A 57,671-nucleotide genomic window follows, 5' to 3' on the forward strand; every position below is an offset into this window, starting at 1 on the left:
CTAAACAACCCCGCTCGACTTGCATGTATTAGGCACGCCGCCAGCGTTCGTCCTGAGCCAGGATCAAACTCTCCATTTAAAGACCAACCGAAGTTGGTTTATAGAAAGAGCGATAAGCTCATGTTGAAACTGACGAGATAAAACATCTCATTTTCGCTTCCATTTCATACAGCCTGACGGCATGTACCAAAATTTCAGCGTTGGATTTTGCAAGCAAAATCCCTACTCACTCGTTGTTCAGTTTTCAAAGATCAAATCAACAGCCGTTTAACTGGCTGGATATATAATTTATCACGTGTATACCTATCAGGCAAGTTGTAATATTTACCAGTTTACTAATTTGTATTTCTACACGGTGTAGTTTTTATTAAAATACTCCAACACACGATGATTTACCTGTAATAACCGAAACTCTCTTATCTCCTACTTGAAGTGCAAAGTTGATCAGGTATAAACGTCATAAATCAGAAAAGCAGAAGCTCTTTATGTATTGGATGAGCTGCTGCTTTAGCTTTTATGATAAAAATCCTGAAATGTTCGTTTAGCTTAAAGCTGTAGCTAAATCCTGTATCAAAAGTTCAGCAGGCTCATGCCCTACAGCCAAGCGGATAAGCGATTCAGGCATGTGTTGTTTTTTTAGACTCTGCTTATTGAAGCCGTAGTTTGGTGAGATCACCTGACTCTCCATGGACCCCCAAGATACACCGATCCGGATCAGTCGCAGTTTATTGATCACTCTACATATATCCTCATAAGTCGAATCCTTTAGTTCAAAACTGAATAATCCGGCATAGCCTTTGAGCTGTCTACATGCGAGCTCATGTTGTGGATGAGAAGGGAGTCCGGGATGATTCACTTTGGAAATGGCCGGATGATCTGATAGAAAACGAGCAACCAACAAAGCGTTTCTCTGATGGGCTTCCATCCGGAGCGGGAGTGTTCTTAGCCCCCGAATGAGTAGCCAGGCTTCAAAAGGGCCCAACGAGCCGCCAATCAACTCATACTCTTCAGCATACATACGGTTTATTATCTCTTTAGAAGCGATCACTGCCCCTGCAATTAAATCATTATGACCACCCAAGTACTTGGATGCGGAGTGAACAACGATATCTACGCCCCATTCCAATGGTTTTTGGAAAAGGGGGGTAGCCCATGAATTATCTATGATTGTGCGTATTCCCTTCGCTTTGGAAAGCGAAGTTACCTCCTGAATATTTACCATATCAAATGTGAATGAGGTAGGAGACTCCATAAGAATAGCACGGGTCTGCGGTTTGATGGCACCAGCGACTGCTTCTGTAGAAGTCGAATGTACGATTGTACAGTCTATATGGAACCTCTTTAAATATTGGGCTAGGCTGACGGAGGTTTCATATATGTGTCCGACCAAAATCAGATGGTCCCCTGTGGACAAGCTACACATTAGCGCGGCGCTGATAGCAGCCATTCCAGAAGCAAAGCACTTGCAGTCCGCCCCACCTTCCAGCGCAGCAATCATTTGCTCTGCAATCTGAACGGTAGGATTGGTTCCCCTCGAATAGACATAATGCTCCTTTTCATTATTAGCTGCTTCAGCATAATCTTCGTAAGTATCAAAGAAAAATGGAGCAGTCTCATAAATAGGAGGAGCAGCAGCCTTAGCAAAATACCCTAGTTCGCCCTCAAATCGGAGACAGATAAGCTGATCATCCGAGAAACTCAAACCTGATCACCACTTTCTGAAAAATTTCAAACCCATATGTGGTAGTCTCCTCAATCCGGAACTCAAATATTCTATAATGCAAACTCCTCTAGACCCTGTGGTGGTTGATTTGCGAAATTCAGAGAATTATGAGGCTTCCAAATGTCTTTCACTAAGTATCCAATTCATAAAAATAGCGTATATTTTTGGGTTGCAGGGCAAAGATATGCTTCATCAAAAAAAGAGGGGGTTCACATATGTTAACACGTTGGATTAGAAATGTTCTGAAACCTGGAAAAAGGTACACACAGGATATCGAAAAATCCAAACAGCAAGCCTCTTCAGAACCTATAAATCCATCATTAGCACATACTCTATCTTTGCTCAAATTAAAACTTGGGCAAAGTTCTGACTTTATTATTCGTGATTTTCCCGAAAGTCCTACCCATGCCGGCCAATTTGCCGTTTGTTATATTGAAGGACTGATTGACCAAAACTTGCTTTCCGATTTAATGGAGGGCTTGATTACAGAGATGGCCTCCACAGCTTCTTTGAAGCTTGAAAGAATTACTGCTGCTTCATTACCGAGCTAAAAAAACAGCCCGATTCGTAATTCAGCCTCTTTTATTGTGCTTTTTCTATTTCATCGGCACGATGTGAAGTGTTCCATCCTCGCTAAACTCTGCATAGGCAATCTCATCGATACTATCATATCCCTGCTCTCGCACTTTTGCTTTAATCTCTTCAATATCGATTGACTTCCCACGCATAGATTCGTTCAGGAATTTTCCTTTATCAATGACTGTAACAGAAAAAAGATCAGGCTGTGCATCTATTCCCATATCCTGAGCGGCGGGTGGCTCGTATTCGGGTTTGCGCATGACTGACAATGAACCGTTCGTCTCTAACGTGGCATACCAGACCTCACGTAGAGAAAAAATATTTTGCTGGCGCAGCATGGAGAGCAACTGTGTGAATTCTATATCATATTTTTCAAGCATCTCTTGATTGACCTGGCCCTTATCCACGAGCAGCACTGTTCGACCTTCTGCCATATAGCCAAATTTCACAAAACGGGTCGTCGCCTTTTCAAAAAAGTAGGCCAGCGCGCACCATAGTGCCAAAGCAAACAATAGCTGCCCAATGGTTACCTTATCGTCATATAACGTATTTCCCACAATTTCGCTTAACACCAATGATGTTAGGAAATCGAGTGGTGTTAACTGACTGAGTGTTTTCCGACCTGTAATAAAAGTAATGATCCACAAGCCAAAAAAGCTGATGGTCAATTTGACACCAATCGTAACAAATACCTCCATAAGTATGCCTCCCGGAAGAAGTTGTTTTCCTTATGTGTTATTTACACCTGTCTACCTCAGCATAAACAGAGGGGTATTCCTAAAATTGTCCGATTAAAAAAGCCCGCTACCAACTAGAGGCAGCGAACTTACTAATTACGGCTATTATATAATCTTAATCTTTCAGATGTTTATCAAAAAACTCTTAACCACGTCCAATATATGTGGCTGGTTAAAGGCAATATTCCAGCTCCCGTAATTTTGTGCATAGTGACATCATTGCCCGCTAGCTTGGACTCTGGAGTCAGGATTATCTACTCTTCACAAGAAGCTGAATCGCTTCTTTAACCAGCTTATCCGTGTCTCCTCCAGCCTCTTGCTCTTCCAATATACATCGTTGCAGATTCTCTGCTACAATTTGGGCAATCGCTTTATCTGATGCGTTACGTACGGCAGATAACTGGCTAACGACGTCTTTGCACGATTTTCCTTCATCCATTAAACGAAGTACCCCACGCACCTGTCCCTCAATCCTCCTCAGGCGCGTTTTCAGTTCATCACTGTAATTGTAATCCATAAGTAATGCACTCCTTTTTTGACTTACCATATACACGTATAGGTATATTATAAACCAAAAAAATAAATAGGATACCCTAAATAAATAGATTCACCTTGCCCTGCGAAGCATCCCCCAAGTAGGCGGCTACACCAGCATATTCCAAACCGTCGATTAGCTCTTCTTGCTGCAGCCCTAACAAATCCATGGTCATGGTACAGGCGACGAGCTTGATCCCCTGCTCTCGTGCCAACTCTATAAGCTGCGGCAAGGAAAGCGCATTGTGCTTTTTCATGACATGCTTGATCATCTGTGGACCAAGTCCGGCAAAATTCATTTTGGATAGTGCAAGCTTTTTGGGTCCACGAGGCATGATCCAGCCAAAGGCTTTTTCGAGCATTCCCTTATTGGTGCTCACGACTTCATCCTTGCGTAACGTATTTAGTCCCCAAAAAGTAAAGAAAATAGTTACTTCATGATCATATGCTGCCGCTCCATTCGCAATAATGAATGCAGCAATCGCCTTATCTAGCTCCCCGCTGAATAATACAATCGTTGTTTTGGGCTGAGCATATTCTTGATTATTTGTATAAATTCCTGCTGTCGTATTCATATGGATTCGCTTCCCTTAGTCTCTCCAGCCCATTCGGATATGCCTGAAAGTACAGATTTGACTTTATTAGCGCCTTTGGAAACTAATAACTGACAAGCCCTTTCACTGCGTGCTCCAGCTTGACAAATCACCGCTATCTCTTCTTCCAAGTTCAGTTCAGAGAGTCTGTTCTCCAGTTCGCCAAGAGGGATGTGCTTAGATCCAGGGATATGTTTAAGCGCAAATTCAGCGGGTTCACGAACATCGAGCAAAATGAAGTTCTCTTTTCCAGAACATTTTGCTTGTAGCTCTTCATGGCTTATCGTAGAAGAAAATATTTGCTCCTTCTTCACTTCAGCCGGATTTGCTTTGCGTAAATAATGTCGCATTACATCTCCTTCTTGGAGAGTGCCCAAATATTGATGTCCGGTGTTTTTGGCCCAGCTCTGAAAATCGGCTAATGAACCTTTGTCAGTCGCCTGAACCTCCATAATCTTTCCGGGAACGAGCTCATTCATAGCCTTTTTTGTTCTTACTATAGGCATCGGACAAGCTAGCCCTTTGCAATCAAGAATATGATCTGCTTGGATATTGTTAGTTGATGACATTGTAGTACCTCCGTCTGTTTTTTGAGGGGGCTTAGCTTAGTTAAATTTATTTATACATATACCCCTATGGGTATTAGAATAACGAGACTCGCTTCTCTTGTCAACTTATTTGGCCGTTTTTTCTCAGAAGCATTGTCTTGAACAAAATAAAATTAAAAGCAAAAAAGCCGCGCAAAAACGCGACTCTAATGCATAAACCCAAATTAATCGTCTTTTTTCATCAGTTCTGGCAGATCCAGCGACATCGAAATATTGCACAGCATACCTCTGGCAAGAAAAAGCATCGTTCTTTCCATTGCTTGTTCAATACCAGCCCGTCGGAAAGCATCATAAACCGTCGTATGAATTTCACGGAATCCTTGCTGCATCACGCTTACTACCTCATCCTCGCGGATCGTCTGCGCCTGCATTTGCAAAAGTGTTTCATTGCGGTATTCCATCATCATTTGCGAATAGGCTGCAATTAGCTCTTGCTCGAGCTGTTCAGATGAGGCCGAATGAATGACGCTGTGAAAAGAGTCTATGATACGTGCAAATGAAACCTTCAGGGCTTCAACAAGCAACGCTTCCTTGGTAGCGAAAAAACGAAAGACATAGGGCTGAGAAATATTGGCCCGTTCTGCAACTTTGGCTGTTGTAGCCCGGTAGTAGCCCATCTCTGCAAACACTTCAATGGCAGCAGATATGATTTCCTTTTGGCGATTTATAGAGGTTGACGTAGCTTTAGCCATGTTTTTTTCATCCTTTTGTTTATCCCAGTTTTCTGATTAGTGATTAATCAATTACAAATCAGTATAAACGACATACCCTAAAAATGCAATAAAGTTGAAAAAAGTCGCCTCCGCAATTCTGACGGAAACGACTCTGTTAAATACATCCAATTATGGTGTTTTAGAGTTGAAATATAATCGGATATAATTGATCTTTTGCGTTTTGGTTTGATAGGAAAACACTAAATAATAACTAAGTCCTGATGTGTTATTGATCGTATAATTAGCTTCTGCTGTATCAGGTATGTCTCTAGAGGTGTCAACGGTTTCCGTAGGTTCGCCCAATTCGTCAACAACTTGTTTGATAAGCAACTTCTTATAGTCTGGATCGAAAGATGTAATTTCTGTAACTTTATCGCTTCCATCCAGCATGATGTCTGTATGATACTTAGCATAGCTTCTCATAGGACCTCTAGAACCTGACTCGGATTTCCCCCACAGCTCAAATAACAAATCGCTACTAGTTCCCAAGCCAAGACCTTTAGGCAAATTCGGTAAGGTCCCCTGCTTGGCTGCGCTGAGTATAGCAGCTGCGGAGCTGTGTTTACTGTGAGGTGAAGCTGGATTACTAGCAGGTTCCTGCTGCGTCGAGGTTGAGCCTTGCCCATTAGTATTGAGATCCGTGTTTTGATCTGTAGAACTAGCAGGGGGTGTGACTGTTTCTGCTTTAGTAGGAGCAGTTGATTTTTCCTCCCCGCTATTGCTGCATCCTGTCATCACAGCAAAACCTATAGCCAATAAAGCACTAGTGGTGATTAGCTTGTAAGCCAACTTTTTACGATCATAAGATTGATGTGTATGCTTCATTATAAGATCACTCTTTCCTTGTTCTTGGGTACAAACCAAGTGTAACCGAACCTCATTTCCGGAATACCTCTACTTGTTTCCAACTTGTAAACAAGGACATTGATGATTTTCTAACATACCCTATTTACGACCATAAGCTCCCAGCTGTTGTTTAGAAAAGGAGTAAGGAGAGTCACTCTTCTTCAACCATATATTCCCTTTAATGATGAAGATGTATACAGCAAAAACAAAGTAGATCGTACCCGCAATCCAGTCTATTGCCGTTGGGATGTCTCGCTGTACTATTTCATGAATATACCAGATTCCGACTGGAACATGCAGGAGAAGTGCCGTAAACAAGCCAGGATTATATAAGGTTTTTGCTTTAATATTGACAACGATGCCGTGCCAAACGACCTGAAAGAATCCCATAAAAACTGGTGCGAGTCCAAGCCAGATTACTTGCGGAAACCATACGGGAAGCAGATAAAACACATAGGCAATTGCCACATTGATAATCATCGCTGATTGAGTGTTTAAAGGGTAATGATCCGGTGTGTCACTTTTAAACATAACATTGTTAAATAAACCAGCAAAATATCCAGGCCAGCGGTACTCCTCAAATTGATGAAACAATATAGCCACAAAACTCAACCATAACATGCCTGTTATATCCGAAAGGATAGCTGGATTCATAAGTAAAACAATACATACAACCACACCGATTATAGCCCCTGCATCTTGCCAATATTTTCTCAAAAAATTCATATTAGTCACTCCTATGATTTATTTTTGATCAAAATATCTTTCGAACAGCAGATTTAATTGTTCCTCTATTGAAGGTATTTCCACAACTGCCCCTGATTCAAGAATTGGACTCATCAGTGCAGGCAGAAAAATAGCTCCAAATATTTGCAGCATCATCGCTAACAAGCGCTCCGGCTGTTGCTCACCTGTCAGCTCCTTGATCGTGCTCTGAACCTTTGGAAATCCCATTATGTTTAAAAACCTTCCGTATTCCTGTTGAGATGTAAAGGGCGTGCTGCCCATGGCAATAATTCGCGAAAGAAGCTCTGGATATTGACGAATGACCTGCAGATAGTTAAGTAAAAATTGTTTCAGTCTATCTTGGGGGGGCATCGTTGTATTGTCCAAAATAGAAAAGGTATGCTGAAAGCCATTTAATATCACTTCAATAGCTTCACTGAGCAGATTTTCCTTAGAGCCAAAATAATAATTAACTAAAGAAATATTAGTAGCAGACAGCTCGGCAATTTTTCTAATTGTAACCGCCTCAAAACCTTCCTTTTGAATAAATTCCAGCGTAGCGTCTAAGATTTTTTCTTTGGTTTGTTGTTTTTTGTCTGGGTGATTCATGTTCTTCCTCCTCCTGTTTCGTCCAATCATAACGGATGAATGAAATGGGACGATTTTATGTAAATGACTTTTCAAACAATAATTAAAACATTGTTTAAATTATTGTTTGAACTCAGTTTAGCACTTTATATATCACAAAACAAGGAGCAATTTGAGATTTAGGGAATAGAAAAACCCGCATAACGAATGAGATCGTTTGCGGGTCGATTGAATGGAGATTGAAAAAAGGCCTAAATAGCCCAATTCCCTTTGCGGAACACGGCTTCTTTGCTTCCGTCTTGCAATTCGCCGTCAATATCCAGCTCAGCCGAGCCGATCATGAAGTCCACATGAGTCAGGCTGACATTGGCACCGTTCTGGAGCAGCTCCTCCCGGTTCATTTGTGTCCCATTTTCCATATTAAATGGATACGCACTGCCTAGAGCCAAGTGGCAGGAGGCATTTTCGTCGATACCTGTATTGTAAAAAATGCGATTGAGATTGGAAATCGGTGAATCGTGCGGCACCAGTGCAACTTCTCCCAAATAGCTGGCCCCTTCATCCGTAGCGAGCAAATGAGTCAGATGCTGCTCGCCGGATTCTGCTGTATATTCAGTGACTTTACCGTCCTTAAAGGTAAACGTTATGCGATCCACCAGTTGTCCATTTAAGTTGAGTGGCATTGTACTTGTGACATGACCATTGACACCTGTACGCTTAGGCATCGTGAACACTTCTTCTGTCGGCATATTCGCGACAAAATAATCTCCGTGCTCGTTCTCACCACCACCGCTGCGCCAAATATGTCCGTCAGCCAGTTCAATTCTCAAATCCGTTCCTGGTGCACGATAATGGAGGCTTTTATACTTTTTATGATTCAGCTTGTCTTGTACCTGTTCAAGGTTTTTCAAATGTTTCTGCCAATTCTGAATAGGATCAGAGCCATCTACACGATTCATTTGGAAGATTGTATCCCACATGACACGTATACGATCCTCTTCTGCTACATCTGCAAATACTTTATCGGCCCAAGCCTTCGTCGGCGCTTTAATCAAACACCAGCTAATTTTATGATTTCGGGTATATTTGGAAAAACCTTCTCTCGCCGTAGCTGCCGCCTTAGTCGCACGAGATACCTTTTGTGGATCAATGCCTTGATATAAATCCGGGTTCGGCACTTTAATCGTTAGTGTGGCTCCACCCTCTTCGGCAAATTTCTCCATCATTTCTGCCTTCCAAGCAGGGTAGTAATCAAAGCTGGCTTCGTCACCATGTTCAAAACGACTACGTGTAATGGAATCATCCTCGAACTCTACCTGTACATATTTAGCGCCTGCTTCATAGGCTTTGCTGACAATCAGGCGTGTAAACTCAACAGTTTCCAGTGGTGCAGTTACCAAAAACGCCTGTCCGGGCTGAATGTTAACCCCTACTCTTACGACCAGTTCTGCGTATTGCTCCAACAATGATTCAAATGTACTCATTTTTCCACGCTCCTGTTCCGTTTTGATTATATTGAATGATTTCATCACTACAGTACGGATTGCTTCTCCAGTTCACGCAGCTCCACTCTTCGTATTTTGCCCGAGCTAGTTTTAGGAAGCTCTTGAATAAACTCTATTTTTCGTGGATATTTATAAGGCGCCGTCCATGTTTTCACATGATGTTGCAGTTCCTTCACTAACGCCGGTGATCCTTCTACCCCAGCTTTGAGTACGACAAAAGCCTTTACAACATGTCCACGGATTTCGTCAGGGCTGGCTACGGCAGCACATTCCTGCACGGAGTCATGCTTCATAAGCGCTTCCTCTACTTCAAAAGGACCAATGGTATAGCCAGAACTGATAATGATATCATCCCCACGTCCTTCGAACCAGAAATATCCATCCTCATCTTTGCGAGCCCGGTCTCCCGTAACAAAATAATCTCCGTGGACACTAGCTAATTTGCGTTCTGGATCATGGTAATACGTATGGAATAATGCCGGCAGATCAGCGCGTACCGCAATATCGCCCACTTGCCCCGGAGCCAGCGGAATGCCATCCTCGTCTACGACCTCAACGAGTCCCGGTGCAATAGATTTGCCCATCGAGCCTGTGCGCAGAGGCGCTTCCTTTAAATTACCAATAATTAATGTGCTCTCTGTTTGACCGTAGCCGTCACGAATCGTAATGTTGAACTGCTCCTGAAACTTATTAATGACCTCCTGATTGAGAGGCTCTCCCGCAGAAACTGCGCTGCGCAATTGGGATAGATCATATTGATCCAAACCATCCGTTTTCGCCATAATCCGGTATTCTGTCGGCGTACAGCACAACACTTGGATTCCGTACTGCTGCATGAACTGCAAATAGCGACCCGGACGAAACGGACCATTATATACGAATCCGGTCGCTCCATTCCCCAGTACAGATAAAAACGGACTCCAAATCCACTTTTGCCATCCTGGTGCAGCTGTAGCCCATACTACGTCTGAAGCTCGAATATCCAACCATGGTGATGTTATCCGCAGATGGGCATATCCCCAGCCATGGCTATGTACAACACCTTTAGGATTTCCCGTGGTGCCCGAAGTATAGGCCAGAATGGCCATATCGTCACGGTGCGTCTTCACAGCTTCAAAAGTATCTTCCTGTCCATCCATTAGCTCATTCAGCACGAGCCAGCCAGATACATCTGCCGTGTCGTCCCCGGAGACCACGATACGATAATCCAGAGCAGGCAAATCATCATTTATTTTGTCCACTTCGCTTGTTACTCCCGTCCAGGCAATGACTGCGCGCGCTTCCGAATGGCGAAGACGATATGCAATATCCTTGGCACGTAGCATTTCTGAAGATGGAATGACAGCAAGCCCCAGCTTCAAGCAGGCCAGATAAATTACATACGCAATAATACGCCGTGGTACTACGACCAGAACCCTGTCACCTTTATTAAATCCCAGATTTGCGAGTCCTCCAGCCAGCCGGTTAGCCTTTTTCAACAGCTCTCCGTAGGTGATTTCTTCGTATTCTCCTGTCTCACTCAGCCACTTGAGTGCAGTTTTACCAGCATCATGGTGTTCCATTTCCGAAGTCATATTGTAATATTCAGGCGCAAGCCATTGTTGTTGATTTATCAAATTATACCTTCCCCTTTATACATAAGATGAGATCCACTTTCTTACTGTAGTATAACACGTCTTAGTACCAGGTTCTAATACCAGGATCATTTTTTTGGAAAAAAATAAATTTGGTAAAGCGAACGATAAAAATAAAGAGCCTGATTTCAGGCTCTTTTTCTTCACCGCTATCGTGATCTACAACTGGAGTTCTACCATTGTAAAAGCTGCTTCCTGCCCGTTTACGAGCAGCGCAATCCGGTGCGCTCCCGCATAATGGCGACGAGTTGTCAGGTCTGCAAAACGGTGTGTCCGTGTACCTGTAAGACGGGTTCCTCCGGGGACCGTTTTGTCAGATAGCAAAAACAGTTTACGTGAGACTTGTCCTCTCGCCTTCACAAAATCGATGCCGTACTCGATACGGACTCGTACTGGGCCACCTTCTCGAAGCTGAAGCGCGTAGCTCAACTCACAGTTATCACCGAGCCTTAGCAAGGCAGGGTCTGTGCTGAAAGAGGCTTCAGTGACTAACGGCGCCCCGTCTGTTTCATCCGCATAGCCAAACATTGCCATCACTTCGGGGATGGATTTGCGAATCAAGGTCCGACAGCCATGACGCACAATCCAGTCGGTGTCAGGATGTGTCCCTTTCCACCGTTGAGCCGTAGCAATGACCACATCAGGATGATCCTTGGCAATATCGTTCAGGTTGTTGGCTACACTTTTACGTACATATAGCGAAGGATCCGTCTTCAGTAATTCCAATATGGTCAATACTGGAGCAGGATCGCGCTTAAACACAGGCAATGCCTGTCCCCAGGGTAGCCGTGGACGGCAGCCTTCGCTGGCAAGACGGCGAACGTGTTCACTATGGTGTCCCGCCCAGGTCGTCATCTGCTGCATCATCCGTTCCGGTTCACGCAGGAGGAAGGGTCTCACGGCAAACTCCGCAGAGGATTTAGATGTGAAGCGCTCCAGTGCCTTCATGGACAGGTCCCAATGCTCTTCTCCCTGCCCATACACCTCCACAAAATCGGGGAAAAACAAGTACGGAAAACCACTGCAATGCTCGTCTATAGCAAAAAGAATATCCAGAGCTTCTTCATAATTGCTGGGCAAAAATACCCCTAATGTAAACGAAATACGCCGTATTCGTTCTTTTAGCTCCAGCTCATCCCATTTTTCATCCATCACTTGATGGATGAATCCGTTGGTATCGAACGGCATGTACGCAGACTGTACTTTTTCACCGAATAGTTGAAGAAAATTCTCCGTGTACATATTTTTTAAGGGCTCGGCCATTATATATCTCCTTTTGAATGAGGTTGAGAGAATTGTAGCAAGGCATACTAAAAATGCCAAGTCCTATGATTAGGACCTGACATTTTTACATTAATACAAGAAATCGATTTACTTATAATTCGTGTTGGACAAACCAATTGGTAATACGTTGCAGTCGTTCCACGCGAAGCTGCGGGTGCCCTTTTCGTGAAAGCTCGTGACTTGAAGCTGGAAAACGGACAAATTGCGTAGGTTTCCCCAAGCGACGCAATGCTGTAAACAGCTGTTCTCCCTGCTCTATAGGGCATCGCAGATCCTGCTCCCCGTGCAATATGAGCAGCGGTGTGTTGATTTGCTGCACATAAGCCAGCGGAGATTGCCTCCACAAGAGCTCGCAATCGTCCCACGGATTCCCGCCGACTTCATCTTCAGTAAACGAGTATCCTATGTCACTCACTCCATACATGGACAGCCAATTAGATATGGATCGCTGGGTCACAGCTGCACGGAAACGATCGGTATGGCCGACAATCCAGTTTGTCATAAAGCCACCATAGCTTCCTCCTGTCACACCCAACCTTTCTGGATGAATGAATGGAAATTGACGTATAGCCTCGTCCACTGCGCTCAGCAGATCGGTGTAATCGCGCCCGCCGTAATCTCCAAGGACGACATTGGTAAAAGACTGTCCATACCCTCGGCTTCCTCCCGGATTCGTGTAGATGACTGTATATCCCTGAGCGGCCAGCAACTGAAATTCATGAAAAAAAGAATTGGAATACATGGCATGAGGACCACCGTGAATCTCCAAAATAGCAGGATAAGATACCCCCTCCTTAAACCCAGCAGGCTTCATCACCCATCCCTGCACCCGTCGTCCATCCTCAACCTCAGTCCAGAAGATCTCAGGCACACTGATCTCAATCTCATCAAGCAGAGAATCATTCACTCGTGTCAGCTGTTCCTCAGTTCCTGAATGAATCGCAATCCGGAACAAATCACCCGGTAAAGCTACATCGGTGGAAGCGGCAATGATATGCTGCTCATCCGAAGTAAGCTCGAATTGGTAAATTTCCCGTTCTCCTTGGGTTAAAATTTTAAAAGTTCCATCAAGCGCAAATTGATATACGTGTACATTGCCTTCAAGGGTTACCAGCGTATACAGGGATTGACCGTCCGCACTAAAGCGTGGTGGTCCTACATGAAGATGTGAACGCATGTCGCTCATACCCGCGTTACCGAGGTGAGCGTCAAGCGTCTCACTAACGCATACTGCCGTCCCCCCACTGGAAGGAACCGTGTACAGTCGGGTCTGTGTAGCGTCTTTGGCATGTCGATCATGACCGTAAAAGGCAATCGTTGAACCGTCGGGAGAATAAGCAGCACTCTCGATGTGCAGTTCAGAATGGGTCAGCTTAAGCGGTGCTGCTGCATCACCATTTGAAGTCCCAAGAGCTATCGTAAACAAATCATTCTGCTTACGTAAATCCGTATCCTCTTTCGAATGCTCTGCTATTCTGGCGACGAATAAAATACGTTGACCATCCGGTGACCACACAGGCTCCGCCACATCATAAGCGCCGGAAGTCAGTTGAACTGTGTACCCCGAAGTCACATCAGTTACATACAAGTGATCACGAGTATCATCCCACAGTCCATATCCGTCGGATTTAGCTTTCGTTCGATTAACGACTCGTCCCTTAAGTTGTGCCTCCTGAGTTCCTCCATCGGATGTAGGGCTTGACGGGTTCTCGGCCGTTTTAGCTACAAACGATATGCAGGTCCCATCAGGAGACCAGGCTAATGAACGAATGTTGTTGTTCTCTACGTGTGTAAGCTGTCGTGCCTCCCCCCCGCGTTTCGGAATAATCCATACCTGGCGCTTGCCGTCTGTCGTACGGAGAAAAGCTAGTTGTGTTCCATCTGGTGACCAGACAGGCGTTTCATCTTTGGGTCCATATGTAAAGGGTACTGCGTTAGCGCCTTCAGGCGATAATAGCCAAATTCCTGAGTTATAATCTGTCCGCTCTTTATTAATATGCTGCTCTACGTAAGCAATTTCACTGCTGAAAGGATGAATAGCTGGATCGCTAACCCAGTGAAGTCGATATAAATCCTCGGCTGTTATACAGCGCTTGGTCGCACTAGATTGTGGGTCGCTCAAAAAAATTCCTCCTTTATATCATTAGATTCCACATCTTTAAATTTTAATTAATCCGATTAATTTTATGAATTTAAATAAATATACAATTACGTTACTCTTTTTATGTATCTCTGTCAATTTGTCTAAAACTAAAAAGCCCCTCTCTCAGTCGCTATCGACCCGAAAACACCGCTACTTCGGTTGCTTTCATGAGAGAGGGTAACGTTATTCATCAATCACAACTGAAAAATAGGAGAAATGGAGGGAGCACCTTTAGGAATAGCAGCCAGTGATCCATTTTCTTTGTGTAGGTTCGGCACCTGCTGCCAAATAGTGCTGGGAATCTCTCGCCGCAGCACAGGGATGATATCCTCGGCAAACCGATGCAACTGTTCAAGTTGCTCCTGCTCTTCAAGCCCATCCACGCTTATGCTAAGTACCTGATGGCCGAATGCAGTATAATAGTTTCGTATTTTTTCAAGAACGCTGTCCGCAGAACCAATCAGAACTGGACCGTTGCGGATATTGTCCTCCAAACTTGTAAACGGGGATTGATTATGCTGAGCCGCCGCCGTCGAGTGGTAAGCATCATAATACGGGCGATAGCGTCTGATCGCTTCCTCGTCTGTATCCGCCAGATACAAACTCCCGGCTCCGGCACCAATTACGGCCCGAGCAGGATCATGACCGTAATAAGCGAGCCGTTCACGGTAATGATCAATTAGCGTTTTATACTTGGCCTGAGGATGGAAAGAATTTGAGGAAAATAACGGCTCTCCATATTGTGCAGCCAGCTCCGTCGATAATGTACTGGAGGCACTTCCATGCCATATCGGAATTTGCTTTTGATACGGGCGTGGCTGTGTCGTGACCTGATACAGCGGGGACCGATAGCTGCCCTCCCACGTAACCTCTTCCTCGCTCCATAGCCGTTTGAGCAAACGATAGCGTTCTGCTAGCGACTCCCACTGCTCTTCCTCCGTAATTCCAAACAACGGATAATGGCGTGGATCATTGCCTTTTCCGATAATCAGTTCTAATCTTCCACCCGATAAATGATCCAGTGTCGCGTAATCCTCAGCTACGCGTACCGGGTCAAGAATACTAAGCACCGTTACCATCGTCAGCAGACGAATCCGTTCAGTTCTCGCTGCTATAGCGGTCAGAACGAGTGGAGGTGAAGACGACAAAAAAGGCGCACCATGCCGCTCCCCCACACCATACGCATCAAAACCAAGCTCCTCTGCGAGCACAGCCTGCTTTATTACATTTTGGAATTTTTGCTGCGAACTCCAGGCTTCTCCGGTAATCGCATTAGGCAGACTAGCCATTAGGCTGAATAATACAAACTTCATAAGCTCCTGCCCCCCTTCTGCGAACGAATCGGCTTCTTCGTTCCCTATGATCGCGTCTAATTTCGATTGGCTGTCTCGGCTTCATTTTTTTCACGAATGTAGGTGGAGAATAATTCAGGATTCACCACTTTACGCAGTAAATGCATCGTCCCGTCCCCTGTTCCATGGTCAAAAGCATGGATACGTTCATATCCCCAACGCTCGTACATGGATAGCAAATAGGGATGCTTTTCCGCAGTCGCCAGTGTCACAGCAGGAGCACCGACCTTGTCACGAATAATCGTTTGCTCTACCCAATTCAGCAGTTTTTTCCCATATCCTTTGCCCTGGGCAGCCGGGTCTACAGCAAACCACATCACAAACGGTAGATCAGTTATAAAATTAAGGGCTCTATTTTTGAGATGGCTAACGGTAGCCTGAATAACACCGTCTACTTCCAGCACATAGCAATCATTATTTTTAATGTTTTCTTGAATGAGAGCAACGTCTGCCTGAGCGGCAGGCCATCGAAGCTCCAACTGCCGAATTGTTTCATACGCCTCATACGTCACATACTGCAATCTTTCTGCGTCCTCCTGGAGTGCCAGACGATAGATTTCACTCATACTAACCCGCCTCCTTCTAATGTTTTTATAAAACGAGTGAACCACTATATAACTATTCCCATCTATTTAATAAGATATAAAAGTTAACATAACTGTAGCATGCTCACCATTCAGCGACAAATTAATTTTTTCTATAACTCCATTTAAAATAACAATAGCCCCTCGAAAGATGGGAATTCGTTCATTAAAGTCAACGCAAAAAAGCCCGAAAATCGGGCTCCTCTACTTTCTAGACGAATAAAATGCTGGTCTTAGCTCCGGCATTCAAAACAAACCATGTATGCTGTATTACTCCGCAGGGGCAGTAAAGCTGCGTTTGGCAAACTCGCTGTCCAGCATATAAAAGGCGTTGCTGTCTCTTTCAATGCGCTTAAGCTTCTGGATAACACTGTCGAACAGAGCTTCCTCTTCGACTTGCTCATCAATAAACCATTTCAAGAAATGGATCGTTGCATGCTCGCGTCCATCGAGGGCCAAGTCAGCCAAATGATAAAATTTTTGCGTGTTTTGCTGCTCATGCTTGTAGCCATGCTCAAATACGTCCAGCATGGAATCGTAGCTATTTTTCGGCTCCGGCAATGCAGCCAATGTGGCGCGTCCTCTACGGTCATTAATGTATTTATACAGTTTCATCGCATGAAACCGTTCCTCCTCAGCTTGTACTAGGAAGAAGTTTGCAAACCCATCCAGACTTTCACTCGAGCAATAAGCAGCCATCGCCAGATATACGTGAGCGGAGTAAAATTCAAAGTTCATTTGCTCATTCAGAGCCTGTGCCAAATTGTCATTCATGTCTCAGGTCACCTCGGTCATGTATGTAGTGATGTAACGATCATAGTGTACCACGAATCCGATCACAAAAAAATGGACGGAAGTGAATTCAGTGCTCTCACGTTCCGTCCGCAATTTCCACAATCAGTTCACAATCAAGGCTCCAGCCCCCAGACACGTTTGTCGTTTATATACAAAGGTGCTTTGTCCCAATCCGTATAAGATGTCTTGGTTGAATCATAAGAAAAATCATCACTTTCGTTATAGTTGCTCCAATCCGCCTTGTTCATGCGAATCTGAATATCCCCTGTGTTTTCCCCTGCTGCCAGACTTCCCGCACCATCTCCAAAGGAGATTTCCAGATAATAATCTGCGCCTGTAACGGCCTTATCCAGTTTCACAAAACGTCCCTGAACGTTACTACTGCCCAAATGTGCATAGTCACAATGGAATTCCTGTGACTTGTCGCCATCTACAGTGTAGTAGTATCGCAGCTTGACATTTTTCAGATTAACTGCCTCTTTACCCTTGTTTACTACACGGAACAGTGGCCGAATCTGGTTATCTCCCGGGTTGGTGTCACCCACGCGGTATTGTGCAATCACATCTCCCGTTGCTGGAATGGGTGCTGCCGTAGGCTTGGCACTGACCTCGGCAGAATCTGGGCTGGTTCCTAAAGAATTTGTTGCATTTGCCACATAATAATAAGTGGTTTCATTCACCACTCCTGTATCCTTGTAAGTGCTGTCTGTTACCGTTGCTACTGTGGTATAAGGGCCACCACTGGTTGTCGAGCGCTTGACTGTATAGCTATCGGCACCCGTCGCTTTGCTCCAGGTCAGTGTAACCTGAGCGTCCCCTGCATTTGCCTTCACATTTGCCGGAGCTTTGGGAGCTGTCGGCTCGGTTGGTCCACTACCGTTAATGAGACGGTCATACTCGGCATAAGCCGTTGCCATATCCACTTGGGACCAGAAACGATGATACGTAAATTCTGGAGCACCTTTATCCCATTTTTTGGTCTGATTGTTCCAAGAAGTCGTGTATTTATCTTTGAGATAAGACCATTGCGGATCTTTAGTGATATTAGGCCGGATGTCACTATAGCTGGAATACGTACCATTGCCGCCTTTGGACGGATCAGAAGCCGTAGCGTCGGTGCCAGGGATCGTGTTGCCTTGTCCAGTCTTACCACTCCAGCCGCTCGGAATATACACTTCTTTCGTGAAATAGCGATAATAATCCTCGCGCGCTTCCTTCGTTGTAATGCCTATACCATCGTTATAACCCCATGCAGCATCAAGCAAAGCTTTAGACAGATCCTTAGCTTCCTTGCCTAACTCGGAATAGTCTCCTTTTTCAGCTTTCGTTCCAGCAGCAAAAAAAGTAAGTGCTTTAACATAGCTGCCCAGCACTCCGGCATCCTGCCCTGGATTCTTTGTTATCACATGGAGATTGGTATTCCCTTTATGATTGGCAAATCCGCTCCAGGTTTCAGGCTTTCCGCTCCATTCCAGATTGCTCGGCAGCCAGAATTCCCCTTTAGCTGCTGTAGTAGCCACTTTCGGATTCTTGCCACCCAGAATACGCTTACCTTGAGCGTCCAAATAGTATCCCTGTGCATCAGTCACAGGCCGTTCGTTGGCAAATACATAGCTCTTGGACCACGCTATCCAGTTTTCCGTCACTTGTTTAGCCATTTTAAACTGCTCGGACGAAGTATCCCCTTTCTTGGCTAAAATGTAGTACAGCTCGGCAACCCGCTCGACAGGCCAAGCCTGCATCCCGAACCAGTTGTTCGACGGTGGATCGTTATATACAGGAGCCCCTGTATAAGCCATGCCATAAAAGGTACTTGTGCCAGATGGATAAGCCTTGTAGGCACCATCCCAGCTATTCGTCGCTCCGCCTGCAATGGCCCCCTCATCGGATTGCAACCAAGTATAAAACTCCAGTTGGCGCTTCAGCGAGGTCGCCCAGTCCTGTCCCGCCGTTGGTGAATTCGGTATTAATCCACCATCTTGATCGGACAACGCATACGCTGCGACGACATTTTGGTAGCCCTGATGTGCATGGCTGGCACCAATACGCCAAGCCCAGTTGCCGCTTTGGCCAAGTCCGCCGCCCCAGGCTGTATACCATGCCATCAGATAAAGACTCGCATCCTTGCCCGTACCAGCAATAGGACTTCCATTGGAAGCGCTTCCGGTTTTTTGGAAGTATTTATCGTACATACCGTAACGCAAAAAGTCTCCCATCTTTTTGGCTTTATTCAAATATACGGAGTTATCATATCCCAATTCCTTAGCCCAGTACATCGCTTGAACTGCCCGTGCATCCGCATCGGTGGCATTCGTGTAGCGCCATTGCTGTGCCGGGGCATTATTTTCCTTAGTGAACAAGCTCATAAAGCCTTCATTAGGCTTGCCAAACTTTTGATTGTCTTGCGATGGATGTGGTACAGCCTCCCAGACCGATTCCTGTTCCCCACGCTGGAAGGTGTTTACATAGGCAGCTGTATGCGACGGATTCAGAAGATTGCCGAAGCCATACCAATTATCCACGTCCAACAACCAGTGCATCAGATAAGTCTGGTTGTTGCCATAGGTTGCCTTCAGCTCAGAGTCCAGTGGATCCTTGCCAGCACCATACTGACCACTCAGACGGCTTGGGTACTGATCCGGCTGCGAATATTCTGCGGCATAAGTGGCGGGGCTGTTCGGATTATAGTTACTCATTGTCGGTTGCTCTTCCTTACCGTCCCCTTCATTAACAGGAATGATATATTTCTCCATGTTGTCCCATGCGGATTCCAAATGCCCCCAATCCCCGGTATAATGACCATACAGCACTTCCAGCCACATCCAGTAGCTGTACGCTTCCGAAGTCGTTAAGTGTCCGTAATCCGGAGCCTCGCTCATGAGCGTTTCAACGGAATGATAAGGGATGCCTTCTTTTGAAAAGTATCCGCTAGCCGGATCCTTTAGCTGTTTATATAGTTGTAGAAAACGTGTCGATTCCGGTGTTGCGGCTGATGCACGGTCGGGTCCTGCCTGAAATAAGCCCAAGGTTAACGGAAGTACCAAAATGGCTGACATGACCATAGAGACAGATTTCCTGAACACGGATTTTCTGCTGATCACTTTTGCATTCATCCTCTCCATTATCAATTTTGGCTTTACACAAGAATTTATTCCGAAAAACGACAGCGCAAAAAGACAGCATCATCACCTCACTTTCCCGTAAAAAAGGTGGAGGACACGCTGTCTATTGCTCCAAATGCTTCGCATTGGCCCTGGAAAAAATATATCATACTAGGCGCCAAATGAGAGTCGAAAAATTCTATAAGTTTAGAGATTCACAAGGAAAATTGACGAAATCGATTGGAATCGGTACTATTTCACAGGGAGGCGTTAAAACATGAAAATTTTGCTATTGCTTGGTTGTATCGTGATGTTTTTAGCCGTAGCTCTGGGAGCGTTCGGCGCGCATGCATTGAAAAAAAGACTTTCCGCAGACATGCTCAGCATATTCCAGACAGGAATTCAATATCAAATCGCTCATGGACTGGGTTTGCTACTGCTTGGAGTTCTTGCTGACAGCCTTGTCCATTCTTCTCTCATCGTAACCGCAGGTTGGGTTATGCTGGTGGGTATTCTCCTGTTTTCCGGCAGTCTGTATGCCCTTAGTATATCCGGTGTGAGAAAGCTTGGGGCAATCACTCCCCTTGGCGGGTTGGCTTTTTTGGCAAGCTGGGTCATTGTAATCGTGGCGGTTGTGCAAGGTTAAAGAAGGATAAAGGAACGGAGACTTGGAAAAGGAGGCGCTTCCAAGTCTCTCAATTATTAACGCAGCATTCCTGATTATATGAAAGAATACACTATCTCGTCTGCACTTGTTGCGCTTTCTGAGCGGCTATCCGATGACCTTCGATATAACGTCTGGATTCAGCCATCTCATGCTCCTGAGCAGCTTCCATAATAATATGAACCCCCGGCTTGTACTGCTCCAGTAGTTCCATGTAGAGGCCATAGTTCATGTCTCCAAAACCCGGCGGCACCGTCTCAATTTCACCTGACGATGACAACCGCCGGTCTTTGGCATGCGCTGCGATAATCCGGGGGCCCAGCAGTTGGAAAGCTTCGCGGATGATCTCATCCTGTTGCGCCAGATTTTCCGTTTTCAGCAGATTACCCGGATCAATCACAACACCGATGTGTGAAGAAGGTACTTCCTCCAGAAAGGTAGCCAACTCTACGGCGGTTCCGACCAAGTGATCGTTTGCAGCTTCCAATCCTACGAATACGCCCCACTTCTCCGCTTCAACTGCTAATTCACGCACTACTTCCCTTACAACTCTCCAGTCACGTTCCGTATAGGCGGTACCGTCCTCATGACGTCCGACTTCAGCTGCAACCATTGGTGCTCCTAACAGACCCGCATATCGGATCAGCTCTTTGAAGCGCTCTACATTTTCACGCAGCAATTCCTCATCCTGTATAAAAAAATGTAAATAGCACCCGAGCACCGATATGGATACACCATGCTTGCGAAATTCTTCTGCGATAGACAGTGCCAATCCCGGATTGAACTTACCCGGTTTATTAAAATCTACATCACTGATCGCTCTCCACGGAGCCAGCTGAACATGAGTAAAGCCCGCTGCGCCTACCTTTGCAGCCAATTCACGATAAGGCAACTTGCCAAACAAATGTGCCAATACACCTACTGTCACTAAAAATCACCTCTTATTTTTATTGTTGTATGCTACTTGTTACCGTACTCTGCTCCAAGGTCTCATTGATGATGTGCGTAATCCGTTCCACTTCATCATGAATAAAAAAGTGTCCTCCCTCAAAGGTAAACATACGAAATTGCTGATCCGTATGGTGTGCCCATGCCTCCGCATCTTGTAAGGTCACCGTGTTATCGGTCATTCCCGTCAAAGCGGTGATAGGACAATGTAAAGGTACGGCTTTAGCCATGTACTTGTACAACTCGACAGCTTTGAAATCCGCTCTTAACACTGGCATAAAATAGTCGTATAATTCCCGATTGTCAAAAATCGCTTCCGAAAGCTGACCGTACCGCTGCAAATGCGTCCTGAACTGATCTGCGGGCAGATCATGCAACCACGGGGAGTTTCTTGGGACATGCGGTGCCCGTCCACCCGAAACGAACAGATGTGCAGGCTTGCCATATCCACTCGCCACCAGCTTGTAGTACAGCTCGAATGAGATCATCGTCCCCATACTGTGTCCGTATATGGCATAAGGATCGCCCGGGGCTATCTCTTCGCTGATCTTGTGCAACAGATCCTCGCTCATCTCCTCAATGCTTTCCTTTAGCGGTTCCCCAGAACGAATACCTCTGCCCGCTAATTCCAGTGGAACAAGCTTGATCTGCGGAAGTAGCAACTTTTTCCATTTGAAGCTGACCGACGCCGATCCGCCTGCATACGGGATAAAAAATAATGTGATAGGTGCCATTCTTGCAACCTCCTGCCTTGCTAAGTTCTAACTTTTTCATTTTAGCATAAAAAGGTATATTTACCCATTTCGAATATTTTGCAAATTCCAGAAGAATGCTTGAGAAAATCAAGCACATTTTGTATAAGGCAGGAAATGTCTTTCTAAAGAAAGAACGGCTTTATCTTCGAATATAATCATGTGTTGGGTCTTTTGACGGGTACAGCGGCATGGATAGCTATTACTCAATCCATTCTCGGTATTCAGCCCGAATGGGATGGTCTGCGTATTGATCCGTGCATTCCTACAGCCTGGGACGAATTCACAGTCACCCGTGTCTTCCGCGGTGATACCTACGTGATTCATATCACGAATCCACAGCATGTCTCCAAGGGTGTAGTTACAGTTACCTTAGATGGCACCGTCCTTGCGAATAATATCCTGCCGGTTGCAGGGGACGGGGCTATCCACCAAGTAAAAGTGTTGCTAGGCTAACAAGTTCATGGCCTTCAAAAAAATTAGCTTCAACTTCATCACATAGTATCTTATAATACGAGAATGGCTAAAGATACATTAAGTGTGGTGACATCATGAACAAGACAAAACGGCTTACTCAAACCATGGATTACAAAACAAAACAAGCCCGCTGGGTGCGCAAAATGTTATTACTATATTGGATGATTATAGCTGTACATTTTATCGTCCAGCTGGGCAGCTACTTATTTCTTGATTACCACGCTTCGCCTTATGAATTTTACGTCGGAACCCTTATTATTCCCACGCTAATCATGAGTGGTTCCAACTTACTGGCAGAGTTGGCTCATTTTAAATTTAACAGGTATTCTTTTGCGATCCTGTTTATGGCAAGCACCGTCATTTGCTGGATGATTATTCGCCTAAATTATGATATCCGGATTATTCCTGCGCTATGTTTGTTGCCTATTTTCTCTTCTATTCTGTTCTTCAATCGTCGCTTAATATGGCTTTCCTTTGTATTGCAAGTGGTCGTCTTTTTTCTGTTGCTGGCAGCAGATGAATCATTCCGCAGCTATTTGTCAGACTTTGATATCGTGGCGATTCCAACCTTTTTAATTATGTCCACCTTTCTTGCTCTCATTATTCAGGCCAGCGGCCGCGATTTGTTAGTGGATTTGTATAAAACAAAGCGTGCCCAACAGGAATTAATGATCAGTAACGCGATTATCAGCAAAATGTCAATGACTGATGGTTTGACAAAGCTGTACAATCATTTGTCCTTTCAAAACTTTTATGAAAAAGCACTCGAATATGCCGAACAAGGCGCGATCATCCATCTGGCGTTAGTGGATATTGATAATTTCAAGAAGATCAATGACACTTACGGACACCAGTTCGGAGATAAAATTTTGGAAGGCATCTCGCAAATCATTACAGAACAGATTACCGCAAATGACATTGCAGCTCGCTATGGCGGTGAGGAATTTGCTATTTTGATGTTCGAGCATACTTTCGAAGAAGCTTATCAGATCGTCGAAAACATCCGGCGTGAAGTGGAGAAAATGACCTTTCAGGAGAAATTGCAGCTCGTTTCTGTAACCGTAAGCATTGGACTGAAAAGCTATACAGAGGAAATGAACAAAGATAAAGATGTATTTTTTCAGCAAGCAGATGACTATCTGTATCAAGCTAAGCGCTCTGGGAAAAACAAAATTGTTGCTCTTAATCATATCGCTTAATGTAAAAACACTTCATTTGATGGACTCCGGCATGAGCTTGCCGGAGTCTTTTGAATATAGAGCTTAAAATGTAATAGAGTTGACAATTCCATAAGTTGAAACTAAAATTGTTACATATGTATTGGTTATTTACTTACAATAAATAAGTTCGAAGGAGATGGTTTTAAATGTCAACCCTCGTTATTGTCGTTCACCCTGATCTTGCGCAATCTCGCATCAACAAAAGATGGGCGCAAGAACTCAAGAAACAATCCGACGTGACCATTCACAACCTGTATGAGGTATATCCAGATGAGCAAATCAATGTCGCCCAGGAGCAGGAACTGCTAGAGCAGCATGACCGTATCGTTCTGCAATTCCCTTTTTACTGGTACAGCACTCCTTCCCTGCTGAAAAAATGGCTGGATAAGGTTCTAACCTACGGCTGGGCTTATGGAAGCGAAGGTGGCAAGCTACAGGGCAAAGAGTTGTTGATCGCCTTGTCTGCTGCCAGCGTTGAGGAAAATTATCAACATGACGGACGGAACAGGTATACGATCGAAGAGCTGTTGAGACCTCTGGAAGCTACAGGCCATATGATTGGTGTCAAATTGCTCCCTTATTTCGTACAATATGGTGCTGCAGTATTGACCGATGAGCAACTAGAACAATCCGCACAAAAATACGCGCAAACGGTTATTTCTTAATTTTTTACTAGAAAGCCCCTTGGACGACGCCCGCCATACCTGCTTTACAGCAGACGGCAGCTCCAGCCAAGGGGCTTTACTGATCGATTTACATCGTAACCAAGGTACTGGTTACTTGTGCCATACTTTCTTTAATAATTTCGCAGCCCTTACGCAAGTTTTCCAAGCTTATCGTTAACGCTGGCATAATTTTAATTACCGTATCGTTACGCCCAGCACGTTCAATAATGAGTCCCCTACTAAAGCAGAGAGACGCTACCTCCTTGGCGAACGCTTCTCCCAGATGAGACACATCAATCCCCCAGATCAATCCCATGCCACGAATTTCAATAAGAGGATCTATCGATTGGATATGTTCACGCAAGAACTGCTGAACAAAAGCCTCTTTTTCCTTCACTTGTGCTTCCAGCTCTGCCGTATCTCTGAACTCCAGCGCAGCCTTTGCCCCGACGAAAGCAAGCTGATTTCCACGGAAAGTGCCGTTATGCTCACCCGGACTCCATATATCCAATTCTGGCTTCAGTAGCAACAGAGACATTGGCAATCCGTATCCACTGATCGATTTGGACAAAACAACCATATCAGGAACAATTCCCGCCCGCTCGAATGAGAAGAACGATCCAACCCGGCCGCAACCGACTTGAATATCGTCAACAATGAGCAAAATATCATGATCATCGCACAGCTGTCGCAAATCACGCAGCCATTCGGTCTCTGCAATATGAATACCGCCTTCAGCCTGTACCGTTTCCAAAATGATCGCGGCAGGCTTTTCCACACCCGAATGGGTGTCTGTTAAAAGCTGCTCCATATACAAAATGGTATCCATTCCGTTAAATGTGCTGTTATAAGGTATGAAGGTAACATTGTTCAGGGGGACCCCTGCGCTCTCTCGCATGGAGTTGTTGCTGGTAATAGATAAACTACCCAGCGACATCCCGTGGAACGCACCCATAAAAGCAAAGATACCATTTCTGTTTTTCACCTTGCGTGCAAGTTTCAGTGCTGCTTCCACTGCATTAGTTCCGGTCGGTCCGCAAAATTGCAGCTTATAATTCAAGCCCTTGGGCTGGAGAATACGCTCTGAAAAAGACTCCATAAACTCTTGCTTGGCCGTCGTGTACATATCCAGACCATGCATAATCCGATCGGAAGTTAAATAATCCAATATCCGGTTTTTCATAAAATCATTATTGTGCCCATAGTTCAAAGCCCCTGCACCGGCAAAAAAGTCAATGTAACCCTTGCCTGCCTCCGTGTACAGTACATCGTTTTTAGCTTTGTTGAAAACAACTGGAAAACTTCTGCAATAGGATCTTACATTGGACTCCAGCACTTCGAATGTGTTCATGATCTCTCGTCCTCCCGCTGACCTGATTTTAAAAAATACAAGCATGGAAAGCAAAAAAATGTAAATATGTAATCTAAAAGAGTAGACAGTCTGAATTCACAATGGGATATCCACACCAAAGAATCATAAGTATGATCGCAAGAACAATTAAAGTACGAAAATTAAATACAGAGATAGCACATTGAGAGTAAGTTAGTAGAAGATTAAATAGTGGGTTTTTCTCTAAGAGGCCTATCAGAGGATGTCAACTCCTATGTAATAAAATACCATAATTTTCATTTAAGTCAATGCATGTTTCTGAGGTGTTTTGTTAATTTTTTGTAATTTATCATCAACGACTTGTAGTATATTGTTATAAAAAAACGAAAAATGTCGTATTATAGAAATAAATCTCAAAAATAGTACATTTCCATATCAAATAGATATATATCTGGACTATTTGTCCACAGGATTGCCACAACAAGCCTGATCTTTTGACAGACTGTCCAAAGGAGTTTACTCTATCAACAGGACCTGCCAAAAACTTGTTGTAAACATTGCAGTTATCCTAACTATTTGGCTCGAATTTGATAGAAAGATAAGGAAATATGATCATGTCTAATGTTTTAATTATTGAAGATGACAATATGCTGGGAGATACCCTTTCCTTGTATTTAACAGGAGAAGACTACAACGTTACTCGAGTGGAACAAGCGTCTGAGGGTATTGCTAGGCTTGAGATCGTACAGCCTGATATTATTTTGCTGGATCTGTTGCTTCCAGATTTGGATGGAATGAATCCCTGCCCACTGATACGCAAGCATACGGACGTGCCCATCATCGTGATTTCTACAGAAAACAACATATCAGAGCGCATTCGTACACTTACGTTGGGAGCAGATGATTATATTTGCAAGCCTTTTAGTATGCAAGAGCTAAAAGCACGGATAGAGGCTCTTTTCCGTCGTATTGAAATCACACGCTTGCAAGGAAGAGGCAGAGCACCTGAACCTGAAACGGGCATTACTTTGGATCTAGCGAAAAGAATGATTACCGTTAACGGACAGGATGTGGAGACAACATATTCAGAATTCGAGCTCATGAAGCTTTTTTATTTGAACCGGGGAATTGTATTCAGTAGGTATGCTTTGATTCAGGCTCTCCGTGGCACAGACTCCTTTATTAATGAGAGGGCTGTGGACGTACATATTAACCACTTACGCAGAAAAATCGAAAAAGACCCTAAGAAACCGCAATTGATCAAGACCATCTGGGGAATCGGCTACAAATTTATGCAATAATACGGTCAGCTCCAGGGAAGTGATGACTTGATCTGATTAATCTCCTTCTGAACCGTACTGAGTTGCTCTTTCCAGTCTGAATACAGTTCACCTGTTGAGGTTTCATTACTGCGCTTCAATGCCTTTTCCAGCTCTATTACCTTTGCCAGCAACTCAGGCGCACACAGGTTCCCCGTTCCTCCCTTAAGCGAGTGGATTAATCGAAGAGCAGAAGATAACTGCCCATTGCCCATTTCTTTTAGAACTCTCTTATCAAGATGCTGGTATTCTTGAATCCATTTATAAAGGGCAAATTGAAAAATATATACCTTGCCATCCATAGCGGCTATCGCCTGCTCTGCGTGAATACCATGTAAATCTTGCAGCCACGCTAAATTAATCCAGCTAGTTAACACTCTAACAGCGGTCAGTTCATGGATAGGCTTGAGAAGCACGGCATTAATACCCGCACGAAGACAAACTTCCTGTTCATGCTGCACAGCATCAGCGGTAAAAGCGATAATGGGAAGCCTGTTAAAAGCTTTGTTTCTCCGAATATGTCTCGCTGTCTCAAAACCATCCATCTCTGGCATATGCAGATCAAGCAACACCATATCCCAGTAACGCAGTTCCAGTAACGCTATTAGTTCTCTTCCGTTCGTGACCATCGTTACCTCAATGTTACGCTCTGCTAAAAACTCGCTAATCACCACCTGGTTAATTTCGTTATCCTCTGCTATGAGAATTTGATACTTCTGTGTTGTATCCCCCATCTCATTGCGGGAACTCATGGTCACATAAGTCTCCAGAGTATTACCATCTGCAGGCACTGACTGTTCCTTCTTCAAGCAGAGAACCTCCAGCAGAGCGTTCCGGGTAACGGGCTTGGACAAAAAGGCATCGATCCTATGATCCATGTCCCCATCAGCTATGGTTTCCATCTGAAACACGGTTGTAAGTCCAATGATCTGAGTTATCTGCCTATCCAGCATTTGAAGCCATTGCCTCCGGGAGTCCAGTTCTCTAAAACCTTCCATCCCCATATCAATGATAACAAAATCAAAATGCTCACCCTTTTGAAAAGCGTCCATACTTTCTTGGAAGGATGAAATAGTGAATGGTTTTAGCCCCAAATCTTGCAGTAGTTCGTTCAAACTGTACCTCACCAGTTCATGCTGCGCAACAATTAAGGCTTTGCCTTTGATTTGTTTTTCTATTTGTGTGCTTCCCGCATTCAATTCCCCGGTATCCAACTCGACATTAAAGTAAAATTGACTGTACTCTCCTAATTGGCTTTTCACTTCTACTTTCCCGCCCATAGCTTCAGCCAAATGCTTGCTAATGGCCAAACCCAGCCCAGAGCCCCCATATCTGCGGCTGGTTGAGGTACTCGCCTGGATAAAAGGGACGAATAGCTTGTCCATACACGTCTCGGAAATTCCTATTCCCGTATCTTCTACCATAAAAGAAACGCCTACTCGTCCGCCCTGCTGACTGAGCATTTTCACCTGTAACAATACATGTCCCTGATCCGTAAACTTGATGGCGTTGGTCAGAAGATTTGAAAGCACCTGCTCCATTCGAAGCGGATCTCCCTTAAACCTTTTCGGTAACGCCAGGTCCGTTATAAATACAATCTCTATTTCCTTATCTTCCAGCAAAGTTCCAACGGTATCTGCGAGATGCCGAAACATTTTTTCCGGCTCAAATTCTACCTTTTCCAGCTTCATACTACCGGCTTCCATTTTGGAAAAATCCAATACGTTACTGAGCATGGATGAAAGGGTACGCGAGGAGGCAAGAAGCTTGTGGAGGTAATCTCTTTGAACGGCAGTCAGTTCAGTCTTATTCAATAGCTTTGACAGACCGATGATTCCATTCAGCGGGGTGCGGATTTCGTGACTCATATGAGCCAAAAAAATGCTTTTCGCATGGTTAGCCTCGTCCATCTCCATTCTCTTCTGCTCGGAGGCTTTATACTCTGTAATATCCAACACGTGACCGATAACATACCTAGTAATCCCGTCCTCCTTAACCGGATGTAAGGTAATGAGAGCCGAATATTCCCAAAACTCCAATTCAAATACGGTTCGATCACCAAACCAGGCTTGCTTGTAGTATTGACTAAGCTGCTCCATCGTTTCAGAGGAAAGCTCCAATATGTCCCCGAGACGCTTCACATGCTCCCTTTTGTTGTAGTTGACTTGCAGATTCAGACCTACGCGCTCCAGCAATTCCCCTTCAAGCAGCCTATAATAAAATTCATCACCACTTTTCTCCAGCCTGAAGGTAAAACCCGGTTGGACCCGAAGTAAATTCAGCAGATCACGGTCTTTGTTTAACAAACGTTGTCCATATGTATACTTAGCGGTCATTAAAGTGTGCACAAACAGAGTCATGAACATTAGACCAATCCCTAGCTCCAGCAAGCAGGTCAGCAGTGTTTTATCACTTATACCAATACATAAGAGCAGAATTCCTGCCACTCCATAAAATACACCTGTGATCGTCTGACGAACAAGCTGACGCTGAAAAATTAAAACTAACAATAATATCACGATAGCACATAGCATTAAATCTCGAACCAAGTGTTCGCCCCCCTTATAATCTTCCATGTTTTGTACAATAAATCGAAAATATAAAAAAACTCAGGACAGATTCCTTATGCCATAAGGCTTAAAGAACTGTCCCGAGCATTCATTGTACTATAGATTCCATAGGGTTCAAGCTCGTTTAATATTTGAAACGACTGATCATCACCTTCAAATCAGTAGCCATGGTTGAAAGCAACTGTGCAGAAGCTGATATTTCCTCCATGGAAGCCAGCTGCTCTTGTGAGGAGGCGGCAACTTCCTCAGATGTGGCAGCATTACCGGTTGCAATCGTCGCCAGTTCGTTGGCTGTCGCTGCAATCTCTTGTACACTGGCTGATATTTGCTGTGCAATCGCAGCGACCTCCTCTACCTGAGGTGTTGTCTCTCGAATGCCTTCCATCGCATGACCCAGCTTGACAATGGTTGCTTTGGAAATCTGCAGTCCATCCTGCACCTCAGTCGTAACCCTGTCCATCGTCTTCACTGTTGTTTCGGTTTCATGCTGAATTTCGGCAATCAAGGTGGCAATCTGTGTGGCGGATGTCTGAGACTGCTCTGCCAGCTTGCGCACCTCATCAGCAACGACGGCAAAGCCTTTTCCATGATCACCCGCTCTGGCTGCCTCAATAGCTGCATTCAATGCCAGCAGGTTTGTCTGATTGGAGATATCGCCGATAACCTTCGTAATTTCACCGATTTCATGAGAGCGGGCTTGCAAGGTTTGAATCATCTGGTTGGAACGCTCTACTGATTGATGAATGGAATTCATTTGCTCACCTGTCTGCTCAACAGACTTTCGTCCTTCCTCGGCTTGCAAGGCAGATCGTTTGGCCAAATCGGCTACCGAAATCGAGCGTTCAGCGATTTGGGTGATCCCCTGTGCAATTTCATCGAGGGCCACCGAATTATTTTCCAGCCCTGTAGTCTGCTTCTCTGCACCACTGGCTATTTCTTGCACAGCCTGGGACACCTGCTCACTTGCAGCACTGGTTTGTTCCGCGCTTATTGTCAGTTCATTCGAAGAAATTGCGACATGTTCTGCACTGTTCCCTACGTTCTGAATGACAGATCGCAAGTTATTCTGCATATTTTGAAAAGCCACTCCTAATTCTCCGATCTCGTCCTCGCTCTTTACTTGAATGTCCTGTGTCAGATCTCCGGCGCTCACATTTACCGCTTGTTCTTTTAACTTTAAAATCGGTTTGATGATGGAACGGATCAGGAAATAAACGATGAAAATACCAATCACAAGACAACCGACGATGGTTAGTAAAGTGCTGATCAAAATCGGTCCTGCTGCCTCATCGACTTCAGACAAATATAGCGTTCCGCCTATCTTCCAGCCAGTTAGCTTGTTAGTCGCATAGTTCATATATTTGGGCTGTCCTTCATACTCATACTCGTATTCACCAGCATCGCTCTGAAACATGCGTGATTCAATATCTGTAATTTTGGTGCCTGCTTCCTTCGTCGGATGTACAATGTAAGTATGGTTGCTGTCCAGCAATATAGCATAACCCTCATGACCTACTTTAATATTGTTCAACGTCTCTTTAATACCACTTATTTTCAGGTCAATGCCAATAACACCCGATCCATCTGACGTTGCCTTGGACACCGTAACCGTCATTTGCTTCGAGCTTGCCGAAAGATAGGGAGAACTAATCGCTGTCTTTGCTTGCTCCTTTATCGCTTTATCGTACCAAGGTCTGACTCGTGGATCATAATTATCCGGTAATTGCTTCTGTGGATAGGTTGTAAATTTACCGTCCTTCGTACCATAAGAGATGGATTCTGCTTCAGGATGAAGTGCAGCATATTGCTTGAAAAACTCTTCCAGTTTGGCCGCTTGTTCCTCCGTCTCTACCCGATTGCCTTTTAGTCTTTCTGCAAAATATTCTGCGTCATGTACCTTGGGTTCAATAGTACTATCAATAATAAAATTAGTGCGGATGATAGCCTGCTCGGCACTTTCTTCAATCTGGTTTCGAATCTGCTGACTAGCGCTCACAAACGACAAAGCCCCCACGATCATGGACGGTAAAATCAGAAATGCAATAAAGGCGACCATTAGCTTCGTTTTAAAATTTTTGCTGAGCATCCTTGCGACTAACCACTTTTTCCCCGATAACTTCTTCATTAATAAACATCTCCATTTCATTACCTGGATTTCCTAAACTATGGCGAACCTCTTCGTCTTGCCGATGACGACAATCACCCGACAGACTCTCTTTCACATTTTTCACATCTGCTGCTAAAACGCTTGGACATAAAAGATATAAACACGCTAGTTAAATAGGTATATGTACTTATTTTCGAAAACAGAAAGGCTGGTCGGAACCGGTTCTTTGATATAATATACCTAAAAAATATTAAAAAAAATGCGTAGCATATGTTAAGAAAATATTAGTTTCATCTCACTATACCTACCTCTTAATATGAAAATAATCCCCTTGAAGGTAGCAAACATAGGGTCATTTTCGAAAATCACCTTATGCTTACTACCCCCGAGGGGATTAGGTTTGATCGCTTTATTCAGTTCAATCCAACAACACCTTCAGATCTTCAAGCCTGGTAACAGGTGCCTGACAGGTAAAATGCTCACACACATATACAGCTGGTTTGCCTTCCACAAGATTGTAATCACGGATATAGGAAACTGTCTCTGCAATCTCCGACTGTCCTTCATCCTTCAGAATAACGACCGTATTCGGCCTGAACCCCGCTCGAATCGCCTGAATGAACTGTACGGTCTGCGGATCGTCCCTATGACCTACAATCACAATCTCTTTTGTCGTTCCTGTTGCATACAGCAACGCGCTGAGCAAGGCTGAGTAGCCTGACGGGTAATGAGCAACCATGCCGCCAAAAGCCTTAAACTGCTTGGCTGCATAATTCTCCAATCGGGATTCACCCGTTAGCCGTGCAAGCTGCACAAAATTATGAGCCGCAATGCTGTTACCCGACGGAATCGCACCGTCATAGATTTCTTTAGGCTTGGCAATTAGCTGCTCACTATCTGACCCATAAAAGAATAATCCGTCCCGTTCCTCATCCCAGAATAAGTCGATCATATTTTGATTGAGCGTCAACGCCCGTTGCAGATACTCTATATCGAAGGTCGCCTGGTACAGCTCGATCAAGCCCCACACATAAAAAGCATAATCATCTACATAACCGGGATAAGCTGCTTCTCCGTCCCGATAACGTGCCAACAGCCGTCCATTCTCCTGTCTCAAATGGTTCCACAAAAACGTCTCAGCTTTCTGAGCTTGCTCTGTATATCTCGTGTCTCCAAAAGCTTGTCCCGCCTTCGCCAGTGCAGCAATCATCAACCCGTTCCACGAGGTCAAAATCTTGTCATCCTTATGAGGATGAACCCGCTGTTCTCTGGCAGCAAACAGCTTGGCGCGTAGCTTACTAACCCGCTGTTCCAGTTCCTGCTCAGTCAAGTCATGTTTGATCCCATAGGCTTCCAGATTGATATCAATCAGGTTTGGAATGTTGTGGCCTTCAAAATTGCCGTAAGGTGTAATCCCATACAAATCGTTGAAAAAGGCGGCATCCTCATCGCCTAGTATAGCCCTTACCTCAGAGTCGTCCCAGACATAGAATCTCCCCTCTTCTCCTTCGGAATCCGCATCCTCCGCCGAATAAAAGGCACCCCCTGCATCCGTCATGTCTCTTGCGATATATGTAAAGATTTGTTCTGTAATCCGTCGGTACAGTTCCTTGCCTGTCACCTGCCAAGCTTCTGTATACGCGATGGCCAACAGAGCATTGTCATACAGCATTTTTTCAAAATGCGGCACCAACCATTTCTCGTCCACGGAGTATCGTGAGAACCCCATGCCTACGTGGTCATAGATTCCGCCACGGGACATCGCATCTAGCGTTTTCTCTGCCATTTCCAGTGCCTGTTGATTCCCCGTATGCTGTGCATAACGCAGCAGAAAAGACAGGTTATGCGGAGAAGGAAACTTAGGAGCTTCCCCGAAGCCGCCATATTCCTTATCGAAGGTGTGGCTGTATTCATGGAAAGCTTTATTCAAGCTCTGTTCATCCAGTTCACCGCGATAACCTGCAAGCAAGTCCTGCCGCTCATGCTCGGTAAGCACCTGCTCACTCAGCTCCACCAGCTCTTCGGGCTGTTCTTTCCACCGGGCACCCACCTTATCCAGCAGCTCCAACAGTCCGACACGGCCATACTTTTGCTCCTTGGGCAAATACGTCCCCGCAAAAAAAGGCTTCTGATCCGGCGTCATCAATATTGTCAGTGGCCAGCCTCCATGCCCTGTCATCGTCTGGCAGATGGACATATAGATATGATCCACATCTGGACGTTCTTCACGATCCACCTTAATGGATACGTAATCCCTGTTTAATAGCTCAGCCACTTCTTCATCCTCGAAAGATTCTCTCCCCATTACATGGCACCAATGGCAAGTGGAATAGCCAACAGATAGGAAAATAGGCTTGTTATCACGTTTAGCAATTTCAAAGGCCTCATCTGACCAAGGGAACCAATTTACCGGATTGTGTGCATGCTGTAGCAAATACGGTGATTTTTCCTTGGATAGTCTATTCGGTTTGCTGCTCGTTGTCATGGGACATCACCACTTCCGTTGTTGGATTTTATGCTTGCTACTATTTTACCCTAAATGGGTGGTAAAAGTCGGAAGAGATGAAAAAAAGATGATATCAGATTAGAATTACTACATTGTTAAGAAGTATCAATGACTCTCAACCGAATCTATCCATAAATTGTTTATTCAGATCATAAGTAGGTATGAAAAAGCACTGATGGATATTCTTCATCAGTGCTTTATTTACTGCAATCGTACCTTATTAGCGTTTAGCATTATACTCATTAGAATTTATATCAAAGATCTCCAGCGCTTTCAGTAAGGCGTATTCACTTGTTCTGGCCCCTTCTTTTGAAAAATGTGCATCCGGAAACGCAGGAGACATATGATGGTACCCGGGATAGACATGTAATTCCACTAAGACTCCATCAAAAGCCAGTTGTTTTGCAAAAACCAAGGCTTCATCAATGAATAAATCAATGGTACCTATATTTATATAAGTCGGTGGTAACCCGGCCAATGACTTAGCACGGGCCGGCGCATAATACTCATTTACCTCCTCTTGACCCGGTTCTTCCCCCAATACAGATTTCCAGCCAAAATAATTACTTTGTTTTGTCCAAATAAACTCTCCTGCGTATGGATGCTCTGGTGCGGTACTTGTCCGATCGTCTAGCATTGGCCTCATTAATCTTAGATGATGGATTTCGAATTCCTTCTGATCACGAATGTACAAGGCTAGGCCAGCCGCCAGACCGCCGCCAGCGCTGCTGCCCCCTACGGCAACTTTCTGAGTATCTATCCCTAACTCTTCCGCATGTTCAATACACCATTTTAGGCCCGAATAACAATCCTGTAACTGACTTGGCTGCACATGCTCTGGTGCTAGGCGATAGTACACGGATACACAACAGAAACCATGTTGTGCAGCAAGAGATGCATTAGCAGGACGATCCACGACTGGACTTCCTAAGACCATCCCGCCTCCTTGTATCGAATAATATAGAGGCATCTTATGATGCTTTGAATGTTTGGGCTTAATGATTTCTATTTGAATATCTGGACCACTAAAGTAACTTGGCACAACCTTTTTTTCTAATGTAATAGGGAACATCTGCGTTACATCTATTTGTTGCATCATTTGAGATTGATTTTTACGTGCTTCCATTAGTGTAGATTCGGTAAGATTGGTTGTTGCTATTAAATCAACTGCACTGATAATTTCCGGATCAATCAGATGCCTACTTCTACTTTTTTGCTCTCCCATAGTAATCGTTTCCTCACTTTCTTGTTTTAAGACAATGAATCAATACATTTTTCCCTTTAATTGTTGCTGTTGTTTATATTCATATTTTAAAGATTAAAATAAGCTTAATAAATGAAAACAACGATTTAGAATCATTTTTGGCATAAAAACAATAATGAAAAAATGAAGTACAGCCTTTGAAATAGAATGGGTCTGTTGGATCATCGGGGAGGGTGAACGGAATTTTGGGATCAAGAACGGTATGTAAAAAAGCTCAAGAGAGAAAATGAAATGCGAACACACATCAAACCTTTTGCCAAACAAAAAAGACGTGACCGGATTGATTTTTCACCACGATCATCCGGTCACGCCCTAGGCTCACCATGTTATGAGGCCAAAATTAAATTCATTGACGCGAGTATAGCACCACGCCACTTTGCAAACTAGGTATTTTTATGTGAATACACAATTTTCTTAATGGTTTCGGTAGAGAGGAAAAACTCCTTCGCTAATTGCTCGATACTGCTGCTATTTTGAAAAGCATTTCTGATTGCAGCATTTCGCTGTTCAAGCAACCTTCTCCCGCCACTCAAACTTCCCCAATCCATATATTCCGTTTTTGGCTTAGGAATATACAGCGTCTCTCCTTGAACATATTTTTGGATTTCCATAATTAGTTTTTGAGGTAAAACTTTTGTAGCATTCGTATATCTCAATTTTGCTCGCCCCTTATTTTGATTCTTTAAAATAAGGTGCAAAGCCAAAAATATTAAAAAAGCTTGTAGCGTTAAAAATTGTTTCGCCCCATACAAAGTAACGCTTTCCTAATAATTGGCTTTGCATGAGTGTAAGAAGTCACAGACAATCCCAATAGATTCTCCATCAGTAGGCACCCCCTTTTACTTCGCAAGTATAGCATAACTTCTGCTCACCTGGGACCAGCTAAATGATATCAGTACAATCAAACCATTAAAATTGAGCTGATAAGTAACTGATCTTCATTCGTTTATGAGGTGTTGCCGGGACTTTTGTTTGCCCGACTCTTGTTATTCGCAAGCCGATGTTTTATATTGACATAAGAGTAGGTCAAAAATAAAAGAGGTGAACGGACGAGATGTCTCCACGTACGAAGGAACAAAACGAAGAGATCCGGCTGCGGCGTCTGGCGCAAATCCGAAAAGCCGCTGCCGATGTGTTTTTGAATAAAGGGCCTTTACTGGAAATCCGCGATGTGGCCGTGCAGGCGGGACTCGGCTATGGCACGGTATACCATTATTACAGCAATAAGGGCAATTTGCTCCACGATCTGCTGTGGGACGCGTTGGAGCGGGCCGGGGGATGGCTGGAGGCCCCGCGCGCTTCGGCTTCAGGGGAGGCGCCGGCGGGCGGGCATTTCGGCTTGGTTGCTGCGGCGGACACCGGGAACTCGGCTGCCGCGGATTCCCAAAGCAGCAGCCGCGAAACGGCCGCTTCCACAGAGCTTGGCTCCGTCGCCGTCGCCGGCATTCGGCTGCTGCAGCTTTGGGCGGAGGACCACGCCTTGTACCTGCTGCATAAGCTGGGCGGTGAGGGCTTTGCCTCGCTGCCTGAAGCACGCTCTGCCCCGCTCTCGGCTGCCTTTCGCCGGGAGGTGCTCGCGCCGCTTGCCGCGCTGCTGGAAACCGGTCGTGCGGCGGACGGGGCTGCCGCTTCCGGCGGAAACGCGGCTGAGCCACCGTATCGGCTACAGCGCGCGGAAATGCTGCTGGCCGCCTTGGTCGGCTGCGCGTCGCTTTCGCTTCGCCGCGGAAAGCTGCACGAGGAGGCCAAAGATATCGTCCGGTTTTTAAAATTATAGAATTGATAAGGAGCGAATAGACAAAAATGATCATTTTAAAATCACCTAGGGAAATCGAAGAGATGAAGCCGGCGAGCCAAATCGTTGCGGACTGCTACCGCGAGGTGGCCAAACTGATCGAGCCTGGGATCACCACCCGGGAAATCAATGACTTTGTTGCCAGACACATCACCAAGCTGGGTGGCAAGCAGTTTACGAAAGGGTACAACGGTTTCCCCGCCGAAACCTGCATTTCGGTCAACGATGTGGTGGCCCACGGCATTCCTTCGAACCGGGCGCTTATGGACGGCGACTTGCTGAAGCTCGACATCGTCGTGGAATACGGTGGATGGTTTGGCGATTCGTGCTGGTGCTATGCGGTGGGCAATATCCGGCCGGAAGCGCAAAAATTAATGAAGGTGACAAAGGAATGCTTGGATATGGGGATCGCCCGGGCACTCCCGGGGGGCCGGCTCGGCGACATAACGTCGGCGATTCAACAACATGCGGAAGCGAACGGGTATTCAGTCGTACGCGATCTGCTGGCGCATGGGATCGGGCGGAGCCTGCACGAGGAGCCGAGCTACGAGCATATCGGCGTAGCCGGCAAAGGCATTCGGTTAAAGGAAGGCATGGTGTTTACGATTGAACCGATGCTCAACGAAGGTACGTTCCGTATCACGATCGACGACGATCAGTGGACGGCGAGAACGGCCGACGGCAAGTTGTCGGCGCAATATGAGCATACGATCGCAGTTACTGCGGACGGACCACTGATTTTAACGGCCCAGTAAGAATAGAGGAGAACGACGGCAATGCGTCATTTTAGGAAATAAGTCGCCAACCCGCCCTCCTTGGCCTGACGAAAGTTCGTAATCCGAAACGCGAAAAAGCGCTGGTTCCAGCTTAGGACCAGCGCTTTTTTAATGGTTTGTAACTTTACCGATTTACGAAAAACCACGTTGTTATACGGTTTTTTTATTATGCCTTTGGTATCGTGTTACGGATTTACACTCTCTGCTTTGCTAGCCTGTCTTACGTGTATTTTTTTCATTGCAAATCTTGCTATTGGCTGAGCGACCAATATCTCAATCCAAAATGCTACACCAAAATTTCTAAACCAACTGTGAAAGAAGTTCTGAAAAGGTTCTAGGCTTATTTGTTTCGTACCAACCCAAGTTCCTATAATGGTTAGAAGCATAGATAAGACTGTAACATTCAATAAAGTATTCAATAAAACTCTAGCATTAAATCCATCTGTTTGTCCTACGAATTTGGGTATCACTTTACCCACTAACGGTCCTGCAACCAATCTTACTAACAAAAGAACGATAATCCACATAAACGGAATAATCTTTAGCGTTTCTAAATAGTTTTCTTTACTAAAGCCTCGTTCCAATCCCATAATAATGGGGGCGATCGTGTTTACTGAAATAATTGAAATAATCAATAAAAATAATATACCTTCTTTTGCGTTTTGAGGCAGTCTTTCTTCCTTATACATATTGTTTCCCTCCGAAATAATAATATTTCAGATGGTAGACGTATCATGCGACATATATTTTTGGTCATTAAAACTAGTACCAATATCTCTACACACTGATCTAACAATTATAACAACTTTTTTTAAACAAATAAAAGGGCTTTCTAAGTTTATCAAGGTGACATTCGTTAACTGTGACGATCCTTGGATTGTCGCTACAAGACAAGAGCAGCAAGAGAATGAACGCTAGGGTACATGGTCGTGCTAATAATGTAAAATATAATCAAGTATAAAACTGATAAAGGAGTATATGAACCAGATGAACAATTTTCTAAATGAATTTGAGGAAAGATTTAGGGCAGGATTTTTGGATGATCTTAAAAGCATACTGGAAGAAGTGAAGAATGAGCAGGTTTACGCTTGTGCTTTTGGCACAGACAGCGATTTTATCACCTTGTTTCTTGCTGTTAATACGGAGGAATCACTTGTTAGACATATCACAAACATGAAAGCCCAAGACCTGTGCAACAGCAAGGAAGATGAAAATTATTATAGATGGGGATTAAGCGAATATCAATATGGCGATACAACACATCTCAATCATATTAGCAAATTTCTGTATGCAACCGAAAATGTGTTTGACTATACAGATGAAATGATAAAAATTATGGCCAAGGTAGTTAAGGAAACAGACGATGTACTTTTTAATCAATTCGGCCAATCCAAAGAAGATATTATTTTTTTCGTGTCCATGACGGATGATGATATGGCCGAGGAACTGGAAAATCAGTCCGTAATTCAGATGACAAACGCCAAACTAGTTGATGGCTTCTTGCATCGTTATCAATAAAAGTGCGTTTGGAATATTACACTCATTTCGTTTAGGTAGGTTGCTTTGCTAGACAAATTCGCAATGTGCTTGTCCTGTGCATCGCTAGTACCCTCTTGATCTACACGGGTAGTACTAGCGAAGCTGACACTACCCCCGGGTCAGAAACAACTACTATGATCAGCCCCGCATTTCTCTTCGCAAACTACGCCGCTTTCATACTCATGGTATGGGAATTCGTTTGTTTTATTGTAGCGAGACTCCGGTGCAGCTTATGATTGACGTTTCCGATCACCACGTCCGGCTCCATTTCATCCTGATGGGAGAGCATAAGCATTGCTGCAATATCTCCCATCTGATATGCCGCCGTCAACGCCCTTAGAAAAGTCTTCGAGTTTTCACTTTCCGGTAAGGATAACTCTCCTTTGAGGATATCCTTCTTGACTGCTTCAAGCGATTTTCGTGCCCGGTGGAGTGCAACTTTTACCGCTCCCTCCGTTGTTTCGAGCATGTCGGATGTCTCGCTAATCGAATATCCAAACACATCTCGCAGCAAAAAAACAGTTCTCTGAAGCGGAGATAAATGTTTCATTAAGGACTGCAACGCTATCTCGATTTCAAAAGATCCATGATCCGGTACAGTTACTTTCGCTTGTTCCCTATTCAATATTCGAGTGTAGACTGCTTTTCTCCGTATATCATCAATCCAGGTGTTCTTAGCAATTCGTAGCAAAAGCGCTTTGGGGTTTGTATGCTCGAAGCTATTTAACTTACCTAATGCTTTTATCCAAGTGTCCTGAGCCAGTTCTTCCGCATCCCAATTTGATTTCGTAAGCGACAGACAGTAACGTTTCAGGACCGCCTGTAATTCCTCCAAGTTCTCGATGTTTATTGTATTATCTGTCATTTGTATAGAATCATCTATGCGCATAGGTCCTCTCCTCCACAGTCTTATTCTGCCCTTTCCTAGAGCAAAGCCATTTGTTACCTCCAATGTAAACGAACAAGTGGTTGTAAAAGTTACACCATTTACGCAAATCGTTTTCCCATTGAAACCTCCGTATCTTTTTACGGCCTCGGTTCGTTTACAAGGAGAAATCAACTGAAAACGGGAAATTGGGGGTATCAAAATGAGTGCTTATGTTCCTTATGTTGTTGAGCAAACCGCTCAAGGTGAAAGATCGTACGATATCTATTCCAGACTCTTAAAGGATCGTATTGTGTTTGTCGGGGCAGCCATCGATGATCATTTGGCTAACAGTATTATTGCTCAATTATTGTTCCTGGCGGCAGAAGATCCGGAAAAAGAAATTTACATGTATATCAACAGCCCGGGTGGCTCTACTTCCGCAGGATTTGCCATTTATGATACGATGCAGTACATCAAACCCGATGTACACACGATATGTACGGGATTCGCTGCTTCGTTTGGCGCGATCCTGTTGCTGGCGGGCGCCAAAGGGAAACGTTCGGCGTTGCCGAACAGTGAAATCATGATCCATCAGCCGCACGGGGGCGCACAAGGTCAGGCCAGCGATATTGTGATCAGCGCAAAACGAATTTTATGGACTCGTGAAAAGGCAACCCGTATCACAGCGGAACGGACCGGGCAACCTTTTGAAAAAGTCGAAAAAGATATGGATCGGGACTTTTACATGTCCGCTCAGGAGGCACTGGAATATGGTGTTATTGATCAAGTGATAACTTCTTTGTAGAGTATGCTCAAAACCTAATGATCTGCAAGAAACTTCAAGAAATAATACGAGGTGATATCATGTTAGCAAGCTTACAAGGCAAGGAAGTAACTATTCATTTTATAGATGGGACCCATGTATGCGACGGGATACTGGATCAGATTGACGACAAGTTCGTTAAATACCTTACGCAATATCAGACGCTTGTTATTCCTATTACGTCCATTCGCACCGTATCCATTGACATTAAGGAACGGCAACGCCACAGAGTTGGATTCGCCCCTTGAACCTATTTTAGCATGGGTGGCAATTACATTGTACGGAGGCCCGATATTATGGAAATTTCACAGGGAGTAGAAATGCTTCAGCTAGATTTTCATGGGAATATGATTCACCCCATTCTTTTGTGGGATCAAGAAACGTCTGTTTTAATAGACACAGGATTCCCTGGGCAAATGGAAGATTTACGCGAGGCTATGGAAAAGGTAGGCGTGTCGTTTGACAAACTAAAAGTTGTGATTTTGACGCATCAAGATGTGGATCATATAGGTTGTCTTCCTGAGATTTTGCAGGAGTGTGGCCATCATATCAAAGTCTATGCACACGAACTAGATAAGCCGTATATTCAGGGGGATATCCCACTTTTAAAAGATAGTCACCTTGAGAATCCCCCGAAGGGCAAAGTGGATGATACCTTAATAGATGGTCAGGAACTGCCTTTTTGCGGCAGAATTCGAGTCATCCATACGCCTGGGCATACTCCTGGCCATATCAGCCTTTATTTAATGCAAAGTAAGACTCTTATTGCCGGGGATTCGATGTACAGTGTTAACGGGATTCTCGGGGGAATTCATGTCCTGACCACACCGGATATGGATGCAGCTCATCTCTCATTAAAAAAGTACTTAGATCTCGACATTGCATCCGTAGTTTGTTATCACGGGGGATTAAGTAATGTACATGTGAATGATCAGATATTAGGACTTACCCAAGGATTATAAAGTTAAAGTTCCAGCAAGTTACCTTTGGTGAAACGATGTTGTGGTCGAGAAGATTATTTAAAATAACACTTTGTTAATTCGTGATTGAACTTTAACAAAGTGTTATTTTGCATTTCACAAAATAGATCTTCATTGTTTATTCCTGCAACCCATACTCCACGCGTGCTAACTTGTATATAGATCAGACTTTAACTGATTAAAAATATATTCTTGCATTTGATCTAAAAGAAGAATGATGTTAGTATCTTTACCATTTTTCAAAACCCACTGAATAGACGTCATTGAGTTAGCAGCATATAGTTCAGCTAAATACTCCAATGCGATCGAAGTTGAAGGATTCTGTTGCTTTAAATAATCTAAACAAGTCCGAAACAAAATTTGTTCAAATTCTTTACGTAAATCAGCGGATACTTCATGAACGGTTAACAATGTTGAAATTTCCAGCTTATTTTTAATCATATTATCGGTTACAAGTTCTATGGCGTTTGCCACCTTGCCATCTTCCGTGGAATCAAAACGCTGCTCAATTTCAACTTTAAAATCAGAAGCATACTGTTTTTTTCTAGCAAGTCGTACTTATCTAAATAATGACTATAAAAAGTAGAACGTCCGATAAGAGCTTGATCACAGATTTTTTTGATCGTAATATCTTTAAAATGATGTTGTTGGAGTAATTCTATTAAAGCTCGCTCAATAGCTATTTTTGTTTTATAAATTCTGATATCTTCATTCATTTAACCACTTGCTCCTTATGTGTAAGTTTTCGAACACTTCATATATACCGTGTAAGATATCCTACAGATTATGCGATACTAATTATTTTTTATGTAGTAACTATACTCTATAGTAAGCACATACCCAAATTGAAGGAGGACAATATATGTTTAAATCCTATGTCAATAACGAACAGTTCAATCTTCAAATTAATCGTTTTATCAATGATTATTATCAAGAAGATGATCGAGCACAAGCTGACTTGGAAAAAATGATTCCGAAATTAAACGACACCCATAGCTGGTATGAAGCTTGGCTCAATTTTGCAAAGAAACGCGAAGACAGCAAGGACTATGACTTAGCCTCAGTCTACTATCAAGCTGCAGAATTTTATCTTGCAACCACAAACCCCAATAAAGAAAAAATGTATCGAAAATATAGAGAAACATTCTATAAAGGCTTTCATGATTTTGATTATGAATCCTACAAGATTCCCTATGAAGACTCGTATCTTCCTGCTGTAAAATTATTGACACCTGGAGCTACGAAAACATTGCTTGTCTTTGGTGGGTATGATTCTTACATGGAAGAGATGCTTAAAATGATGAGATTTATGAAGGGAATTGATTACAATATTATTGTATTCGATGGCCCTGGCCAAGGAACTGCTTTAAAAAATGGCCTAAAATTCATTCATAACTGGGAAAAGCCCATATCAACGGTGATTGATTATTTCAAATTAGATCGTGTTAGTCTCGTAGGTGCTTCTTGGGGAGGATATTTAGCTATGCGTGCGGCAGCCTTCGAAAAGAGAATCGATAAAGTAGTTGCTTTTAACATTTTCTATTGTGGTTTAGATGCCTTAAAAATGGGGATGCCAGAAGAAACGTATCAGAGCATGATGCAGCTCGTTGATCGTAATGAAGTAGATCAAGTGAATACATTATTCGAACAGATGATCACTCACAATATTGATTTGCATTGGAAGATTACCAAAGGGATGGAAAACACCGGTGAAGTAACGCCCTTTGATCTCATTAAAAATTTCGAAAAGCACACGATGCAAGGCATTGGAGCATTCATTAATCAAGATGTTTTTTTATTAGCTGGAGAAGATGATCAATACGTACCTATTAGCCGACTCGCTCAAATCCAACAAGAATTAATCAATGCTGCGTCCATTACAACCAAGGTATTTACTAAAGAAACGGGCGGTGAGCAACATTGCCAAGCAGGTCACAGAGAGTTAGCATTTAATGAAATGAAGAAGTTCCTATAACAACAGTAAATATATATTTTTTTATGCGCAACATGCCCATCAAAATCGTAGTTCCATAGCTTCAATCGTTGTTATCCAATTGGCAAGTAAAAACCGACTCCAATTATGGAGTCGGTTTAGTCCATTCATTTTCCCCTGTTATCTCAATGGAGAAGTCCGTAATTTCCTCTGAGCTTTTCAATTCATGCGGCCTAGCAAGGTTAGATTTTCGAACTGAAGAACCTTGAAGGAGCGCAAGAAACGAACTTAGATCCACAGCTTCAAACCCTCTTGTTTGTCACTGCAAGTTTAAATAATCAAAATCAACAAAACCACCCGTTGATTTAGTAGCATAATTGAACAAAGCAAAACGGTATCCCATAAAGTGAGGGATTGTATATGACATCTGAAGTGTGTTGCCTATAGCCGTCCAATTTGTGCCGTCAAGACTGTAGTAGAAATATGCTTTATCCATCTGATTTGTAAAATCACATATAAGCTTAAGATATACTCTGTTCTGGGTGAAAGGGACACTTGCCACTTCAGTCATTGCTCCAGAGCTGGCATTCACCATAACAATGAATTTGGAGGTCCCGTTCATCTTTATGCCTACAAATCCATAATTAGCCTGAAAAGCTGCAAGACCGGAATAGTCTCCGTCCTTCATCCCGTTTGTTTCCATTGCAATGATTCCTGTACTTTTCGGTCCAAATGTCCTTTGGGTAAGCGTATTTCTGGCATCCAGAATACTTTTACTCACTTTCCCTGTAGTCATTCTCATAAATCCAGGACGCTGTGTAAGGGACCAATGAGTATTGTCAGGATTGTGGTTCCATTGCCACTCCTTTTTAAGAGTCGCTTCAGAAGACGAGGTTCCTGTAAACGAAACATCGTCCACATAGAAATTCATCAAATCATTTGTTGGGTCTGGGGTTGAACTGTAGGGTGTCTCAATGAAAATAAATGTTTGTGAGAGGTCGGCACCTGCCGGAAGTGTATATGTTCCTTGAATTGTGCCCCATTGGCCCTTGGTTAGCGTGGTGGACTTAAGAATCGATATACCTGTGTAACTTGGACCATTCTGAATACCAAAATTAAATTGCTTAGTGGCAGGACCTTCAGTGTATTTAACCTTTGCAGAAAAATTATACATTCCGCCAGCTGTTACTTTTCCGGTAATTACTTGTTTTGGACCAGCAGCTGTTTGTTGTCTACCGCTGACAAACAAGCTTTTTGAGCCGATGTAATAGTCTGTAGTGGTTGCTGCAACAATTGCAGTGTTATTATTCGTCCACGGGCTTATGGTGGCATTTTCAAATCCACCGTTTGCAATAAGCTGACTGGAGGCTTGAGAAGATGAAAACTCATCAGATGCATAGACCTTCTTTTCGGGATAACCTTCAACAGGAACATCCATCGTAAGAGGAACCTTACCGTTAACACCGAATACCGGCCAATTATTTGACCATGTAACCGGAACAAGATACGGCATACGTCCAATTGCTCCGCTGTCTTTAAACAGCATAGCATACCAGGAGCCAGAAGGAGTATCAACAATTCCCCCCTGTGCAATACCTGAATCATTCAATGACACCTGACCTGTATAGGGTCCTGTCAAGCTACTTGCACGATAGGTTAATTGTGTGCGGTTGCCTCCCGATGGCCAGCATATAAGAAATATATAGTACATTCCCTTGATCTTTTGTATGTGCGCGCCTTCAGCCTTGACTATGAAGCTGGAACCGGCAATATTACTGGCAGCGGAAATAATCACCTGATTAAGTCCCCCTGGCTTGATAGCCTTTGCATCTGCAGTAAGCTCAATAATGCTGATATTATCACTGCCATAAACCAAGAATACACGTCCATTATCAAACAGCAGCGATGCGTCATGATAATAGTTGCCAAGCACTGATGATGTCCATGGACCAGTTTCTATATTGCTGGTTTGATAGATGTATGTTTTGCCGGTAGAATTGGAGCCAAAGGACACATAGTAGATGCCGTTATAATATCTAAGGCTGCTTGCCCACGAGCCTTTTCCATATTCGTTCTGCCCGTTGTTAAGATTTTGTGCGTCATTGTTGGCATACGTATCGTAAACATAATTTACGATTTCCCAATTGACGAGATCATAAGATTTCATGATCGGAACTCCATGATTCATGTGCATGGTCGTGCTAGTCATATAAAAAGTATTACCTACCCTGATAACATCGTTGTCTGGAGAATCAGCATTTATAAACGGATTTGTAAAAGTAGTAGCTGCAAATACAGAAGTATTGGACATCATACTCATGAATAATGGTAAAACTAATAAAAGCACACTTATCCTCCTATACATATTAGAATCGCCCCTAATCTTTGATAGGTTCAAAAGCTTTTAGTTTTAGTTAATTAAATTGTAAATAATCCACATAGGCATCCCAAGTCCCGTTATCGGTGGTTACGATCAGTCTGACCTCTTGATTTCCGGTTACATGGGTGATATTAGACAAGGTTTGGACCGTCGGCGTAGTTCCAGTAAAATAAAAGGAACCAACTGTGGTTCCTCCTATTTGCAAGTCTACTCTGGCGGTACTGGAGTTATTCGAAGCACCCCTGACTGAAATACTATGAGTAGAGTTGGCAAAATACTGAGTGTATGCACTATAATCATCATTGGCGTATAAAGCGACCCCATTGAAAGGAGAACTGATCTTCCCAGCGTAAGTACCACCGAGAGTCATATCCTCAGCTTCAACCCTTGTTCCAGTAGTATTGGGTGTAAACTGCCAGTAATCAATATTAAATAAGTTACCAGTCCCTGTTCCGGTAAACACTAAGAAAACCTTGTGGACTCCTGTTGCATTGCTTACAGTGGTTTCAACTTCCTTCCAGGTCTGTGTTCCTCCAGTAGAACTGACATTAAGAGTTCCAACCAGAGGACCCGTTGCACTGTCCAGACGTATTTCTATTTTACCGCCTGCATTGGATGCTATGTTTGCTTTAAATGTCTTGGCTCCACCGCTACCAAAGTCGGCATTTCCTACAGCGATCCAATCTCCATTGTGTACGTTTGTCACATTAAGATTATTTGTCGGTCCGCCTGATGCTTGACTCGCCTCGGTTGTAATCCCTGCATTCCACCCGATTGTTTCAGCCTCAATCCTATTGTATGGATTAAGATTCGCTATCTGAGGCACGCCTGCCATATTTCCCTGAACCTCTTGTATCGTTACATTCGTATTATGGATAAGCTTGTTAATATTAGGAGAACGATATCCTTTCCCTTCTCCCAACAGAGCCTTGCTGACAGTTTGGGAATGGTACACTACATACCATTGGTTATTAAAGTTAAACACCGAATGATGGTTATTTCCACCAACTCCGAAAAATGCTTGTGGATTTTTCAGGAAATGTCCTGTATAAGTAAAGGGGCCCATAGGACTGCTGCTCACCATGTAGCCTATTTCACCTGCTGGGTAATTTGACGGGTGTGTACCGGAGAAATTGATACAATAAGAGTAATAATATTTGCCGTTATACTTATGAATTCCTGAGTCTTCAAACATGTAAGGAGCATCAATGGTTACTGCACTTCCAATAATACTGGTCATATCAGCGCCCAGTTTTAAAACTCTGGCTGTTTTAGGATTTGCAATTGAAGCTGGGTCCGAAGTATTGGGTATACCTCCACCAACATATAGATATCCTGTACCATCATCATCCACCAATACTGCCGGGTCAAAAAGCCATGTAACTCCAGACATTCCAGTTGTACTGTGTGTAACAAGAGCCTTTCCGAGTGGGTCTGTCCATGGTCCTATCGGAGTGTCTGCAGTTAGTACACCAATACCTGAGGCACCATTTGCAAAATAAAGGAAGAATTTATCCTTACCATTTATTTTTTTATGTGCAACGGCCGGTGCCCATGAGAGTGATGCCCATTTTGCAACACCTTTTCCATTATTTTGGTTATTGTATCCTGCGACCGGAATTGCACCGTGGTCTGTCCAGTTCACCATGTCAGCAGAAGATATGACGAATATTTTATTTAGTTCACTAAAATCATTCTCTTTCACCGTTCCATTACTGTTATATACATATGCATCACTTGACATATAGATATAAACCCTTCCATCATAGACCAACGCATAGGGATCCGCCCCCAATTTATGGTCCATAAGAGGATTTGAATTCCCTGGAAGCTTTGCAATTGCATTGTTAGCAGCATGTACAGGTACCATTGGTAAACAACTCAGCAATAATGTAAAAGCTAATAAAAACACCGAAAATTTTTTAATCATAAACATATTACCTCCATTTTTATATATCATGTCTATTAAAAGTTTACAAATTGCCTATGCATAGATTTAATTAGTAATTTTGTATCCTATTTGAAGGTTGGTGCTCCGAAACTTGGACTTTTAATATTTTCAGCAGATGTTTATAGCTTCTCCCCTAAACTTGTAACCGCTTTCAATTTTGGGCGGGGACTCGACTCAAGACGAATTAGCCAGTTCATCATTTTTATTTTCGCCCAATAAATTTCAGTTAATGGCTTTTTATAATTACCTTGGTTACGGTACATACAGCAAACTGCGTTGCACGGTTCCAGGCATTCTTTTGGATATCAGCGCCTTAATTCACCGATGGCAAGCCATAACAGTCGTCTTCATGCAAGATGGTGCATTCGAGCTGTTTGTGCTCAAAAGTCAATTCCCAAATTCCCCTCCCTTCTTTATCATTTCACGTACCGATTGAAAACTTTAACTTTAGAGTTGAACTTGAAATCTTTTACATAATTACAAAGGAATATTATGTCGTTAGTAAGCGTGGAAGCGAGTTTTAGGCTACGCAGTCGGGGAAACGATATCCAGGAATATAATACCATAAACGCCACTTTGGAACAAGTGCGACAGCTTTGCAACTTGTGGAGTATGCTAATAATTCCAGGCTGTTGCGAAGCTTATATTCATGTCATTTTATGCGACTAGTTCTATCCAGAATAGCCATCAATCATGAGTTATCTTACAATTCAAACTTCAATCTATAAATAACATTTATCCCCTCTCATTAATGCCCGATCCTTTTCTTTTAGTCGCCCATTTAGATATAAAAAAACTTATTTCTGCTCAGCGTTCGAGGTGAAATAAGTTTTTAACTGAGTACATTTATCCAGATGAACAGGAGACTTACCAATCGACTTCTTCAAAAAGACGGAAACGCATCTTTTTTTCAAATTTATCTAAAATTTTAAAACCAGATATTTCATCTTCATTTTCTCCAAGTTTTATCATAGTAGCTATTGCTAAGTCTCCCAACTTATAATGGCCTAACAGCTTATCTTGATGTTCCCTTTTTAAAGATAATCCATTTAATTTTTTAAATATTTCCTCTGTACGAATGCCTTCTTTTCCGATATGTGTCATTGCATGATATAAAACAATGGGGTTCTTTTCTTCTAGCAAATTTTCTAACTCATCTATTGAACATTTTCCTTCTTCAATTTTTTTTACTATATTCATTTTATTCCTCCTTTAAACAGATATTAATTAATGTTCCAAACTGTAAATACTTGCCCCCACTTGAACAAGATCAGGAGATGCTAACTTACCAATGCATATTCCAATATTCTTCTTTTCAGCCATTGAAGTTGAAATTTGAACAGAGCTAACGCTTAATACCATTTATTTTGATTTGCATATTTAATAAGAATTTTATTACCTATCATTTTTTTTATTTCTGGGTAGGTTAAATGATCTAATCCTTTGTTTGTCCCTACTATAATTGTACCTTCATCTTTTGACTCAAAAGTTAAACTAACATCCATTATTTTTCCCATTTTAAACGTTGCCCCCTTTATCATTCTTCAATATAAAGTTCTCCCTTAACATCACGTATACGTAAATCAGCATTTTTTAAACGGGTTATGGCATCCCTTAGTAGTGTAATTTTCAAGAGATGTTAAATTAGGTTTAAAGACACGCTCTCGTCCAGTAAAAAGATATTGCCCCATCAGATCCGCTAAATTAGCGGCTTTTTTGTTTTAAAAGTGCTGGCGCGTCAGTCCTTTTTTTTATAAAACATCAACACCGTTTCCATATATCGCAAAACCGAGAATGGATGGTATAATGAAGGATGATTTAAAGAAATCTGTAGTGTAGTGGAGGGATGATTCATATTGATAAATCACGATAATCTTGAAGAGTATCGAGACCCGATTAATTATGATCTTGAATTTGGCGGCGAGACTAATAAGTACAATTTCTATCTTGATATGGCTAGATTGAACCCAGGCGAGGTTCTGGAACTTGCATGTGGTACAGGATTGACAACCATTCATTTATCAAAATCGGGGATACATATAACAGGTGTTGATATTTCTTCATCGATGCTTGAATATGCGCGGGTTAAAGCTCAAGGTTTGCCTGTGGATTTTATTGAAGCTGATGCTCGTACATTCGATTCCGAAAAGCGTTTTTCCATGATTTATTTGACAGGAAATGCATTCCAGGCATTTTTGAGCGATGAGGATCAACGAGCCTTACTCGAAACCGTCTACAAGCACCTAGAATCAAATGGGATATTTGTTTTTGAAACACGAAACCCCTTGGGAACCGATTTATCCAACCAAGAGGAAAGCATCTGGGGAAATTTTATCGATAAAGATGGAATTAAAGTCAAGATATCTGGGACACAGTCGTATGATTCAAGTAACCAGATCATGCACTGGGTCACGTTCCGTGATTGGGGATCGGAGAAAACAATTTCTCGAATTGCATGTCGCTTTACTGATAATGACACGCTTCAGCGTTTATTAACGAGCCGCGGCTTTTGTATTGAAAATCAATATTCGGACTGGGATAAAACACCGTTCACTCCTTTATCTCCTTCCATCATTACTGTTTGTCGAAAAAAACATGGAACCTAAAACGAATAATCCCGGAATGTTCATCCCAAGTGTTTGACGACCGCGCGTAAGATATCCATGTCATTCGCATGTTTTTGAAGGAACAACAGGCTATTCAGTGATTCACGGAAAGAAAAATCGCCGAGTCACCCTAAAATATGATCAGGACGTTTACAAAAAAACGTTATTTGGTGGAATGCTTCTTTAATAAAGTAAAGAATTTATCGTCGTCTGGCGACTCACTATGATAAATTAGCGTGTACATTCAAGTCTTTTTTTGCCTTGGCAACCATTATGGTTTGGCTTGCCTGAGTTTGAAGACACGCCCTAATTCATAAAAAATTCTATTGTTTTCTGCCAAGAATCTGATTGACCAAAAGAATTTCCTTTTAAAGTACCACCACAAGTAAAAACGCCTCCACCCATTTTTAAGTTCAATGTTTCGCTTAAAGGTATAATAAACGGTAATGGTAATGAGTGACCTAAATCCTTATAATTTAAAAGATTGTATTTGTATTTATAATTGTTTTTTTTCAAAATACTCATTATTTCTACACATGCCTCGTGAGTATTCCAAATATTATCTTGATGACCTGAAATTAGCAATAAATTTGCATTTGCATTCTCTATTTTTATTCGAGCCTCCTCTTTATTTCTTGCCCTTTCCACACTTTTTTTATATGTAGTAGTAAAACCAAAAGGTATATTCTTTTCTAAGCAATGACGCTGATGGTCGTAAAAAATATCATTATCAACGGGTATAAATGGTAATGATCTCCCTTCATATGACCATGATGAAACATTTTTACCACTCATCAAACCATCCAACGCTTGAAAACAATATGCATGGGGTGCAGAAGCCACAACTTTAGAAATGAAATTATATCGCGATGCCAAAAGTAACGCCAATTCTCCGCCTTTAGATGTACCGTGTACATATATTTCATTAGCACGTGTTAATGGATTTTTTTTAAGCCAAGAGAACACTTTTTCAAAATATTCAAGGGGAATTTCCTCTAGTTTTTTAGGCAATCCCTTTTCATTGAAATATCCAACGGTTAAAACATTAAAACCTCTAGATGCCAATGGTCCTGACAAAAGCGAAAGACCACTTCGTTCACCATCAGATCCACCCAATACTACAATCGTTTTATTATTTGAGTTTTCAGAATAAAATAACTCTCCCATAAATTCATCAGTGATCTGTTGTCTTTTCACTTCCGGTAACTTGAACATACGCTCTAGTCTTATACATTCTCGATCTTGTCCATTTTCACATACTATATCAATAAATACACTATCATCTATTGAAATATTAAGAGCGATATTCCCTCCCTCACTATTAATCTTTTGTAAAGAAGTAATAAGCCCCATACTATCTATATAATCATAAGTTCCAGAATCAGGTTTGTGTTTTGATAAATCAACACTGCCGTTTGAATCCGCAGTAAACCAAGCAAATGATTGATACTTTTCACTTACTGCCCATGGAAAATGCATGGATGCAGTTATTTTCATTTTGCCCTCTGGTGGTAACCCTGTGACACAAAAATCGATTTTTTCATCAATAAGTGCAACTCTTGGTTGTACTTGTAATTTCATCTCGTAGCCTCCAAAGAAAATATAGAACTTGAATGGAAATATTGCCTATTTTCAATTCCATCATTTAAAATGTTTTCTCCGCAAAATAAAACTATCTAAAGCTCGAATTTGTGCTCCTTGAAACCCTTCCAGGTCTTCAAATTTATAATTTACGTCTTCCTCAAAACCAACGTACTCTTCGTTGTGAGTACCATATATTCTTTTCAATAAACTCCATAACACTTCTAATTCTTCAGTTGTGAATTCATTAAAAATATCTGCCATTAGGCATATTGCTTTCTCACCACATTCCAGCATGACTCTTTTCCCTAATTCCGTGATTTCCACGTTAATGGCACGTTTGTCCCGTTTGCTTGGTGTCGTAATCAAGTATCCTTTATTCTCTAAATTGACTACAAGCTTTTGTGCACTTTGTTTGCTTGTTTCTAACTTTCTTGCAATATTAACAAGTGTCGTTTCATCCTCTGGCAAATGAGCTATTGCCAGCATGATCATGTACTGTCGTGATGTTAATTTCTCAAAATAGTTGTCGCCTTGTATTTGCAACTTATTAGTAACGGAAAAAAAAGTAGCGTAAGTTTGTTGCATTATATATAACTCTCTAAGCGCTTTAGAATATTCCATAAATATATCCTTTTCTTTTTATTGTCACCATACTGACTATAATTACAATAACAGCATTTTGTATTATCGTCAACATGGTGACAATGATCATTTGGAAATTTAATACATTAAATAAACAATTGTTATTTTGTATCTGGAATCCCTAGTCGTTATGAACGATCAGCCCGGTCACATCTTTTGCCTTGCAAAAGCTTTGGCAAGTCCTTATCACAGAAAGATACCACCAGCGTTCGCCCACTCAATATTGTGTAATATCCGTTACCCATTTTTGGTTAGGCTTTTACTCTACACACTCAGCAGCTAAGTAGTTTCTCCTAGAGCGACGTTTTCGGCGAATTTTGGACTTGACTAAACTTTCAAAATGAATTGATTACAAACGCTCAGCTTGAATAAGTATTCTATTCATTTGGTTCACCTCCATTAGATATGAAAAAAACTTATTTCTCCTCATGGTTCGAGGTGAAATAAGTTTTGAATTAAGTGCGTTCATTCAAACGAACAGGAGGCATTACCATTCGATTTCTTCAAATAAACGGAAAACCATCTTTTTTTCAAATTCATCTAATATCTTAAACCCAGTTATCTCATCTTCTTTTTCTCCAAGTTTTATCATAGTAGCTATTGCTAAGTCTCCTACTTTATAATGACCTATCATCTTATCTTGATGTTCCCTTTTTAAAGATAATCCATTTAATTTTTTAAATATTACCTCTGTACGAATGCCTTCTTTTCCGATATGTGTCATTGCATGATATAAAACTATGGGGTTCTTTTCTTCTAGCAAATTTTCCAACTCATCTATTGAACATTTTTATTCATTTTATTCCTCCTTTAAACAGATATTAATTAATGTTCCAAACTGTAAATACTTGCCCCCACTTGAACAAGATCAGGAGATGCTAACTTACCAATGCATATTCCAATATTCTTCTTTCCAGCCATTGAAGTTGAAATTTGAACAGAGCTAACGCTTAATACCATTTCATTTTGATTTGCATATTTAATAAGAATTTTATTACCTATCATTTTTTTTATTTCTGGGTAGGTTAAATGATCTAATCCTTTGTTTGTTCCTACTATAATTGTACCTTCATCTTTTGACTCAAAAGTTAAACTAACATCCATTATTTCCCCCATTTTAACGTTGCCCCTTTATCGTTCTTCAATATAAAGTTCTCCCTTAACAATTTGGATTAGAACAACAACCACCTACTCTTTTAGATAATGTATTTTTTGTATTTTTGCTGAATTCATCTCTCACATTAACCGACCCTCCTAGCAATATGTATTTAACAAGAACCTTATGGTAATAGTGATGAGAGGCGTATTTCTGCTAGTTACTCAAATGATTTGAGTTGTTATTAGCATACTAAACATCTACTTTGAATAGATTTCATAGCTAAATATTACTATTACGCCCTCCAATCTTTATCAAATAAAAGCTTATCCTTTGAAAGTTGGATTACAGAATGTGTAATCAAAATTTCTTGTGTAGTACTTGAATATTTATTTAATTCATCAATTGAAATGAATGTTTGTTTTCGTTGCTCATCATATAATTCAATAATATTGTCAACCACACTATTTTCAACATTTTTGAATAGTACTGAATCATATATCAAAATAGGTAGTGGTGTTAAGTCAAATATACATATATCTAAAATGAATAAATTTGTATATGCTTTCCCAGTTCCAGTATTATCAAAAACCTTATACTCATAGTCCTTTTCAAACAAAGTCAGTTCAGGTGCTCTCCGTTTTTCTGTATGAATTTTCTCATTAATAGAAATAATCTTTTTGTTAATCCGATCCATGACTGTTGACAATGACTGTTGTTTACTTTTACTAAGAACTGTTTCAGTACTAATAATTTCTTTTTGCAGTCTATTAGATTCTACAAAAAATTTATTTTCCAGCTCAATATTAGATACTTTACCAGATAACTCAAATAGTTTTTCAAATAAATAATTGTTATGTCTGCTATTTTCCACTAAATCATCTATTTTTATATCAATTATGTTTAACTCGTTATTGAATGCTTCTAGATTCTTCGATGCATCTTTTCTGGCTTGCAATAACTCTTGACTAAGTATTTTAGTAATACCATTATGAAATGAATCTATATTCTCCAATCTTTCAATATTTACATTTGGAAAATATGCTAAAAGAAGTTAAAAATTATTCGAATTAACCTTATTTTTAATACTTCTGTTGATTCTTTCTAGCCTTGACTTATAGTAATCTCTTTCTTTTAAAAATGCTTTTTTTTGACTTTGAAGCTGAAAAACTTCATCAGATAAAGCTTCAGACAATTTGACAGTTGTATTAACAATATCCTCTTTTAATTTAGAAATCTCTAATTCAATTTTATCTTTTTCTATAATATTTTTTTCAAATTTTTTGGGGGTTATTTTAGGAATATAATCGAATTTCTTTGCCTTTTTATAGCCCAGGCATCGAGCCCTTTGTTGTGCTGCTCTGTCAAAATAAAAATGTGTTTGAATGATTTGAATCTTGTATAGGCTCAATCTCAGAAAATAACTTAGTATCTTTATTCAATTGGATTTTCTCTCATGAATTCTTTTTTGGACCTTATCTATACACAACCACAGTCTCATCATACTGTTCTTTATAAAGTAAAATAAATGCTTCCATTCTCAAAATCCCCTTTACGTACTCCCCTTAATATTATTGATTGTTAACATAATCTGAATTAGATGCAATTTCCTTAACTAGAATTCATTTACAATATCTTCGATTTCATTAGCAAACTTTCTCATCTATAAAGAAAGCCTTCTGTCTACACGTATTCCCAAGCCTCGTACTGCACCTCTTGTAATAAAAAAAGTAACTCCTAATGTGAGAGCTACTTTAAAAAACTAAAATGGCATCGCCATTTGTTTCTACGATTCTTGTAAAGATAGTTTATATATTTCACTTACGATTCAATAGTAGTTTTTTCTACGAAGTTTCCATTCTCTTTAATAATCATTCTTGCCAACCTTCGTCCCGCTCTCTTAAAGAAAAATTCGTCAGCATAATTCTCTGAAACTATCGGTGAAATTTGATTTATAACCTCATTTTTTTTGTCATATTCTATTTTCCCCATCACATCTTCACTCGGTCCATAACTATATACAACTCTTTCCTCATCTTCGTAATCTTTTAACATGATTATATATACGGCCATTATTCTCACTCCTCATAAATCTTTTCCCAATTCCATGGTCTTCCAGATTCTATAGTTTTATCATGTGCTGTTCTGTAATTCGTATGGAATATGCCTTCAAATCTCGATTCAAAAAGCTCATGATGTAGTAATTGTACATCAGAATCCACATACTTCCCATCCATTAATCTCTCCCACGCTTGTGATAACTCAAAGTCTGGGTCAAATCTCCCGATTCCATGATCTTTAATGTGGGTATCGTTAAAAACATGGTCTTTGATTCTTTGAATTCTATTTTCTGAAAAACCAGTATTTTTAGAAATGGCTTCCACGTCTTGATTTCCTAAATTCCTAAATTTTTCATACAACTCTTCTGCAATAGCTTCTTCTCTAAAAAATTGCTCTGGAGAAATATTACGGGCACCAGTTTCAGCATAATTAAAATCGTCTGATTTTATATTAGAAGAGCGCTGTTCGCTTTCTTTTAAAATATTGGCTTTACTCTGATTCGATTCAAACTTTACAGACCCTTCCAAAATATTTTTGGGCTTAATCAGCGCTTTAGTTGTCGTAGAACCTATCATCAAACCAGCTGTACCAATCAAATTTGCCATATGTTCTTTTGACCATGCATTTGTGGGATTAAATGCTCCCTGAATCATGCCCGATACTCCAAATGTACCGAAATTGAGCATGTCATTCCATGAATCATTTTGTTTAGCTGCCCGTTCCATGTACCCTTGATACATTCCCTTCGGAATGCCGTACGACATATAATC

Annotated in this window: 54 protein-coding genes, 1 rRNA gene and 1 pseudogene (1 of these 56 running past the window's edge); 14 read left to right on the forward strand and 42 right to left on the reverse strand. The window is 42.3% G+C overall.

Going from position 1 to position 57,671, the window contains the following annotated elements:
* Both NLX73_RS22585 and NLX73_RS22590 read right to left on the reverse strand, forming a co-directional pair.
* Window positions 1–79 (reverse strand): 16S ribosomal RNA (locus NLX73_RS22585); the annotation flags it as partial.
* Between the two features lie 462 nt (window positions 80–541).
* Window positions 542–1,702 carry a trans-sulfuration enzyme family protein gene (locus NLX73_RS22590; protein WP_254327400.1) on the reverse strand — a complete coding sequence of 387 codons (1,161 nt, stop codon included), beginning with the start codon at window positions 1,700–1,702 and terminating at the stop codon, window positions 542–544.
* Window positions 1,703–1,938: 236 nt separating this feature from the next.
* Here NLX73_RS22590 and NLX73_RS22595 point away from each other — a divergent pair, with 236 nt between their 5' ends.
* Complete coding sequence (locus NLX73_RS22595) at window positions 1,939–2,274, forward strand: hypothetical protein (RefSeq protein ID WP_254327401.1); 336 nt, start codon at window positions 1,939–1,941, stop codon at window positions 2,272–2,274.
* A 45-nt stretch (window positions 2,275–2,319) separates the two neighbouring features.
* Here NLX73_RS22595 and NLX73_RS22600 read toward each other — a convergent pair whose 3' ends face one another.
* The 16 genes from NLX73_RS22600 to NLX73_RS22675 all read right to left on the reverse strand — a co-directional run bounded on the left by NLX73_RS22600 (window position 2,320) and on the right by NLX73_RS22675 (window position 20,006).
* On the reverse strand, window positions 2,320–3,000 hold the full coding sequence (locus tag NLX73_RS22600) for a YetF domain-containing protein (RefSeq protein ID WP_061831675.1): 681 nt from the start codon (window positions 2,998–3,000) through the stop codon (window positions 2,320–2,322).
* 289 nt (window positions 3,001–3,289) lie between these two features.
* Window positions 3,290–3,556, reverse strand: coding sequence for a metal-sensitive transcriptional regulator (locus tag NLX73_RS22605; protein ID WP_013310304.1), 267 nt, complete (start codon window positions 3,554–3,556; stop codon window positions 3,290–3,292).
* Between the two features lie 76 nt (window positions 3,557–3,632).
* The gene (locus NLX73_RS22610) at window positions 3,633–4,148 is read right to left on the reverse strand and encodes a DsrE/DsrF/DrsH-like family protein (RefSeq protein ID WP_069291902.1); all 516 of its coding nucleotides are present in this window, start codon (window positions 4,146–4,148) and stop codon (window positions 3,633–3,635) included.
* Window positions 4,145–4,735, reverse strand: coding sequence for a sulfurtransferase TusA family protein (locus NLX73_RS22615; protein WP_069291901.1), 591 nt, complete (start codon window positions 4,733–4,735; stop codon window positions 4,145–4,147). The genes NLX73_RS22610 and NLX73_RS22615 overlap by 4 nt, the downstream gene beginning before the upstream one ends.
* A gap of 203 nt (window positions 4,736–4,938) precedes the next feature.
* A complete protein-coding gene (locus tag NLX73_RS22620; protein WP_254327402.1) occupies window positions 4,939–5,466 on the reverse strand; it encodes a TetR/AcrR family transcriptional regulator in 528 nt (175 codons plus the stop codon).
* A 150-nt stretch (window positions 5,467–5,616) separates the two neighbouring features.
* On the reverse strand, window positions 5,617–6,312 hold the full coding sequence (locus NLX73_RS22625; protein WP_254327403.1) for a DUF4309 domain-containing protein: 696 nt from the start codon (window positions 6,310–6,312) through the stop codon (window positions 5,617–5,619).
* Window positions 6,313–6,432: 120 nt separating this feature from the next.
* Window positions 6,433–7,059, reverse strand: a complete 627-nt coding sequence (locus tag NLX73_RS22630; protein WP_061831669.1) for an HXXEE domain-containing protein — start codon at window positions 7,057–7,059, stop codon at window positions 6,433–6,435.
* A gap of 18 nt (window positions 7,060–7,077) precedes the next feature.
* Complete coding sequence (locus NLX73_RS22635) at window positions 7,078–7,668, reverse strand: TetR/AcrR family transcriptional regulator (RefSeq protein WP_061831668.1); 591 nt, start codon at window positions 7,666–7,668, stop codon at window positions 7,078–7,080.
* Window positions 7,669–7,898: 230 nt separating this feature from the next.
* A complete protein-coding gene (locus NLX73_RS22640) occupies window positions 7,899–9,131 on the reverse strand; it encodes an aminopeptidase (RefSeq protein ID WP_254327404.1) in 1,233 nt (410 codons plus the stop codon).
* Between the two features lie 47 nt (window positions 9,132–9,178).
* Window positions 9,179–10,768, reverse strand: a complete 1,590-nt coding sequence (locus NLX73_RS22645; protein WP_254327405.1) for an acetate--CoA ligase — start codon at window positions 10,766–10,768, stop codon at window positions 9,179–9,181.
* Window positions 10,769–10,945: 177 nt separating this feature from the next.
* Window positions 10,946–12,049 carry a DNA alkylation repair protein gene (locus NLX73_RS22650; protein WP_254327406.1) on the reverse strand — a complete coding sequence of 368 codons (1,104 nt, stop codon included), beginning with the start codon at window positions 12,047–12,049 and terminating at the stop codon, window positions 10,946–10,948.
* 112 nt (window positions 12,050–12,161) lie between these two features.
* On the reverse strand, window positions 12,162–14,192 hold the full coding sequence (locus NLX73_RS22655; RefSeq protein ID WP_254327407.1) for a S9 family peptidase: 2,031 nt from the start codon (window positions 14,190–14,192) through the stop codon (window positions 12,162–12,164).
* Window positions 14,193–14,407: 215 nt separating this feature from the next.
* On the reverse strand, window positions 14,408–15,526 hold the full coding sequence (locus NLX73_RS22660; protein ID WP_254327408.1) for an LLM class flavin-dependent oxidoreductase: 1,119 nt from the start codon (window positions 15,524–15,526) through the stop codon (window positions 14,408–14,410).
* A gap of 56 nt (window positions 15,527–15,582) precedes the next feature.
* Window positions 15,583–16,131, reverse strand: a complete 549-nt coding sequence (locus tag NLX73_RS22665; RefSeq protein WP_023988541.1) for a GNAT family N-acetyltransferase — start codon at window positions 16,129–16,131, stop codon at window positions 15,583–15,585.
* Window positions 16,132–16,419: 288 nt separating this feature from the next.
* On the reverse strand, window positions 16,420–16,923 hold the full coding sequence (locus NLX73_RS22670; RefSeq protein WP_013310291.1) for a ferritin: 504 nt from the start codon (window positions 16,921–16,923) through the stop codon (window positions 16,420–16,422).
* Window positions 16,924–17,057: 134 nt separating this feature from the next.
* Window positions 17,058–20,006, reverse strand: a complete 2,949-nt coding sequence (locus NLX73_RS22675) for a glycoside hydrolase family 48 protein (protein WP_254327478.1) — start codon at window positions 20,004–20,006, stop codon at window positions 17,058–17,060.
* 316 nt (window positions 20,007–20,322) lie between these two features.
* Here NLX73_RS22675 and NLX73_RS22680 point away from each other — a divergent pair, with 316 nt between their 5' ends.
* A complete protein-coding gene (locus NLX73_RS22680) occupies window positions 20,323–20,691 on the forward strand; it encodes a DUF423 domain-containing protein (protein ID WP_061831662.1) in 369 nt (122 codons plus the stop codon).
* A 91-nt stretch (window positions 20,692–20,782) separates the two neighbouring features.
* Here the strand turns inward: NLX73_RS22680 and NLX73_RS22685 are convergent, their stop codons facing one another.
* Window positions 20,783–21,637, reverse strand: a complete 855-nt coding sequence (locus NLX73_RS22685; RefSeq protein ID WP_254327409.1) for a sugar phosphate isomerase/epimerase family protein — start codon at window positions 21,635–21,637, stop codon at window positions 20,783–20,785.
* Between the two features lie 19 nt (window positions 21,638–21,656).
* Window positions 21,657–22,391 (reverse strand): thioesterase II family protein, encoded by a 735-nt coding sequence (locus NLX73_RS22690; RefSeq protein ID WP_254327410.1) that lies wholly within the window; start codon window positions 22,389–22,391, stop codon window positions 21,657–21,659.
* A 192-nt stretch (window positions 22,392–22,583) separates the two neighbouring features.
* On the opposite strand from NLX73_RS22690, the pseudogene NLX73_RS22695 reads away from it, so the two are divergent.
* The 3 genes and pseudogenes from NLX73_RS22695 to NLX73_RS22705 all read left to right on the forward strand — a co-directional run.
* Window positions 22,584–22,865: pseudogene (locus NLX73_RS22695) on the forward strand (glycosyl transferase); the annotation flags it as partial.
* A 95-nt stretch (window positions 22,866–22,960) separates the two neighbouring features.
* Entirely contained in the window at window positions 22,961–24,085 is a 1,125-nt protein-coding gene (locus NLX73_RS22700) for a GGDEF domain-containing protein (RefSeq protein ID WP_254327411.1), read from the forward strand.
* Window positions 24,086–24,252: 167 nt separating this feature from the next.
* The gene (locus tag NLX73_RS22705; RefSeq protein WP_254327412.1) at window positions 24,253–24,771 is read left to right on the forward strand and encodes an NAD(P)H-dependent oxidoreductase; all 519 of its coding nucleotides are present in this window, start codon (window positions 24,253–24,255) and stop codon (window positions 24,769–24,771) included.
* A gap of 88 nt (window positions 24,772–24,859) precedes the next feature.
* Here NLX73_RS22705 and ectB read toward each other — a convergent pair whose 3' ends face one another.
* Complete coding sequence (ectB, locus tag NLX73_RS22710; protein ID WP_254327413.1) at window positions 24,860–26,122, reverse strand: diaminobutyrate--2-oxoglutarate transaminase; 1,263 nt, start codon at window positions 26,120–26,122, stop codon at window positions 24,860–24,862.
* Window positions 26,123–26,715: 593 nt separating this feature from the next.
* Here ectB and NLX73_RS22715 point away from each other — a divergent pair.
* On the forward strand, window positions 26,716–27,402 hold the full coding sequence (locus tag NLX73_RS22715; protein WP_254327414.1) for a response regulator transcription factor: 687 nt from the start codon (window positions 26,716–26,718) through the stop codon (window positions 27,400–27,402).
* Between the two features lie 5 nt (window positions 27,403–27,407).
* Here the strand turns inward: NLX73_RS22715 and NLX73_RS22720 are convergent, their stop codons facing one another.
* The 5 genes from NLX73_RS22720 to NLX73_RS22740 all read right to left on the reverse strand — a co-directional run bounded on the left by NLX73_RS22720 (window position 27,408) and on the right by NLX73_RS22740 (window position 36,523).
* Window positions 27,408–29,969: a hybrid sensor histidine kinase/response regulator gene (locus tag NLX73_RS22720; RefSeq protein ID WP_254327415.1), complete on the reverse strand. Its 2,562-nt coding sequence runs from the start codon at window positions 29,967–29,969 to the stop codon at window positions 27,408–27,410.
* A 145-nt stretch (window positions 29,970–30,114) separates the two neighbouring features.
* Window positions 30,115–32,115 (reverse strand): methyl-accepting chemotaxis protein, encoded by a 2,001-nt coding sequence (locus tag NLX73_RS22725; RefSeq protein WP_254327416.1) that lies wholly within the window; start codon window positions 32,113–32,115, stop codon window positions 30,115–30,117.
* A 400-nt stretch (window positions 32,116–32,515) separates the two neighbouring features.
* Complete coding sequence (locus NLX73_RS22730; RefSeq protein ID WP_254327417.1) at window positions 32,516–34,582, reverse strand: thioredoxin domain-containing protein; 2,067 nt, start codon at window positions 34,580–34,582, stop codon at window positions 32,516–32,518.
* Between the two features lie 241 nt (window positions 34,583–34,823).
* Window positions 34,824–35,828, reverse strand: coding sequence for an alpha/beta hydrolase fold domain-containing protein (locus NLX73_RS22735; protein WP_254327418.1), 1,005 nt, complete (start codon window positions 35,826–35,828; stop codon window positions 34,824–34,826).
* Between the two features lie 422 nt (window positions 35,829–36,250).
* The gene (locus NLX73_RS22740) at window positions 36,251–36,523 is read right to left on the reverse strand and encodes a CD3324 family protein (RefSeq protein WP_076161227.1); all 273 of its coding nucleotides are present in this window, start codon (window positions 36,521–36,523) and stop codon (window positions 36,251–36,253) included.
* A 398-nt stretch (window positions 36,524–36,921) separates the two neighbouring features.
* Between NLX73_RS22740 and NLX73_RS22745 the strand changes: the two genes are divergently transcribed.
* The gene (locus NLX73_RS22745) at window positions 36,922–37,644 is read left to right on the forward strand and encodes a TetR/AcrR family transcriptional regulator (protein WP_254327419.1); all 723 of its coding nucleotides are present in this window, start codon (window positions 36,922–36,924) and stop codon (window positions 37,642–37,644) included.
* Window positions 37,645–37,670: 26 nt separating this feature from the next.
* Entirely contained in the window at window positions 37,671–38,417 is a 747-nt protein-coding gene (map, locus tag NLX73_RS22750) for a type I methionyl aminopeptidase (protein ID WP_254327420.1), read from the forward strand.
* A gap of 206 nt (window positions 38,418–38,623) precedes the next feature.
* Here the strand turns inward: map and NLX73_RS22755 are convergent, their stop codons facing one another.
* Window positions 38,624–39,127: a DUF2798 domain-containing protein gene (locus NLX73_RS22755; RefSeq protein WP_254327421.1), complete on the reverse strand. Its 504-nt coding sequence runs from the start codon at window positions 39,125–39,127 to the stop codon at window positions 38,624–38,626.
* A gap of 298 nt (window positions 39,128–39,425) precedes the next feature.
* Here NLX73_RS22755 and NLX73_RS22760 point away from each other — a divergent pair, with 298 nt between their 5' ends.
* Window positions 39,426–39,956, forward strand: a complete 531-nt coding sequence (locus tag NLX73_RS22760) for a DUF4303 domain-containing protein (protein ID WP_254327422.1) — start codon at window positions 39,426–39,428, stop codon at window positions 39,954–39,956.
* Between the two features lie 184 nt (window positions 39,957–40,140).
* On the opposite strand, the gene NLX73_RS22765 is transcribed toward NLX73_RS22760, so the two are convergent.
* Window positions 40,141–40,866: an RNA polymerase sigma factor gene (locus tag NLX73_RS22765; protein WP_254327423.1), complete on the reverse strand. Its 726-nt coding sequence runs from the start codon at window positions 40,864–40,866 to the stop codon at window positions 40,141–40,143.
* Between the two features lie 199 nt (window positions 40,867–41,065).
* On the opposite strand from NLX73_RS22765, the gene clpP reads away from it, so the two are divergent.
* From clpP to NLX73_RS22780, 3 genes are read left to right on the forward strand one after another with little or no spacing between them, the layout of a single operon-like run.
* Window positions 41,066–41,650 carry an ATP-dependent Clp endopeptidase proteolytic subunit ClpP gene (gene clpP, locus NLX73_RS22770; RefSeq protein ID WP_254327424.1) on the forward strand — a complete coding sequence of 195 codons (585 nt, stop codon included), beginning with the start codon at window positions 41,066–41,068 and terminating at the stop codon, window positions 41,648–41,650.
* Between the two features lie 59 nt (window positions 41,651–41,709).
* Window positions 41,710–41,916, forward strand: coding sequence for a hypothetical protein (locus tag NLX73_RS22775; RefSeq protein WP_254327425.1), 207 nt, complete (start codon window positions 41,710–41,712; stop codon window positions 41,914–41,916).
* A 48-nt stretch (window positions 41,917–41,964) separates the two neighbouring features.
* Entirely contained in the window at window positions 41,965–42,630 is a 666-nt protein-coding gene (locus tag NLX73_RS22780) for an MBL fold metallo-hydrolase (protein WP_254327426.1), read from the forward strand.
* A 165-nt stretch (window positions 42,631–42,795) separates the two neighbouring features.
* On the opposite strand, the gene NLX73_RS22785 is transcribed toward NLX73_RS22780, so the two are convergent.
* Both NLX73_RS22785 and NLX73_RS22790 read right to left on the reverse strand, forming a co-directional pair.
* On the reverse strand, window positions 42,796–43,122 hold the full coding sequence (locus tag NLX73_RS22785; RefSeq protein WP_254327427.1) for a hypothetical protein: 327 nt from the start codon (window positions 43,120–43,122) through the stop codon (window positions 42,796–42,798).
* Window positions 43,107–43,364: a TetR/AcrR family transcriptional regulator gene (locus NLX73_RS22790; RefSeq protein ID WP_254327428.1), complete on the reverse strand. Its 258-nt coding sequence runs from the start codon at window positions 43,362–43,364 to the stop codon at window positions 43,107–43,109. The genes NLX73_RS22785 and NLX73_RS22790 overlap by 16 nt, the downstream gene beginning before the upstream one ends.
* Window positions 43,365–43,510: 146 nt before the next feature.
* Between NLX73_RS22790 and NLX73_RS22795 the strand changes: the two genes are divergently transcribed.
* Window positions 43,511–44,623, forward strand: a complete 1,113-nt coding sequence (locus NLX73_RS22795) for an alpha/beta fold hydrolase (protein ID WP_254327429.1) — start codon at window positions 43,511–43,513, stop codon at window positions 44,621–44,623.
* Between the two features lie 277 nt (window positions 44,624–44,900).
* On the opposite strand, the gene NLX73_RS22800 is transcribed toward NLX73_RS22795, so the two are convergent.
* The 4 genes from NLX73_RS22800 to NLX73_RS22815 form a co-directional block, all read right to left on the reverse strand.
* Window positions 44,901–46,928 carry a beta-xylosidase family glycoside hydrolase gene (locus tag NLX73_RS22800; protein ID WP_254327430.1) on the reverse strand — a complete coding sequence of 676 codons (2,028 nt, stop codon included), beginning with the start codon at window positions 46,926–46,928 and terminating at the stop codon, window positions 44,901–44,903.
* A gap of 67 nt (window positions 46,929–46,995) precedes the next feature.
* Entirely contained in the window at window positions 46,996–48,891 is a 1,896-nt protein-coding gene (locus NLX73_RS22805) for a carbohydrate-binding protein (RefSeq protein WP_254327431.1), read from the reverse strand.
* A gap of 888 nt (window positions 48,892–49,779) precedes the next feature.
* On the reverse strand, window positions 49,780–50,112 hold the full coding sequence (locus tag NLX73_RS22810; protein ID WP_254327432.1) for a hypothetical protein: 333 nt from the start codon (window positions 50,110–50,112) through the stop codon (window positions 49,780–49,782).
* Between the two features lie 152 nt (window positions 50,113–50,264).
* Window positions 50,265–50,429: a hypothetical protein gene (locus tag NLX73_RS22815; RefSeq protein WP_254327433.1), complete on the reverse strand. Its 165-nt coding sequence runs from the start codon at window positions 50,427–50,429 to the stop codon at window positions 50,265–50,267.
* A gap of 339 nt (window positions 50,430–50,768) precedes the next feature.
* Here NLX73_RS22815 and NLX73_RS22820 point away from each other — a divergent pair, with 339 nt between their 5' ends.
* Window positions 50,769–51,518 (forward strand): class I SAM-dependent DNA methyltransferase, encoded by a 750-nt coding sequence (locus NLX73_RS22820; RefSeq protein ID WP_254327434.1) that lies wholly within the window; start codon window positions 50,769–50,771, stop codon window positions 51,516–51,518.
* A 306-nt stretch (window positions 51,519–51,824) separates the two neighbouring features.
* On the opposite strand, the gene NLX73_RS22825 is transcribed toward NLX73_RS22820, so the two are convergent.
* The 8 genes from NLX73_RS22825 to NLX73_RS22860 all read right to left on the reverse strand — a co-directional run.
* Window positions 51,825–53,099 (reverse strand): acyl-CoA thioesterase/bile acid-CoA:amino acid N-acyltransferase family protein, encoded by a 1,275-nt coding sequence (locus tag NLX73_RS22825; RefSeq protein ID WP_254327435.1) that lies wholly within the window; start codon window positions 53,097–53,099, stop codon window positions 51,825–51,827.
* 60 nt (window positions 53,100–53,159) lie between these two features.
* Window positions 53,160–53,723 carry a MarR family winged helix-turn-helix transcriptional regulator gene (locus NLX73_RS22830; RefSeq protein WP_061830185.1) on the reverse strand — a complete coding sequence of 188 codons (564 nt, stop codon included), beginning with the start codon at window positions 53,721–53,723 and terminating at the stop codon, window positions 53,160–53,162.
* A gap of 508 nt (window positions 53,724–54,231) precedes the next feature.
* Window positions 54,232–54,507, reverse strand: coding sequence for a hypothetical protein (locus NLX73_RS22835; protein WP_254327436.1), 276 nt, complete (start codon window positions 54,505–54,507; stop codon window positions 54,232–54,234).
* A 62-nt stretch (window positions 54,508–54,569) separates the two neighbouring features.
* The gene (locus tag NLX73_RS22840) at window positions 54,570–54,860 is read right to left on the reverse strand and encodes a hypothetical protein (RefSeq protein ID WP_254327437.1); all 291 of its coding nucleotides are present in this window, start codon (window positions 54,858–54,860) and stop codon (window positions 54,570–54,572) included.
* 275 nt (window positions 54,861–55,135) lie between these two features.
* A complete protein-coding gene (locus NLX73_RS22845) occupies window positions 55,136–55,855 on the reverse strand; it encodes a DUF2326 domain-containing protein (protein ID WP_254327438.1) in 720 nt (239 codons plus the stop codon).
* Between the two features lie 39 nt (window positions 55,856–55,894).
* Window positions 55,895–56,251 (reverse strand): hypothetical protein, encoded by a 357-nt coding sequence (locus NLX73_RS22850; protein WP_254327439.1) that lies wholly within the window; start codon window positions 56,249–56,251, stop codon window positions 55,895–55,897.
* A 410-nt stretch (window positions 56,252–56,661) separates the two neighbouring features.
* Window positions 56,662–56,913, reverse strand: coding sequence for a hypothetical protein (locus NLX73_RS22855; RefSeq protein WP_250261422.1), 252 nt, complete (start codon window positions 56,911–56,913; stop codon window positions 56,662–56,664).
* 5 nt (window positions 56,914–56,918) lie between these two features.
* A protein-coding gene (locus NLX73_RS22860; protein ID WP_254327440.1) for a WXG100 family type VII secretion target crosses the window boundary here: on the reverse strand, window positions 56,919–57,671 show its 3' portion. 450 nt of this gene lie beyond the right edge of the window; only the last 753 of its 1,203 coding nucleotides appear in the window; its start codon lies beyond the right edge, outside the window; its stop codon occupies window positions 56,919–56,921.

Source organism: Paenibacillus sp. CH40, assembly GCF_024213605.1.
Taxonomy (GTDB): domain Bacteria; phylum Bacillota; class Bacilli; order Paenibacillales; family Paenibacillaceae; genus Paenibacillus; species Paenibacillus polymyxa_B.

Coding starts and splice junctions, on each gene's coding strand:
- NLX73_RS22610 (WP_069291902.1), bottom strand. CDS start 4,148: ATGAATACGACAGCAGGAATTTATACAAATAATCAAGAATATGCTCAG.
- NLX73_RS22805 (WP_254327431.1), bottom strand. CDS start 48,891: ATGATTAAAAAATTTTCGGTGTTTTTATTAGCTTTTACATTATTGCTG.
- NLX73_RS22605 (WP_013310304.1), bottom strand. CDS start 3,556: ATGGATTACAATTACAGTGATGAACTGAAAACGCGCCTGAGGAGGATT.
- NLX73_RS22660 (WP_254327408.1), bottom strand. CDS start 15,526: ATGAAGTTTGTATTATTCAGCCTAATGGCTAGTCTGCCTAATGCGATT.
- NLX73_RS22755 (WP_254327421.1), bottom strand. CDS start 39,127: ATGTATAAGGAAGAAAGACTGCCTCAAAACGCAAAAGAAGGTATATTA.
- NLX73_RS22855 (WP_250261422.1), bottom strand. CDS start 56,913: ATGGCCGTATATATAATCATGTTAAAAGATTACGAAGATGAGGAAAGA.
- NLX73_RS22760 (WP_254327422.1), top strand. CDS start 39,426: ATGAACAATTTTCTAAATGAATTTGAGGAAAGATTTAGGGCAGGATTT.
- NLX73_RS22765 (WP_254327423.1), bottom strand. CDS start 40,866: ATGCGCATAGATGATTCTATACAAATGACAGATAATACAATAAACATC.
- NLX73_RS22790 (WP_254327428.1), bottom strand. CDS start 43,364: ATGAATGAAGATATCAGAATTTATAAAACAAAAATAGCTATTGAGCGA.
- NLX73_RS22810 (WP_254327432.1), bottom strand. CDS start 50,112: ATGAATATAGTAAAAAAAATTGAAGAAGGAAAATGTTCAATAGATGAG.
- NLX73_RS22780 (WP_254327426.1), top strand. CDS start 41,965: ATGGAAATTTCACAGGGAGTAGAAATGCTTCAGCTAGATTTTCATGGG.
- NLX73_RS22650 (WP_254327406.1), bottom strand. CDS start 12,049: ATGGCCGAGCCCTTAAAAAATATGTACACGGAGAATTTTCTTCAACTA.
- NLX73_RS22600 (WP_061831675.1), bottom strand. CDS start 3,000: ATGGAGGTATTTGTTACGATTGGTGTCAAATTGACCATCAGCTTTTTT.
- NLX73_RS22690 (WP_254327410.1), bottom strand. CDS start 22,391: ATGGCACCTATCACATTATTTTTTATCCCGTATGCAGGCGGATCGGCG.
- NLX73_RS22730 (WP_254327417.1), bottom strand. CDS start 34,582: ATGACAACGAGCAGCAAACCGAATAGACTATCCAAGGAAAAATCACCG.
- NLX73_RS22840 (WP_254327437.1), bottom strand. CDS start 54,860: ATGGGGGAAATAATGGATGTTAGTTTAACTTTTGAGTCAAAAGATGAA.
- NLX73_RS22635 (WP_061831668.1), bottom strand. CDS start 7,668: ATGAATCACCCAGACAAAAAACAACAAACCAAAGAAAAAATCTTAGAC.
- NLX73_RS22725 (WP_254327416.1), bottom strand. CDS start 32,115: ATGAAGAAGTTATCGGGGAAAAAGTGGTTAGTCGCAAGGATGCTCAGC.
- NLX73_RS22625 (WP_254327403.1), bottom strand. CDS start 6,312: ATGAAGCATACACATCAATCTTATGATCGTAAAAAGTTGGCTTACAAG.
- NLX73_RS22775 (WP_254327425.1), top strand. CDS start 41,710: ATGTTAGCAAGCTTACAAGGCAAGGAAGTAACTATTCATTTTATAGAT.
- NLX73_RS22595 (WP_254327401.1), top strand. CDS start 1,939: ATGTTAACACGTTGGATTAGAAATGTTCTGAAACCTGGAAAAAGGTAC.
- NLX73_RS22715 (WP_254327414.1), top strand. CDS start 26,716: ATGTCTAATGTTTTAATTATTGAAGATGACAATATGCTGGGAGATACC.
- NLX73_RS22815 (WP_254327433.1), bottom strand. CDS start 50,429: ATGGGAAAAATAATGGATGTTAGTTTAACTTTTGAGTCAAAAGATGAA.
- NLX73_RS22745 (WP_254327419.1), top strand. CDS start 36,922: ATGTCTCCACGTACGAAGGAACAAAACGAAGAGATCCGGCTGCGGCGT.
- NLX73_RS22700 (WP_254327411.1), top strand. CDS start 22,961: ATGAACAAGACAAAACGGCTTACTCAAACCATGGATTACAAAACAAAA.
- NLX73_RS22795 (WP_254327429.1), top strand. CDS start 43,511: ATGTTTAAATCCTATGTCAATAACGAACAGTTCAATCTTCAAATTAAT.
- ectB (WP_254327413.1), bottom strand. CDS start 26,122: ATGAACACATTCGAAGTGCTGGAGTCCAATGTAAGATCCTATTGCAGA.
- NLX73_RS22830 (WP_061830185.1), bottom strand. CDS start 53,723: ATGGAATATTCTAAAGCGCTTAGAGAGTTATATATAATGCAACAAACT.
- NLX73_RS22670 (WP_013310291.1), bottom strand. CDS start 16,923: ATGAATGACAATTTGGCACAGGCTCTGAATGAGCAAATGAACTTTGAA.
- NLX73_RS22640 (WP_254327404.1), bottom strand. CDS start 9,131: ATGAGTACATTTGAATCATTGTTGGAGCAATACGCAGAACTGGTCGTA.
- map (WP_254327420.1), top strand. CDS start 37,671: ATGATCATTTTAAAATCACCTAGGGAAATCGAAGAGATGAAGCCGGCG.
- NLX73_RS22675 (WP_254327478.1), bottom strand. CDS start 20,006: ATGGTCATGTCAGCCATTTTGGTACTTCCGTTAACCTTGGGCTTATTT.
- NLX73_RS22630 (WP_061831669.1), bottom strand. CDS start 7,059: ATGAATTTTTTGAGAAAATATTGGCAAGATGCAGGGGCTATAATCGGT.
- NLX73_RS22680 (WP_061831662.1), top strand. CDS start 20,323: ATGAAAATTTTGCTATTGCTTGGTTGTATCGTGATGTTTTTAGCCGTA.
- NLX73_RS22665 (WP_023988541.1), bottom strand. CDS start 16,131: ATGAGTGAAATCTATCGTCTGGCACTCCAGGAGGACGCAGAAAGATTG.
- NLX73_RS22705 (WP_254327412.1), top strand. CDS start 24,253: ATGTCAACCCTCGTTATTGTCGTTCACCCTGATCTTGCGCAATCTCGC.
- NLX73_RS22825 (WP_254327435.1), bottom strand. CDS start 53,099: ATGAAATTACAAGTACAACCAAGAGTTGCACTTATTGATGAAAAAATC.
- NLX73_RS22615 (WP_069291901.1), bottom strand. CDS start 4,735: ATGTCATCAACTAACAATATCCAAGCAGATCATATTCTTGATTGCAAA.
- NLX73_RS22620 (WP_254327402.1), bottom strand. CDS start 5,466: ATGGCTAAAGCTACGTCAACCTCTATAAATCGCCAAAAGGAAATCATA.
- NLX73_RS22735 (WP_254327418.1), bottom strand. CDS start 35,828: ATGGGAGAGCAAAAAAGTAGAAGTAGGCATCTGATTGATCCGGAAATT.
- clpP (WP_254327424.1), top strand. CDS start 41,066: ATGAGTGCTTATGTTCCTTATGTTGTTGAGCAAACCGCTCAAGGTGAA.